This is a genomic window from Cryobacterium sp. MP_3.1, from assembly GCF_035984795.1.
GTDB lineage: Bacteria > Actinomycetota > Actinomycetes > Actinomycetales > Microbacteriaceae > Cryobacterium > Cryobacterium zongtaii.
Genome location: NZ_JAXCHV010000004.1, coordinates 114524 through 170650, shown reverse-complemented (window position 1 = coordinate 170650; position 56127 = coordinate 114524). Strand labels below are relative to the sequence as shown.

At 69.2% G+C, this 56127-nt stretch carries 55 protein-coding genes and 1 pseudogene (2 of these 56 only partly in view); 26 read left to right on the top strand and 30 right to left on the bottom strand.

The window, feature by feature from the left end; translation table 11 throughout:
- A protein-coding gene (locus tag RCH12_RS04760) for a M23 family metallopeptidase (protein WP_327016194.1) crosses the window boundary here: on the top strand, window positions 1-636 show its 3' portion. Its footprint begins 414 nt before the window's first position; the window shows 636 of its 1050 coding nt (coding positions 415-1050); its start codon lies beyond the left edge, outside the window; it ends in the stop codon at window positions 634-636.
- 1 nt (window position 637) lies between these two features.
- Here the strand turns inward: RCH12_RS04760 and RCH12_RS04755 are convergent, their stop codons facing one another.
- Window positions 638-3916 carry an efflux RND transporter permease subunit gene (locus RCH12_RS04755; protein WP_327016193.1) on the bottom strand — a complete coding sequence of 1093 codons (3279 nt, stop codon included), beginning with the start codon at window positions 3914-3916 and terminating at the stop codon, window positions 638-640.
- A gap of 72 nt (window positions 3917-3988) precedes the next feature.
- Entirely contained in the window at window positions 3989-5440 is a 1452-nt protein-coding gene (gene yczR, locus RCH12_RS04750) for a MocR-like transcription factor YczR (RefSeq protein WP_327016192.1), read from the bottom strand.
- A gap of 63 nt (window positions 5441-5503) precedes the next feature.
- On the opposite strand from yczR, the gene yczE reads away from it, so the two are divergent.
- Window positions 5504-6118 (top strand): membrane protein YczE, encoded by a 615-nt coding sequence (gene yczE / locus RCH12_RS04745; RefSeq protein ID WP_327016191.1) that lies wholly within the window; start codon window positions 5504-5506, stop codon window positions 6116-6118.
- A 78-nt stretch (window positions 6119-6196) separates the two neighbouring features.
- Here the strand turns inward: yczE and RCH12_RS04740 are convergent, their stop codons facing one another.
- Window positions 6197-6952 (bottom strand): MerR family transcriptional regulator, encoded by a 756-nt coding sequence (locus RCH12_RS04740; RefSeq protein ID WP_327016190.1) that lies wholly within the window; start codon window positions 6950-6952, stop codon window positions 6197-6199.
- Between the two features lie 80 nt (window positions 6953-7032).
- A complete protein-coding gene (locus RCH12_RS04735; RefSeq protein ID WP_327016189.1) occupies window positions 7033-8247 on the bottom strand; it encodes a M20/M25/M40 family metallo-hydrolase in 1215 nt (404 codons plus the stop codon).
- Window positions 8248-8349: 102 nt separating this feature from the next.
- Between RCH12_RS04735 and RCH12_RS04730 the strand changes: the two genes are divergently transcribed.
- The 4 genes from RCH12_RS04730 (at window position 8350) to RCH12_RS04715 (ending at window position 13123) form a co-directional block, all read left to right on the top strand.
- Window positions 8350-9192, top strand: coding sequence for a CPBP family intramembrane glutamic endopeptidase (locus RCH12_RS04730; RefSeq protein ID WP_442784556.1), 843 nt, complete (start codon window positions 8350-8352; stop codon window positions 9190-9192).
- A 108-nt stretch (window positions 9193-9300) separates the two neighbouring features.
- Entirely contained in the window at window positions 9301-10173 is an 873-nt protein-coding gene (locus RCH12_RS04725; RefSeq protein ID WP_103431074.1) for a DUF4097 family beta strand repeat-containing protein, read from the top strand.
- Window positions 10170-10775 (top strand): PadR family transcriptional regulator, encoded by a 606-nt coding sequence (locus RCH12_RS04720; protein WP_327016187.1) that lies wholly within the window; start codon window positions 10170-10172, stop codon window positions 10773-10775. Before RCH12_RS04725 ends, RCH12_RS04720 begins: the two co-directional genes overlap by 4 nt.
- A 194-nt stretch (window positions 10776-10969) precedes the next feature.
- Window positions 10970-13123 carry an APC family permease gene (locus tag RCH12_RS04715; RefSeq protein WP_207795487.1) on the top strand — a complete coding sequence of 718 codons (2154 nt, stop codon included), beginning with the start codon at window positions 10970-10972 and terminating at the stop codon, window positions 13121-13123.
- 7 nt (window positions 13124-13130) lie between these two features.
- Here RCH12_RS04715 and RCH12_RS04710 read toward each other — a convergent pair whose 3' ends face one another.
- Complete coding sequence (locus RCH12_RS04710) at window positions 13131-14216, bottom strand: NAD(P)-binding domain-containing protein (protein ID WP_327016186.1); 1086 nt, start codon at window positions 14214-14216, stop codon at window positions 13131-13133.
- 150 nt (window positions 14217-14366) lie between these two features.
- Here RCH12_RS04710 and RCH12_RS04705 point away from each other — a divergent pair, with 150 nt between their 5' ends.
- Window positions 14367-14606, top strand: a complete 240-nt coding sequence (locus tag RCH12_RS04705; RefSeq protein ID WP_088457376.1) for a DUF3073 domain-containing protein — start codon at window positions 14367-14369, stop codon at window positions 14604-14606.
- Between the two features lie 155 nt (window positions 14607-14761).
- On the opposite strand, the gene purM is transcribed toward RCH12_RS04705, so the two are convergent.
- The 3 genes from purM to RCH12_RS04690 are packed head-to-tail and all read right to left on the bottom strand — an operon-like array spanning window position 14762 to window position 17931.
- Entirely contained in the window at window positions 14762-15865 is a 1104-nt protein-coding gene (purM, locus tag RCH12_RS04700) for a phosphoribosylformylglycinamidine cyclo-ligase (protein WP_327016185.1), read from the bottom strand.
- Window positions 15862-17454: an amidophosphoribosyltransferase gene (gene purF / locus RCH12_RS04695; RefSeq protein ID WP_103431080.1), complete on the bottom strand. Its 1593-nt coding sequence runs from the start codon at window positions 17452-17454 to the stop codon at window positions 15862-15864. The genes purM and purF overlap by 4 nt, the downstream gene beginning before the upstream one ends.
- Window positions 17455-17469: 15 nt before the next feature.
- Window positions 17470-17931 (bottom strand): hypothetical protein, encoded by a 462-nt coding sequence (locus tag RCH12_RS04690; RefSeq protein WP_327016184.1) that lies wholly within the window; start codon window positions 17929-17931, stop codon window positions 17470-17472.
- 39 nt (window positions 17932-17970) lie between these two features.
- Between RCH12_RS04690 and RCH12_RS04685 the strand changes: the two genes are divergently transcribed.
- Entirely contained in the window at window positions 17971-18918 is a 948-nt protein-coding gene (locus RCH12_RS04685; RefSeq protein ID WP_327016183.1) for a ribokinase, read from the top strand.
- 96 nt (window positions 18919-19014) lie between these two features.
- On the opposite strand, the gene RCH12_RS04680 is transcribed toward RCH12_RS04685, so the two are convergent.
- Complete coding sequence (locus tag RCH12_RS04680; protein ID WP_103431092.1) at window positions 19015-19377, bottom strand: sterol carrier family protein; 363 nt, start codon at window positions 19375-19377, stop codon at window positions 19015-19017.
- A gap of 87 nt (window positions 19378-19464) precedes the next feature.
- Here RCH12_RS04680 and purD point away from each other — a divergent pair, with 87 nt between their 5' ends.
- Both purD and RCH12_RS04670 read left to right on the top strand, forming a co-directional pair.
- Window positions 19465-20733, top strand: a complete 1269-nt coding sequence (purD, locus tag RCH12_RS04675; RefSeq protein WP_103431093.1) for a phosphoribosylamine--glycine ligase — start codon at window positions 19465-19467, stop codon at window positions 20731-20733.
- On the top strand, window positions 20733-21632 hold the full coding sequence (locus RCH12_RS04670) for a phosphoribosylaminoimidazolesuccinocarboxamide synthase (RefSeq protein WP_327016182.1): 900 nt from the start codon (window positions 20733-20735) through the stop codon (window positions 21630-21632). Before purD ends, RCH12_RS04670 begins: the two co-directional genes overlap by 1 nt.
- Window positions 21633-21758: 126 nt before the next feature.
- On the opposite strand, the gene RCH12_RS04665 is transcribed toward RCH12_RS04670, so the two are convergent.
- Window positions 21759-22460 carry a TetR/AcrR family transcriptional regulator gene (locus tag RCH12_RS04665; RefSeq protein ID WP_088457383.1) on the bottom strand — a complete coding sequence of 234 codons (702 nt, stop codon included), beginning with the start codon at window positions 22458-22460 and terminating at the stop codon, window positions 21759-21761.
- Window positions 22461-22672: 212 nt separating this feature from the next.
- Here RCH12_RS04665 and RCH12_RS04660 point away from each other — a divergent pair, with 212 nt between their 5' ends.
- The 7 genes from RCH12_RS04660 to purQ all read left to right on the top strand — a co-directional run bounded on the left by RCH12_RS04660 (window position 22673) and on the right by purQ (window position 28964).
- Entirely contained in the window at window positions 22673-23602 is a 930-nt protein-coding gene (locus tag RCH12_RS04660; RefSeq protein WP_327016181.1) for an ABC transporter ATP-binding protein, read from the top strand.
- A complete protein-coding gene (locus RCH12_RS04655) occupies window positions 23599-24444 on the top strand; it encodes an ABC transporter permease (protein WP_327016180.1) in 846 nt (281 codons plus the stop codon). The genes RCH12_RS04660 and RCH12_RS04655 overlap by 4 nt, the downstream gene beginning before the upstream one ends.
- Before the next feature lie 160 nt (window positions 24445-24604).
- On the top strand, window positions 24605-25843 hold the full coding sequence (locus RCH12_RS04650) for a sensor histidine kinase (protein WP_327016179.1): 1239 nt from the start codon (window positions 24605-24607) through the stop codon (window positions 25841-25843).
- Window positions 25840-26505 (top strand): response regulator, encoded by a 666-nt coding sequence (locus RCH12_RS04645; protein WP_103430642.1) that lies wholly within the window; start codon window positions 25840-25842, stop codon window positions 26503-26505. Before RCH12_RS04650 ends, RCH12_RS04645 begins: the two co-directional genes overlap by 4 nt.
- Before the next feature lie 142 nt (window positions 26506-26647).
- Entirely contained in the window at window positions 26648-27958 is a 1311-nt protein-coding gene (locus RCH12_RS04640) for a kynureninase (protein WP_327016178.1), read from the top strand.
- A 38-nt stretch (window positions 27959-27996) separates the two neighbouring features.
- Entirely contained in the window at window positions 27997-28266 is a 270-nt protein-coding gene (gene purS, locus RCH12_RS04635) for a phosphoribosylformylglycinamidine synthase subunit PurS (RefSeq protein ID WP_327016177.1), read from the top strand.
- Window positions 28266-28964: a phosphoribosylformylglycinamidine synthase subunit PurQ gene (gene purQ, locus RCH12_RS04630; protein WP_103430645.1), complete on the top strand. Its 699-nt coding sequence runs from the start codon at window positions 28266-28268 to the stop codon at window positions 28962-28964. Before purS ends, purQ begins: the two co-directional genes overlap by 1 nt.
- 99 nt (window positions 28965-29063) lie before the next feature.
- On the opposite strand, the gene mgrA is transcribed toward purQ, so the two are convergent.
- A complete protein-coding gene (gene mgrA / locus RCH12_RS04625) occupies window positions 29064-30089 on the bottom strand; it encodes an L-glyceraldehyde 3-phosphate reductase (protein WP_327016176.1) in 1026 nt (341 codons plus the stop codon).
- Between the two features lie 118 nt (window positions 30090-30207).
- Here mgrA and RCH12_RS04620 point away from each other — a divergent pair, with 118 nt between their 5' ends.
- Window positions 30208-30678, top strand: coding sequence for a DUF3817 domain-containing protein (locus RCH12_RS04620; protein WP_327016175.1), 471 nt, complete (start codon window positions 30208-30210; stop codon window positions 30676-30678).
- A 30-nt stretch (window positions 30679-30708) separates the two neighbouring features.
- Here the strand turns inward: RCH12_RS04620 and RCH12_RS04615 are convergent, their stop codons facing one another.
- A complete protein-coding gene (locus RCH12_RS04615) occupies window positions 30709-31011 on the bottom strand; it encodes a putative quinol monooxygenase (RefSeq protein ID WP_327016174.1) in 303 nt (100 codons plus the stop codon).
- Between the two features lie 167 nt (window positions 31012-31178).
- On the opposite strand from RCH12_RS04615, the gene purL reads away from it, so the two are divergent.
- Window positions 31179-33485, top strand: a complete 2307-nt coding sequence (purL, locus tag RCH12_RS04610; RefSeq protein ID WP_327016173.1) for a phosphoribosylformylglycinamidine synthase subunit PurL — start codon at window positions 31179-31181, stop codon at window positions 33483-33485.
- A gap of 147 nt (window positions 33486-33632) precedes the next feature.
- On the opposite strand, the gene lhgO is transcribed toward purL, so the two are convergent.
- The 10 genes from lhgO to RCH12_RS04560 all read right to left on the bottom strand — a co-directional run bounded on the left by lhgO (window position 33633) and on the right by RCH12_RS04560 (window position 43579).
- Window positions 33633-34841: an L-2-hydroxyglutarate oxidase gene (gene lhgO, locus RCH12_RS04605; protein ID WP_327016172.1), complete on the bottom strand. Its 1209-nt coding sequence runs from the start codon at window positions 34839-34841 to the stop codon at window positions 33633-33635.
- Window positions 34842-34973: 132 nt separating this feature from the next.
- Window positions 34974-35915, bottom strand: a complete 942-nt coding sequence (locus RCH12_RS04600) for an SDR family NAD(P)-dependent oxidoreductase (protein ID WP_103430651.1) — start codon at window positions 35913-35915, stop codon at window positions 34974-34976.
- On the bottom strand, window positions 35912-36352 hold the full coding sequence (locus RCH12_RS04595; protein WP_103430652.1) for a chorismate mutase: 441 nt from the start codon (window positions 36350-36352) through the stop codon (window positions 35912-35914). Before RCH12_RS04595 ends, RCH12_RS04600 begins: the two co-directional genes overlap by 4 nt.
- Window positions 36353-36460: 108 nt before the next feature.
- Complete coding sequence (locus RCH12_RS04590) at window positions 36461-37402, bottom strand: DMT family transporter (RefSeq protein WP_327016171.1); 942 nt, start codon at window positions 37400-37402, stop codon at window positions 36461-36463.
- A gap of 92 nt (window positions 37403-37494) precedes the next feature.
- On the bottom strand, window positions 37495-38160 hold the full coding sequence (locus tag RCH12_RS04585) for a GNAT family N-acetyltransferase (protein ID WP_103430653.1): 666 nt from the start codon (window positions 38158-38160) through the stop codon (window positions 37495-37497).
- Window positions 38161-38247: 87 nt separating this feature from the next.
- Window positions 38248-39534 carry an adenylosuccinate synthase gene (locus RCH12_RS04580; RefSeq protein ID WP_103430654.1) on the bottom strand — a complete coding sequence of 429 codons (1287 nt, stop codon included), beginning with the start codon at window positions 39532-39534 and terminating at the stop codon, window positions 38248-38250.
- 3 nt (window positions 39535-39537) lie between these two features.
- Window positions 39538-40056 (bottom strand): DUF3151 domain-containing protein, encoded by a 519-nt coding sequence (locus RCH12_RS04575; protein ID WP_327016170.1) that lies wholly within the window; start codon window positions 40054-40056, stop codon window positions 39538-39540.
- A 101-nt stretch (window positions 40057-40157) separates the two neighbouring features.
- Window positions 40158-40730, bottom strand: a complete 573-nt coding sequence (locus tag RCH12_RS04570; protein ID WP_088457405.1) for a TetR/AcrR family transcriptional regulator — start codon at window positions 40728-40730, stop codon at window positions 40158-40160.
- Window positions 40731-40768: 38 nt separating this feature from the next.
- Window positions 40769-42901: a YhgE/Pip domain-containing protein gene (locus RCH12_RS04565; RefSeq protein WP_327016169.1), complete on the bottom strand. Its 2133-nt coding sequence runs from the start codon at window positions 42899-42901 to the stop codon at window positions 40769-40771.
- Complete coding sequence (locus tag RCH12_RS04560; protein ID WP_103430657.1) at window positions 42902-43579, bottom strand: ATP-binding cassette domain-containing protein; 678 nt, start codon at window positions 43577-43579, stop codon at window positions 42902-42904.
- 241 nt (window positions 43580-43820) lie between these two features.
- Between RCH12_RS04560 and RCH12_RS04555 the strand changes: the two genes are divergently transcribed.
- The 5 genes and pseudogenes from RCH12_RS04555 to RCH12_RS04535 all read left to right on the top strand — a co-directional run bounded on the left by RCH12_RS04555 (window position 43821) and on the right by RCH12_RS04535 (window position 48768).
- Window positions 43821-44495, top strand: coding sequence for a hypothetical protein (locus RCH12_RS04555; protein WP_327016168.1), 675 nt, complete (start codon window positions 43821-43823; stop codon window positions 44493-44495).
- 11 nt (window positions 44496-44506) lie between these two features.
- Window positions 44507-44818, top strand: a pseudogene (locus RCH12_RS04550) (YhgE/Pip family protein); the annotation flags it as partial.
- Window positions 44787-46850 carry a YhgE/Pip domain-containing protein gene (locus tag RCH12_RS04545; protein ID WP_327016167.1) on the top strand — a complete coding sequence of 688 codons (2064 nt, stop codon included), beginning with the start codon at window positions 44787-44789 and terminating at the stop codon, window positions 46848-46850. The pseudogene RCH12_RS04550 and the gene RCH12_RS04545, both read left to right, overlap by 32 nt.
- Window positions 46851-46946: 96 nt before the next feature.
- Entirely contained in the window at window positions 46947-47654 is a 708-nt protein-coding gene (locus tag RCH12_RS04540) for a class I SAM-dependent methyltransferase (RefSeq protein ID WP_327016166.1), read from the top strand.
- Window positions 47655-47724: 70 nt separating this feature from the next.
- The gene (locus RCH12_RS04535; RefSeq protein ID WP_327016165.1) at window positions 47725-48768 is read left to right on the top strand and encodes a Y-family DNA polymerase; all 1044 of its coding nucleotides are present in this window, start codon (window positions 47725-47727) and stop codon (window positions 48766-48768) included.
- A gap of 69 nt (window positions 48769-48837) precedes the next feature.
- Here RCH12_RS04535 and RCH12_RS04530 read toward each other — a convergent pair whose 3' ends face one another.
- The 3 genes from RCH12_RS04530 to RCH12_RS04520 form a co-directional block, all read right to left on the bottom strand.
- Window positions 48838-50001, bottom strand: coding sequence for an NAD(P)-dependent malic enzyme (locus RCH12_RS04530; RefSeq protein WP_103430671.1), 1164 nt, complete (start codon window positions 49999-50001; stop codon window positions 48838-48840).
- A 282-nt stretch (window positions 50002-50283) separates the two neighbouring features.
- Window positions 50284-51972 (bottom strand): MDR family MFS transporter, encoded by a 1689-nt coding sequence (locus tag RCH12_RS04525; RefSeq protein ID WP_327016164.1) that lies wholly within the window; start codon window positions 51970-51972, stop codon window positions 50284-50286.
- A 14-nt stretch (window positions 51973-51986) separates the two neighbouring features.
- Window positions 51987-52565, bottom strand: a complete 579-nt coding sequence (locus tag RCH12_RS04520) for a TetR/AcrR family transcriptional regulator (RefSeq protein WP_165789024.1) — start codon at window positions 52563-52565, stop codon at window positions 51987-51989.
- A 138-nt stretch (window positions 52566-52703) separates the two neighbouring features.
- On the opposite strand from RCH12_RS04520, the gene cmtR reads away from it, so the two are divergent.
- A complete protein-coding gene (gene cmtR / locus RCH12_RS04515; RefSeq protein WP_088457414.1) occupies window positions 52704-53057 on the top strand; it encodes a Cd(II)/Pb(II)-sensing metalloregulatory transcriptional regulator CmtR in 354 nt (117 codons plus the stop codon).
- Complete coding sequence (locus RCH12_RS04510) at window positions 53054-53728, top strand: cation transporter (RefSeq protein ID WP_327016163.1); 675 nt, start codon at window positions 53054-53056, stop codon at window positions 53726-53728. The genes cmtR and RCH12_RS04510 overlap by 4 nt, the downstream gene beginning before the upstream one ends.
- A gap of 105 nt (window positions 53729-53833) precedes the next feature.
- Here RCH12_RS04510 and RCH12_RS04505 read toward each other — a convergent pair whose 3' ends face one another.
- The 5 genes from RCH12_RS04505 to RCH12_RS04485 all read right to left on the bottom strand — a co-directional run.
- Window positions 53834-54208 (bottom strand): DUF4440 domain-containing protein, encoded by a 375-nt coding sequence (locus RCH12_RS04505; protein WP_103430667.1) that lies wholly within the window; start codon window positions 54206-54208, stop codon window positions 53834-53836.
- Between the two features lie 133 nt (window positions 54209-54341).
- Entirely contained in the window at window positions 54342-55016 is a 675-nt protein-coding gene (locus RCH12_RS04500; RefSeq protein WP_327016162.1) for a M23 family metallopeptidase, read from the bottom strand.
- Between the two features lie 37 nt (window positions 55017-55053).
- A complete protein-coding gene (locus RCH12_RS04495) occupies window positions 55054-55218 on the bottom strand; it encodes a hypothetical protein (protein ID WP_165789023.1) in 165 nt (54 codons plus the stop codon).
- 72 nt (window positions 55219-55290) lie between these two features.
- Window positions 55291-55839: a hypothetical protein gene (locus RCH12_RS04490; protein ID WP_133163764.1), complete on the bottom strand. Its 549-nt coding sequence runs from the start codon at window positions 55837-55839 to the stop codon at window positions 55291-55293.
- A 277-nt stretch (window positions 55840-56116) separates the two neighbouring features.
- Window positions 56117-56127, bottom strand: the final stretch of a protein-coding gene (locus RCH12_RS04485) for a TrmH family RNA methyltransferase (protein WP_103430664.1). The gene runs 619 nt beyond the window's last position; the window shows 11 of its 630 coding nt (coding positions 620-630); its start codon lies beyond the right edge, outside the window; its stop codon occupies window positions 56117-56119.

The following is a 56127-nucleotide window of genomic DNA, read 5'->3' as shown; positions in this document are numbered from 1 at the left end:
GCCACCGCGCAGACGGCGGCGCAGGCCTTCACCGTCACCGAGCAGCAGGACGCCCTCGCGACCGCGGAGGTGTCGCTGAGTCAGGCCACCGCGGCCTTCGCCACCGCCAGCACGAACGCCGAGGCAGCGCTGGCCGATTCCGTCCAGGCCTCCGCGGACCGCGCTACCCAGGCGGCCAGCCAACTGGCCGGCACCCTCGGTGCCCGGCTGAGCGACCAGGGCTGGGCCACTCCCGCTGTGGGAAGCCTCACCGACGGGTTCGGCCCCCGCCCTGAGCTGCCGTTGCCCGGCGTTCTGCCGTTCCACTCGGGGGCCGACCTCGCCGCCGCGTGCGGCTCCCCCGTTTACGCCGCCAGCGCCGGTGTCGTCGCCCAGACCGGCCGGTTCGGGACCTACGGCAACTGGGTGCTGATCGACCACGGCGACGGGGTGACCACCGGTTATGCCCACATCGCAGACGACGCCACCCTCGTGACTGCCGGCCAGAGCGTCATGGCCGGTCAGGTGATCGCCGGAGTGGGCAGCACCGGCTCCTCCACCGGCTGCCACCTGCACCTCGAGGTACGAGTCGACGGCATAGCTCTCGACCCGCTCCCCTTCTTCACCGACCGCGGGATCGGACTCGGGACCGGCTAGATCAGCGCAGTGAACGCCGCATCCGACGGTTCTCCCGGCCGCCCTCAACCACCAGGTACAACACCGGCAGCACCACCAGAGTCAGCACCGTCGATGACACCAGGCCGCCGATGACGACGAGCGCCAGCGGCTGCGAGATGAAGCCGCCGTGTCCGGTGAGCCCGACGGCCATGGGCAGCAGGGCGAAAATCGTCGCGAGCGCCGTCATCAGAATCGGCCGCAACCGGCGAGACGCGCCGTGCACCAGGGCGTCGTAGACGCTCTGCCCCCGGCGCCGGTACTGGTTGACCAGGTCGACGAGCACGATGGCGTTGGTCACGACGATGCCGATGAGCATCAGCACGCCGATCAACGAGGCGACGCCGAGCGGGATGCCCGTGACCACCTGCAACGCGATCGCCCCTGTCGCCGCGAACGGCACCGACACCAGCAAGAGCAGCGGCTGCAACAGCGACCGGAAGGTGGCGACCATGACGATGTAGACGATCAGGATGGCGACGAGCATCGCGATGCCCAGCTGCTGGAACGCGTCGGTCTGGTCGGCGGAGACGCCGCCGAGACTCGCCGTGGCGCCGGTGGGCAGCTCGGTATCGGCCAGGGCTGTCGTGACCTGGGCGGTGGCGGTACCGAGGTCGTCGCTGTTGGGCGTGGCCGAGATCGTCGCGGTGCGCAGCCCCTTGGTGGTGGTGAGGGTGGACGGTCCGTCGACCTGCTGCACGGCGGCCAGGCTGTCGAGCGGGACCAGCCCCGCGGGCGTGGGGATCTGCAGGGCGGCGAGCTCCGCCGTGGTGGTCGGGGATGAGCCCGACTGCAGGTAGACCGACAGGGTGGCCTCGTCGATCACGATCGAGCCGATCGTGCTGGGCTGCATCGCCTGTGACACCAGCGTGCCGAGGGCCAGTTCGCTGAGCCCGGCGGCGGCCGCCGCGCTGCGGTCGATGGTCACGGCCACGTACGGGCGGGAGGCGGCGAGGTTGCTGCTGGCCTGGGTGAGGGAGTCGAGCTCGCCGACGACCGCGAGAATGTCGTCGGATGCGGTCTGCAGGTCGGCACCGGACGCCGCCGTGATGTCGATTTCGATGTCTGACGAGCCGCCGAAGCCGCCCCCGGACGAGACCGTGATCTCGCCGGCGTCGTCGAGGGTGTCGAGCTGCTCGCGCACGTCGACCTGCACCGCGTCGGCATCCGCGGAATCGTCGGTGGTCACCGAGTAGGTGACGGTGCTGGAGGACGACCCTCCCCCGGCGAAGGCCGCGAACGCACTGCCGCCACCGATGGAGACCTGCACGATGCTCACCCCGTCGACGGCGCGGACGGCGTCTTCGACCGCGGTGGAGGCGGCATCCTGGGCGGCGAGACTGGTGCCCACCGGAAGCTCCTGGCTAACCTGGAAGGTGGACTGGCCGGTCGAGCCGAGGAAGTTGACCTTCATGAAGGGCAGCATGGCGACGGTGCCGACCAGGACCAGGGCTGCGAGCAAGAGAGTGGCCACGTAGTGGCGGAGGGTCCAGTTGATGACCGGCAGGTAGCCCTGTTGCAGACGACTGGGCTGTTCGCGGGCATCGCGTTCGTCGAAGCCGTCGGCGTCTGGCGCGGCGTGCCGGTTGCGGGTGGTCGGCGTGGATGAGGTGGTCGACGCGACGGCGGCCGGTGCGGTCCCGGCGCTGACCGGCACGGCTGTGGCTGGCACGGCTGTGGCTGGCACGGCGCTGACCGGCGGGGCCGTGATGGCGGCGGACGCGGCGATCGCCTGACCGTCCGGGGACGGCTCGGCCGTGGCGGCGGGCTTCGGCGCGCGCAGGAACCAGTAGGCCAGCACCGGAACGATCGTGAGTGAGACCAAAAGCGAGGCGAGCAGGGCGATGGTGACAGTGAGCGCGAACGGTCGGAAGAGCTCGCCCGTGGAGCCGCCGACGAAGGAGATCGGCAGGAACACCGTGACGGTGGTGATGGTGGAGGCGGTGATGGCGCCGGCCACCTCTCGGACCGCTCGCACGATGGTCTCGGCGCGGTCGGCGCCCCAGACCAGGTGCCGTTTGATGTTCTCGATGACGACGATGGAGTCGTCGACGACTCGGCCGATCGCGATGGTGAGCGCACCGAGCGTGAGGATGTTGAGCGAGTAGCCCACCGACTGCAGGCCGATGAACGTGATGAGCACCGAGGTGGGGATGGAGATCGCGGTGACCAGGGTGGCGCGCACCGACAGCAGGAAGACCAGGATCACCAGGACCGCGAAGACCAGGCCGAGGATGCCCTCCTGGGTGAGCGCGTCGATGGACTCCTGGATGAACGGGGCCTGGTCGAAGACCACGGTGATGGTGGTGCCGGGCACGGCGTCCTCGAGCTGCGGCAGGATGGCGCGTACGGCGGTCGAGACGTCGACGGTGTTCGCGGCCGGCACCTTGGTCACCGAGATGGTGAGGGCTGGTTCGCCGTCGACCCTGGAGATGCTGGTGACGGGGTTGTCGACCACCGCGACGGCGGCAACGTCGCCGATCGAGACCGGGCCGGCCGCCGCGGGCGACAGGCCGGCCGCGGCGCTGCCGATCAGGGGCAACGCGGCGATGTCCTCGGCGGAGCCGAGCTTGGTGCCGGCCTGCACCGACAGGGTGGTGTCGTTCTCGGTGAGGGAACCGGCCGGGATGAGCGACCCGTTCTGCTGCAGAGCGTCCCGGATGGCGCTCGCGCTGAGGCCGCGCGCGGCCAGGGCCGCGGCATCCGGCGTGATGGTGACGCGCCGGCCGATGTCGCCGACGAGGGCGGCATCGCGCACCCCGTCGATGTCGCGGATGTCGCCGAGGACGCTGCGAGTGAGCTGGTCGGCGATGGTGTCGGCGTCGCCGCCGGACACGGCGAGCGACAGCACCGGGAAGTCGTCGATGCTGCCGCTGATCACCTGGGGGTCGAGGTCGGCGGGCAGGGTGGTCTTGATGCGGTTGACGGCCTGGCTGATCTTGGATTCGGCCTTGACCAGGTCGGTGCCGTAGGTGAACGTCGCGTTGACCAACGACGAGTTGGTGCTGCTGGTGGTGGAGGTGGATTCCAGGCCCTCGATGCCCTGGATGGCGGTCTCGATCGGCGTGGACACGTCATCGTTGACCACCTCGGGCGAGGCACCCGGGTAGCTCGTCGAGATCAGCAACGTCGGCAGCTGCAGGGAGGGGATCAGCTCCTGCTTGAGGCTGGTCAGCGCGAGGGAGCCGAAAACGGCCGCGACGATGGTGATGAGCGCGATGAGCGCCCGGTTCTTCATGCTCAAGACCGAGAGAAAATACACCCGATCAGTATCCCATTGCACAGCAGCCACCAGCGGGGCCGGCGGCCGTGAGATGTGACGGTCTGGTTACGGTCACACCACGTCGGCGAGGTAGCCGGTGTCGGGCAGCGGATGCCGCAGCAACGACTCCCAGGCCAGCGCGAGGGCGTCGAGCGCGCGCGGCAGCTCGTCGGGACCGGAGCAGAACGGGATGCGCAGGAACCTTTCGAACGCCCCGTCGATGCCGAAGCGCGGACCGGCCGGCAGCAGCAGCCCCTGGGCGCGGGCAGCGAGGGCCAGCTGGGAGCTGACCGGTCGGCCGAGGTTGACCCAGAGGGTGATGCCGCCGTCCACCTGGGGCACCTGCCAGTCGGGGAACCGTTCTGCCAGACCGGATACCAGCCGGTCCCGGCCCGCCCGCAGCAGCACCCGGCGGGACTCGAGGATCTCGGGCAACTCCCGCAGCAACCGGGTGACGATGAGCTGTTCGAGCACCGGGGTGCCGAGGTCGTTGGCCAGGCGGGCCGCGGCCAGCTTGCGGATCAGGCCGGGGTCGGCCCGGATCCAGCCGACCCGCAGACCACCCCAGACCGTTTTGCCGACCGACCCGACGGTGACGGCGAGGTCGGGCCGGTTGGGGTCGGCCGAGGCGGCGAACGGGCCGAACTCCCCCGGCCGGTCGATGTCGAGTTCGCCGATGGTCTCGTCGCTGATCAGCACGGTGCCCTGCCGGGCAGCCGCGGCCAACACCCGTTCGCGTTGGGCAACGGGCATGGTCTGCCCGGTGGGATTCTGGAAGTCGGGCATCAGGTAGCCGAGCACCGGATTGCTGCGTTGGATCGTCTGCAGCAACGCCGACTCGTCCCAGCCGGCATCCGCGCCGGGCAGCGCGGCGGTGACCGACACCGGCATCAGGCGACCGCCGGCTGCCCGCAGCGCCTCGTAGGCGTGCGGGTAGGTCGGCGTCTCGACGAGGACCCTGTCGCCCCGGTTGATCAGCACCCGCGCGAGCAGGGCGATGGCGTGCTGGGCGCCGACGGTGACCATGATCTGCTCGGGCTCGGTGGGCAGCCCCCTGGCCCGGTAGCGGTCGGCGATGGCCCGGCGCAGTTCGGGCAGGCCGACGGGGTCGAAGCCAGAGCCGACCAGGTGCGCCGGCAGGTCCGCCGCGGCGAGCGCGGCCACCTCGGCGAGGCCAGGCCAGGCGGGCAGCACCGCCTGGCCGAGATCGAGCACGCCGGCCGGCACCGCGGCATCCGCCACGACGGACACCCCGGGCAGGCGGGCGACACTGCCGGAGCCCTGCACGCTGTGCAGGTAACCGGCCTCGCGCAGCTGCCGGTACGCGGCCGTGACCGTGGTGCGGCTGAGCCCCAGCCTGGTGCCGAGGTCGCGTTCGGCGGGCAGCCGACTATCGGTGGGGATGCGACCGTCGAGGGTGAGCAGGCGGATGCGGTCCGCCAACGCCCGGTAGGCGCTGCCCGCCGTGCGCCAGTCGCCCAGCAATGACTCGAGGGCGCGGGCGGTGAGCTGGTTCGACGACATGAAGCCACTCTAGGCAAATTGGCTACTTGAGGACAGGGTGCTGATGCAATTGGATTGACTCTTATGACCCGTCGTGTGATTCAACTCATCATTGGCCTCTTCCTATATGGAATCGGTATCGCGTTGATCGTGCGCGGCGCGATCGGGGTGGCCCCGTGGGACGTGCTGACCCAGGGCATCGACGGGCAGCTGCACCTCGGCTTCGGAGTGATCACGACGATCATCAGCGGCATCGTGTTGCTGCTGTGGATCCCGCTCAAGCAGCGGTTGGGCATCGGCACCGTCCTGAACGCTGTGCTGGTGGGCCCGGCCGCGGATGTCGGCCTGTGGCTGGTGCCGGCAGACCTCGCCCTGTGGCTGCGAGTGTTGCTGTTCGCCGCCGGGTTGCTGCTGCTGGCCATCGCCTCGGGTATCTACATCGGTGCGGGACTCGGCCCCGGTCCGCGCGACGGCCTGATGACCGGGCTGCACGCCCGCACCGGCTGGCCGATCTGGACGGTGCGCACCGGCATCGAGGGCCTGGTGCTCGCGACCGGCTGGGTGCTCGGCGGCAACGTCGGGGTGGGCACCGTGCTGTTCGCCCTCCTGGTGGGTCCGCTCTGTCAGTGGACGCTGCCGCTGTTCGCCAGGGACCGCAGCCGTCGTGAGGCGACGACCCCCGCGTTCGATCCCGCTTAGCTCGCAAGAGCGGCCCGGTGGCGACCTCGGCCGGCGGAGGCGACCACGTCCCCGCACTCGCGGGATGGACGCTCCTTGTTAGAGGGTGCGGTCCAGGTAGGCCGCCAGGGTGTCACGCACGAAGCCGGCCCCGGCCTGGCCGCCGTAGTGGGCCGCGAATCTGTCGTCGGCGACGTACATCTCGCCGAGCCCGCGCACGTAGGCGGCGGCCGGGTGGCCGTTCTCTCGCGGGATGCCGGGCACGCCGTCGAGCCACTCCACGTGCCGCCGGGCCAATTCCTGCGCCTCGGCACCGGCGGGAGCGATCTGTCGTGCGGCGGCATCCTTCCAGTCGGCCTGGAGCGCGGCGGTCGTGGCCTGCCACTGGGCACGTTGCGCGGGGCTCATGCCCCGCCACCACCTGTCGCCGCCGGCGTAGGCGTCGGCTCCCCAGCGCTGTTCGACCTCCTCTCTATGCGTGGTGTGGTCGAAGCCGTCGAACATCGCCTCTGCCATGAGCTGGTCCTTTCTCTCCAAAGCTGTGATGGTGGTCCGCACCGACCGGATCTGACGCTGCAACCTGTGTTGCTCCTGCTCGAGCCAGCCGAGGTGCGATCGCAGGGCCGCCGCTTCGTCGGTCTCGCGGTCGAGCACCTCACGAATCGCCGGCAGCCCGAGGCCCAGCGCGCGTAGCAACAGGATGCGTTGCAGCCGCACGAGCGCCCGGTCGTCGTAGTAGCGGTAGCCGTTGGCTGCGATCCGGCTCGGTGGGAGCAGCCCCTCGGCGCCGTAGTGGCGCAGGGTGCGACTCGTGGTTCCGGCCAGCCGGGCGACGTCCTGGATCGAGTGGTCCATCGGTGTCGCGGTCCCTTCGATAGCGGCGTCGGGCGGGCCGCCCGACGACGTCCAGGATATTTCTTGACGTTACGTCAATGTCAACCGCAGAATGCGACGATGGTGTCTTCGAGGATCTCGGCGACCTGATGGATCGACGACTCCGTGGCCCACTCGACAGGGGCGTGCGCTCCGGCGCCGTCGACCCCGAACAGCAGGCACTGGATGCCGGCCTCCCGGACCAGGCCGGCGTCGGTCCAGAACGGCTCGCCCCTCTGCAGGACAGCGTGGCCGAGCACCCGTTCGGCCTGCTCGTCGAGCAGGCGCACGATGGGCCAGTTCGGATCGGCCTCGAATGCGCCGCGGGCGACGAGCCGGGTGAGGTCGTAGCGGAAGTCGGCGGTGTGACGGGCCAGGCGGTCGAGGAGGCGCCGCAGCTCGGCCTCGACCAGCTCCGGGGTCTCGCCGGGCAGCGTGCGCCGCTCGATGGTGAGGGTGGCACTCGCGGCGACGGTCGCGGCATCCGTACCGCCGGTGATCGTGGCGACCCGGACGCTGCCGTGGCCGAGCAGCGGGTGCGCGGGTTTCTGCTCCATACCGGCCCGGAGCTCATCGAGGCACTGCAGCACCAGGCCGGCATGCCGGATGGCGTCGACGCCCTGGCCGGGCATCGACCCGTGGGCCGCCCGCCCGTGCAGGGTGAGCTCGAACCAGGCGAAACCGCGGTGGCAGACGGTGAGGCTGAGCTCGCTCGGCTCCACGACGATGGCCGCGTCGGCGGTGAACCGCCGCAGCACCTCCTCGGTGCCCAGGCTGCCGAATTCTTCGTCGGCCACCAGCGTCACCAGCAGATCGCCGGCCAGCGGTGTGAGGGTGGCCCGGTGCGCGGCGACCAGGACGGCGGCCAGTCCTCCCTTGGTATCGAAGGCACCGCGACCGCGCACCCGGCCGGAGTGCCGGGCGCCGGAGAACGGGTCGTCCTCGTAGCCGTCGACCCCGACGGTGTCGAGGTGGGCGTTGAGCATCAGGGAGGCACCATCGCCGGTGCCGCGCTTGATGCCGACGATGGACGGCCGGCCGGTGCGTTCCTCCAGCCGGTGCACCTCGAAACCTCGCGCGGCCAGCCACTGGGCGCACCAATCGGCGATCTCGGCCTCGCCGGCGCCGTCCGGGCAGAGGTCGGGGTTGGTGGAATCGATTGCGATGAGGCGGGCGGCCAGCAGGACCGGATCCAAGTGACCGTTGTCACCCGGCCCGAGTGAGCCGGGTTCGAGGGCACCGGTCGGGCCCGGCTCGTGAGAAGGGTTCGTCGCCATCCACCGAACCTAGTGCCCGATGACCCGGTCCGGCAGGGGGGGGCTCCCTCGGCGGCCGGGCGGAGCACTGTTTACCCCGGCGGTGGTTTCGGCCAGAATTGCATGATGGGAGACGAAGCCGCCGTGGATGCCCCGGCGACGCCGGGGCGGACATCCGCGACCGCGCCGCTTCGCCTGCTGGCGGCGGCCCTGATCTCGACCTCGGCGGTGCTGTTGTTCGCACTGCGGATGCCGCTGCCCGGTTACGCCACGCTCGCGGCGGCCCTGCTCGTGGCCGTGCTGGTGGACCGGGCGCTGTTCCGCGACCTGCTCCTCATCGCGGTCGGGCTCCTGATCATCAGCACCATCTCGGTCGAGGCCGACATCAGTTATCCCAACATGGCGCTGATGGGGGTGGTGCTCTCGGCCGCGGTGGCCGTGCCGTACCTCATCTCACGGCGCGCTTTCGGGGACCGCGAGGTGTGGTTCCCGATCAAGACCGGGCAGCGCTGGACCGCCCTGGAACGCTGGTATCTGGTGGGGGTGCTGCTGCTGGGGTACCTCATACTGCCGAGCTATTTCATCCGCTCCGGCGCCTACCTGAACTGGCCGAGCATCAGCGCGCCCGACGAGCTCGGCCGGCTGTTCGTCGGCGTGGGGTTCGTGGGCATCTGGGACGAGCTGTTCTTCATCTGCACGGTGTTCGCCCTGTTCAGACGGCACTTCTCCTTCTGGACGGCGAACCTCCTGCAGATGGTGATCTTCGTCTCGTTCCTGTGGGAACTCGGCTACCGCAGCTGGGGGCCGCTGCTGACGATTCCCTTCGCCCTGCTGCAGGGCTACACCTTCTCGATCACGAAGTCGCTGACCTACGTGGTCTGCGTGCACCTGCTCTTCGACCTCGCGGTGTTCCTCGTGCTGGTGCACGCCCACAACCGCGACTGGCTGACGATCTTCCCCTACTGACCGGACCGGCCGGACTACCTTCGGGTTTGCCGTGAGGGCCTTGCCCGGAGCCAAGACGCGATATATCTTGAGATGCATTGAACGCGATATATCGCGAAGGAGAAGACTATGACGCAGGAAAAATGGCTCGTCGCCCCCGGGCAGACGAAGGTCATCGATGTTGAGCTGGTTCGCTCGCTCAAAGTGGGCCTGATCGGCGGAAAAGTCGATGTGATCGGCAGCGACGAACCGGGCGCGCGCATCGAGGTGCACAGCGTCTCGGGCAAGGACCTCAAGATCTCGGTGGTCGATGACACCCTCGAGATCGATCACCCCCAGCTGCGCTGGGACAACTTCATCGACGTGTTCGCCTCCTTCCGCGGCAGCGCCAAGGCCGAGGTGAGCATCACCGTCCCCCGCGATGTCGCCATGAAATTCGGCGTCGTCACCGCCGACGCCCTCGTCACGGGGCTGCGCAATGACGCCAAGCTCAGCACGGTCTCCGGCGACCTCGTGGTCGACGACATCATCGGCGACCTCGAGCTCAACGGCGTGAACGGGGAGATGTCGGTACGCAATCACACCGGCAACATCGTGGCGCACACTGTATCCGGCGACGTCACCGCGAGCGGCGACATCGGCCGGTTCACCGTCGACGGCGTCACGAGCGCTGTCTTCCTCGATATCGACGGCGTGCCAGACCAGGTCTCCACCAACCTGGTCAGCGGCAGCCTGACCGTGCGCATCGGCGCCGACGTGCCGACCCGCTACAAGATCAACACCGTCTCCGGCACCCTGCAGCTGGACAACCAGACCATCCGCGGCACCCTCGGCAAGGGGTACGACGGCAGCACCGGCAACCTCGACGGTGCCTGGCTCGACCTGCGCGCGAATTCGGTATCCGGAAACATCTCGGTCATCCGCCGCCACGGCGCCGGCGTCAACGACGCGGGCAGCACGGCCGGCAGCACCGACACCGCGGCTGACGGAGCGTCATCATGACCCCGATCTTCGCCCACGGCAGCCTGCGCCTCTACCTGCTGAGCCTGCTCGCCGAGCGTCCTCGGCACGGCTACGAGCTCATCCAGGCACTGAGCGACCGCTTCGGCGGCACCTACAGCCCGAGCGCCGGGACCATCTACCCGCGCCTGGCGAAGCTCGAGGAGGAGGGACTGGTCACCAAGACGGCGGGCGACCGCAAGACCGTGTACGAGATCACCGACGCCGGCCGCGCCGAGCTCGCCGCCCGCGCGGACGACCTGGCCAATATCGAGAGCGAGGTCACCGACTCGGTGCGTCGCCTCGCCGACGAGGTCCGTACGGGGGTCACCGAGGCCATGAAGAGCCTGCGCGCCGACCTGGCCTCGGCCGCCCGCCAGAAGCCGCCAGAGCCGACGAAGTCCACGGCGGACGCCCGCCCCACCGGCGACGCGAACCTGGCGCTGAGGGAGGCCGACATGGTGCTCAACGAGTTCAGGCAGCAGCTGCGCGCCGACCTGCGCCGCCAGGCCTACCGTTCGACGATGCCCGTCGACACCGTGCCGGAACTGCGGCGCCAGCTCGACGCCGTGCGCGTCAGCATCCGCGACTCGCTCACGCGGTAACCTGCGCGGCAGCTGGGAGAGTCCGGACGCACGGTGGAGGTCCGGACTCCCCAGTCACAGCGTGCGGAACTGCACGCCCATCAGCCGGAACGATGCGAACGATCGACCGGACTGCAGCTGCGAAAACGCCCGGCTGATCCTGTCAATGTGCCGACAACTTGACAGCGAGGTGCATCGGAGTAGTGTCGTCCCTCGTGACACCAGAGGGGAACCCCCCAGCACCTGAAGCCCGATCACCGAAACGGTGGATAATCGGCGAACCGCTCGCCAGCGAACACCTGGACGGGCAGCTGCTTCCGAAGCACCTGGCGCTGCCGATTTTCGCCAGTGACCCGCTGTCCAGCGTCGCGTACGCTCCGCAGGAACTTCTGATGATCCTGACCCTCGGCGGGCTCGCCTTCCTGAGCTTCGCACCCTGGGTCGCGGCCGTGGTCGTGCTGCTCCTGGTGGTGGTGGTGGCCTCGTACCGCCAGCTCATCAAGGCCTACCCCAACGGTGGCGGCGATTACGAAGTCGCCTCCAAGAACCTCGGCGAGAAGGCCGGCCTCGTCGTCGCATCCGCCCTGCTCGTGGACTACGTGATGACCGTCGTGGTCTCGGTGTCCAGCGGCGTGGACAACATCATCTCGGCGCTGCCCGGCCTGGCACCACTGCGGGTGGAACTGGCCGTGCTTTTTGTCATCGTGCTCGCCGCCGTCAACCTGCGGGGAGTAGCCGAGTCGAGCAAGGCATTCGCCCTGCCCACTTACCTGTTCATCGGCAGTGTGCTGTTGATGATCGTCGTCGGTCTGGGCCGGGTGGCCCTGGGCGACGCGCCGATCGCGGAGTCGGCGGGATTCGAGGTGGAGGCCCACAACCTCGCCCAGACGGCGTTCATCCTGCTACTGCTGCGCTCCTTCGCCAGCGGATGTAGCGCCCTGACCGGCGTGGAAGCCATCGCCAACGGCGTGCCGGCCTTCAAACGCCCCAAGATCAAAAACGCCCAGATCACCCTGACCCTGATGGGCGGCATCGCCATTGTGCTGTTCGTGGGGCTCACCGCGCTGGCGCTGTTCTCCAAGGTGCACTACGCGGAGAACCCCTGCGACCTGATCGGCTGGGCGGAGTGCGAGACCCAGCCGCAGCGCAGCCTGATCGCCCAGATCGCTGCGGCCACCTTCGGCAACAACTCGCTGATGTTCTTCATCCTGCAGGGCGCAACGGCCCTGATCCTGCTGCTGGCCGCGAACACGGCCTTCAACGGGTTCCCGCTGCTCGGCAGCGTGCTGGCCCGCGACTCCTACGCGCCCAAGTCGCTGAGCACCCGCGGCGACCGGCTGATCTACTCGAACGGCGTTGTGCTGCTCGCGCTGGCCGCCATCGTGATCATCGTGATCTACCAGGCCAACCTCACGGTGCTGATCCAGCTCTACATCATCGGCGTTTTCGTGTCGTTCACCATCGGCCAGACCGGCATGGTGAAGCACTGGCTGACCCTGTTGAAGACGGATCCGCCCAACCGGGGTTCGATCATCCGGAGCCTCTCGATCAACGGTTTCGGGGCCGCGCTCACCGGCGTGGTGCTGATCGTCGTCACGATCACCAAGTTCACCCATGGCGCCTGGCTGGTGTTCCTGATGATGCCGATCCTGTTCGTGCTGATGATCGGCGTGAACCGGTACTACCGCGACGTGGCCAAGGAGATCGAGGTCGACCCGATCACGACGTTCGGCTCGCAGGGCGACCACGCCATTGTGCTCGTGGGCAAGATGCAGAAGCCCGTGCTCAAGGCCCTCGACTACGCCATCGCGGCCCGGCACGTGAGCTTGGAGGCCGTGCACGTGTCGATCGACGAGGAGGAGACCGAGAACCTCATCATCGACTGGGCCAAGCAGAACATCCAGGTGCCGTTGAACATCGTGGCATCGCCGTACCGCGACATCAGCTGGCCGTTGATCTGTTACATCAAGGACCGCCGCGAGGAATACGGGTCCGAGGTTGTCACCGTGTACACGCCGATCTACATCGTCGGGCACTGGTGGGAGTCGCTGCTGCACAACCACAAGGCCCGCCGACTGCGCCAGAAGCTGATGCTCGTGCACGGTGTGACCATCGCGCTGGTGCCGTGGCTGCTGGACTCCTCCGAGCTCATCTACGGGCGCAGGTCCCGGCCGATCCCCGGCCAGGAGCGTCGCGGTGAGCCCGTGCGCTCGCACCCGATCCCGCGCAAGCCCCTCGCTCCGGTGGGCGTGGACACGACGAGCGTGGCAGTGCAGACAGAGGATGTCGGCCCCAAGTCGAGCCCGGCCAGCCCGCCGATGAAGCCGCGGCCCCGGCCGGTCAACCCGAACCGGCGCAAGCGCAAGTAGGCACGCGTCAGAACAGGGCGAAGACCTGCCGCGCAATGGTCCGGCCGGCCCGTCGGGCGCCGATGGTGCTGGCCTGTGGCCCGTAGCCGGCCAGGAAGATCCGCGGGTCCGTCCAGGAGGAGCCGGCGCCGACCACGAGCCCGCCCGCCTGGTCGCGCAGCTTCAGCGGTGCCAGGTGGCGCAGCTCCGGCCGGAACCCGGTGGCCCAGATGATCGCGTCGGCTTCGGTGACGGAGCCGTCGGCCCACCGCACCCCGGTCGGCTCGAGGCCGACGAACATCGGCCGTGCCACCAGGAGGCCCCTGTCGATACCGCCCTGGATGCGTCGGCTGACCGGCACGCCGGTGCCGCTGACGATGCTCGGCAGCGCGCGGCCGTTGCGGGCGGCGTCATCCTGCACGGCCACCGCTGCCGACGCCCCCTCCAGGTCAAGATGCTCGGTGTGCACCCAATCGATCGGGCGACGCGAGGCCCAGGTCAGACTCGCCGCGACACCCTCCAACTCGAGCATGAAGCCGATCGCGGAAGTGCCCCCGCCGACCACAACGACCCGCTGACCGGCGAATTCGGCGGCATCCCTGAAGCCAGCGGTGTGCAGCTGGCGGCCGGCGAACAGCCCGGCGCCCGGGTAGTGCGGTACAAACGGCGCGCCCCAGGTGCCGGTGGCATTGACGAGCAACCCGGCGAGGGTCTCCCGCTCGCCGTAGACCGGGGACGTTGTGCGTACGACGAGGTCGGCTCGTCGGTTGAACACCGACTGAACCGAGACCGGGCGCACGACGTTGAGTTCAAAATGCTCCTCGAAACGCCGGTAGTACTCGCTCACCACGTCCCGCGCGGGCCGGGAACGGTCGGCGGTCTCGAAGCTCAGGCCGAGCTCGTTCAGGCCGGGGAGGTCGTTGACCCTGTGAGCAGCGCCGAGGCGCAGGGACTCCCAGCGGTATTGCCAGGCGCCACCGGCATCAGCACCGCGATCGAAGATCACGAAATCACGCCCCGCCGTGAGCCCGAACCGCTTGAGGTGGTACGCCACGGAGAGACCGGCCTGGCCGGAACCGATGATCACCACCGGCACAGCCGTGGCGTTCACCATGCGTCCTACTCCCTGGGTTCTGGCCGCAGAGCCGCGGCATCGGGGCGAGAGGCCCACCATGCTAAACTAGCGGCTAGATTTCACTATTCCGTTCGGCAACTCCCGGGTGACTCATCACTCACCCGGCCTGGCATCGTTAGGGGGTCACGCATGGGGCGCGGCCGTCAAAAAGCAAAGCACACCAAGGTTGCCCGCGAGCTGAAGTACTTCAGCCCGGACACCAACTACAACGCGCTCGAACGCGAGCTCACCGGGCATCCGGTGACCGACCCGCGGCTCGACGAGGACCTGGCCAAGTGGCCGGAGTACGAAGCGAACAAGACGACGTCGGACGAGTCGGACGACTATGTCGACCACTACGACACCGAAGACGAGAAGAAGCGCGCCTAGCCCGTTTCTCGATCAGCCGCGCACGTTCTCGTGCGCGGCTGTCGTTTTGGCGCGCCCGTCGACCGCTTCCCTGGCAACTCTCAGCGTCGGTTCCGCCCCCAGGCAGTTGCCTCGGGGCGGTCCGTTGTCGCGCCCGATGGCCGGGTGAGACGGGGTCAGGCGGCGTAGCCGCCGACCAGGCGAACGGCCCCGCCGTTGACGCCCTTGGCTCCCTGCTCGAAGCCGGTGAGGTCGTGCGGAGCCATCGAGACTCGGCCGGCGACCCAGGATGGAATGCCTTCGTTTTGCAGGCGGGCGATCACGGATGAGGCGGCGTGTGCCGCGACGACGGCGAACATGCCCACGCCGAGGTTCCAGGTGCCTTCTGCGCTCTCCAGTGTGGAGCCGGCCATGTCGCCGAGCACCCTGAAGACCGCAGGAGGTGACCAGGTGGACCTGTCGACCTCGACCCAACTGCCCACGGGCAGCACGCGGGCCAGGTTGGCGGCGATGCCGCCACCGGTGACGTGGCTGAGCGAGTGCACAACGCCGGCCAGTTCGGGGTCGGAGAGCACGCTGAGCAGCGGGCCGGTGTAGAGCCGTGTGGGTTCGAGCAGCGCCTCACCGACGACCCCGCCGAGCTCGGCGGAGGTGTCGGTGTAGCCGATGCCGCGCTGGGCGAGGATGTGCCGCACCAGGGAGAACCCGTTGGAGTGCAGACCGGAGGAGGCCATCGCGATGACGACGTCGCCCGACTGCACGCGCTCTGCGCCGAGAACCTGGTCGGCCTCGACGACACCCGTCGCGGCTCCGGCCACGTCGTAGTCGTCGGGTCCGAGCAGGCCGGGGTGTTCGGCGGTCTCGCCGCCGACGAGGGCGGTGCCGGTGGCGGCGCAGGCCTTGGCGATGCCCTCCACGATGGACGCGATGCGCTCGGGGACGACCTTGCCGCAGGCGATGTAGTCGGTCATGAACAGGGGGCGCGCGCCGACGACGATGATGTCGTCGACGACCATGCCCACCAGGTCCTGGCCGATGGTGTCGTGCTTGTCCAGGGCCTGGGCGATGGCGACCTTGGTGCCGACGCCATCCGTCGATGTGGCCAGCAGCGGGCGCGTGAAGCCGGTGAGGAACGACACGTCGTAGAGACCGGCGAAACCGCCGAAGCCGCCGAGCACCTCTGGACCGTGGGTGGCCGAGACGGCGGTTTTCATCAGGGACACCGCGAGGTCACCCGCGTGGGTGTCGACTCCGGCGGCGGCGTAGCTTGCGTTGCTCATTCTGGTCTTCCGGGATCGCCGAACGGGACCTGACCGTGTTCGATGAGCACGGTGGCTCGCTCCGGGTCAGGGGTGAGCACGCTCTCGAACTCCGCGTCGGGACCTGGATCGCATCCGTCGGAGGTGGAGAAGTCGCGCTCGAGGAGGTTCTTGCCCAGGTGCTGGGTCTCGGGCAGCTTGATCGGGTACACGCCGGTGAAGCAGGCGGTGCACAGGCTCTCTCGCGGCTGCTCGGTGGCGGCGATCATGCCGTCCTCCGAGAGGTAGCCGAGTGAGTCGGCGCCGATGGCCTGCCGCACCTCATCGACACCGAGGCCGGTGGCGATGAGTTCAGCACGGGAGGCGAAGTCGATGCCGTAGAAGCACGGCCAGGTGATCGGCGGGCTGGAGATGCGCACGTGCACCTCGGCGGCGCCGGCCTCGCGGAGCATGCTGACCAGGGCGCGCTGGGTGTTGCCGCGCACGATGGAGTCGTCGACGACGATCAACCGCTTGCCCTTGATCACGGCCTTGAGCGGGTTGAGCTTGAGCTTGATGCCGCGCTGCCGGATGGTTTCCGACGGCTGGATGAAGGTGCGCCCCACGTACGTGTTCTTGACCAGGCCCTGGCCGAACGGGATGCCGGATGCCTGGGCGTAGCCGATTGCCGCGGGGGTGCCGGACTCGGGGGTGGGGATGACGAGGTCGGCCTCGACGGGATACTCGGCGGCAAGCTGGCGGCCCATCTCGACGCGGGCTTCGTGCACGCCGCGGCCGGCGATGGTGGTGTCGGGCCGGGCGAGGTAGACGTACTCGAACACGCATCCGGCGCGCTTGACCTCGGCGAATCGCTGGCTGCGCAGGCCGTCCTCGTCGATGGTGATCAGCTCACCGGGTTCGACCTCCCGCACGAAGCTGGCGCCGACGATGTCGAGGGCGGCGGTTTCGGAGGCGACGACCCAGCCGCGCTCGAGCCGGCCGAGCACCAGCGGGCGCACGCCCTGCGGGTCCCGGGCGGCGTAGAGGGTGGTTTCGTCCATGAAGACCAGGCAGAAGGCGCCGCGCAGGCGCGGGAGCACCTCCATGGCGGTGGTTTCGAGGCTGTGGTCGAGGTCGCCGGTGAGCAGGGCGGTGATCACCGCGGTGTCGGTGGTGTTGCCACGGGCCAGTTCGCCGTCGACCTTGGGATAGCGCTCGCGCACCAGCTCGAGCAGCTCGGCGGTGTTGGTGAGGTTGCCGTTGTGGCCGAGCGCGACGGTGCCCGCTGCGGTGCTGCCGAGGGTGGGCTGGGCGTTCTGCCAGCTCGACGACCCGGTCGTGGAGTAGCGGGTGTGCCCCACCGCGAGGTGGCCGAGCAGGGTGCTCAGCGAGGCCTCGTTGAAAACCTGGGAGACCAGGCCCATGTCCTTGTAGATGAGGATCTTCGAGCCGTCGCTGGTCGCGATGCCCGCCGATTCCTGGCCGCGGTGCTGCAGGGCGTACAGGCCGAAGTAGCTGAGCTTGGCTACCTCTTCGCCCGGAGCCCAGACACCGAAGACTCCGCAGGCATCCTGCGGACCCTTCTCGCCAGGAAGAAGATCATGATTCAGTCGTCCGTCGCCACCGGGCAAGCCGCAGCCCCTTTACTAGGAATTCTCGTTGGAAGGTTGGGGGTCGGATCCAGGATCCGCATTCTCGAAGGCGCGTGTTGAGTTCGCGTCAAGTCTATCGACGACGACCGTGGTCGAGGAGCGACCGACGATTCGATCGAGCACCATCGCGACGAGGCAACTGACCGCGACACCGATCGCGACGCCGCCCAGCAGCAGGAATCCGAAGACCTGGGCCGGATCGAATTCGGCGTTCCGCGGATAGATCACGGTGAGCAGCAGGGCCAGGAGGGCGCCGACGACGGCGCCGACGATCATGAAGCTGGTGTACCTGGGCGACCGACGCACAACGAGAGTGTCTTCCGATACGACGGTCTCGGTGGGTTCGACGGGTACCGGGGTTCCGGCGAAGACGGCCGGGCCGGGCCGGATCACGGCTGGCGGAACGCTGCCGGACTGTCGCGTCTCGGCGTCGTCGTGCTGATCTGCGGAGCTCACGCCTCTATTGTCGCACGCGGCATCCGTCAGACTGGGCCGGTGAACGATTTCAGCAGGACCAACCGGATCGCCGTGCTCGGCAGCGCCAACATGGACCTCGTGGTGCGCCAGCCCCGCCTACCGAAGCCCGGCGAGACGATGTTCGGCACCGGCTTCAGCACCGTGCCGGGCGGCAAGGGCCTGAACCAGGCCGTGGCCGCGGCCCGGCAGGGCGGCGACATCGATTTCATCGGCGCCGTCGGCGCAGACGGCTACGGCCGCGAGCTGCGGGACCTCGTGGCCGGCGAGGGCATCGGTGCGGTCGGCCTGGCCGAGGTGACGGCGCCGACGGGCACCGCGCACATCTCCGTCGTGGACTCCGGCGAGAACTCGATCGTCGTGGTGTCCGGCGCCAACGCCACGGTGACCGCACTCACCGCGGAGCAGGAATCGACGATTCAGCGGGCCTCGTTCCTGGTGATGCAGTGCGAACTTCCGGTGGCGGCGCTGGCGGCGGCCATCACGATCGCCCGGGCGAACGGCGTCTTCACGGTGCTCACCCCCGCGCCCGTCGTTGAGTTGCCCGCGGGTTTCCTGGCGTCGGTGGACCTGGTCGTGCCCAACCAGATCGAGGCCGCCGAACTCACCGGTGAGAGCGATCCGGCCCGCGCCGCCGAGGTGCTCAGTGCCGCCCGCACCTGGGCGATCGTGACGCTCGGCGCCGAGGGATGCATCGTCGCCTACGACGGCACGGTGTTGGGGCTGGCACCGGCCCGACCGGTCGCGGCCGTGGACACGACCGCCGCGGGCGACACCTTCGTGGGCGCGCTGGTGGCGCGACTGGCTGCGGTACGGTCGACCGGCGCCGTGTCCGCCGCCGGCATCACCGAGGAGCGGATGATCGACGCCGTGCGCTGGGCCACCGTGGCGTCGTCGATCTCGGTGACCAGGCACGGCGCCACCAGCTCGATGCCGTCGCGGGCCGAGGTCAGCGCCATCCTGGCCTGAGCCGGGCACCGCAACTGTTGCCGATCCGGACTTCTGCGCCCGGTGCACCGGACGCAGAAGTCCGCACGGGGAACAGAAGCAGCGCATCGCGCGTGGCTAGCGGAACAGCGGAAGTTCCGCGCTGAGGTCGGCGCGCTGCCCGGAGGCGTGGATGCGGCCGGAGGCGAGACCGTCGCTCCAGGCCAGGGTGCCGGTGGCCAGGCCGAGCCAGGTGGCGACATCCGTTTCGACCACGTTGGGCGGGGTGCCGCGGGTGTGCCGGGGGCCGGCGATGCACTGGGTGGCGCCGAACGGGGGAACCCGCACCTCGACGGTGTTGCCCTCGGCCTGCTCGGCGAGGAGTTGCAGGGTGTACCGCACGGCGAGCGCCCGGGTGTCGCGGGTCGCGCCCGCTTCGTCGGCCAGGTACGCCTTCACGGCGGTTCTGCCCAACCCGTCATCGATCCTCGCGCGTGCCATGCTCCCAGTCTGCCGCCTCCTGATGGTCTGTGACGCCCCGCAGACGCTCGGGTGCGCACGACCGCGTTCGCCGGGTAGCCTGATCCGGTGAGAATATTGGTCCTCGGTTCCGGTGCCCGCGAGCACGCCATCGTCACTGCCCTCCTGCGTGAGGAGCCGCGACCCCACGTGATCGCCGCCCCCGGCAACGCCGGCATCGCCGCCGACGTGCCCGTGGTCGATCTTGACCCCACCGACTCCGACGTGGTGACGAACTTCGCCCAGGAACACAACATCGACCTCGTCGTGGTGGGGCCCGAGGCGCCGCTGGTGGCCGGCGTCGCCGACGCCCTGCGCACCCGTGGCATCCCCGTGTTCGGGCCGGGCCAGGCCGCCGCCGCCCTCGAGGGCAGCAAAACCTTCGCCAAGCGCATCATGGACGAGGCCGGCGTGCCCACCGGCCGCGCCGTGCGCGCAGGCAACCTCGCCGAGGCGCAGGGCGCCCTCGACGAATACGGTGCTCCCTACGTGGTGAAGGCCGACGGACTGGCCGCCGGCAAGGGTGTGCTCGTCACCACCGACCGTGATGACGCCCTCGCCCACGCGGTGCGTTGGTTGCAGCACGGCGCCGTGCTCGTCGAAGAGTTCCTCTCCGGCCAGGAGGTGTCCCTCTTCTTCCTCAGCGACGGCCACACCGTGCTGCCGCTCTCCCCCGCCCAGGACTACAAGCGTCTCGCGGACAATGACGAGGGCCCCAACACCGGCGGCATGGGCGCCTACTCACCGCTGCCCTGGCTGGATGCCGGATTCGGCAGCGAGACCGCGTTTGTCGACGAGGTCATCGAGACGATCGCGCTGCCCACCGTGCGCCGGCTCGCCGCCGAGGACACCCCGTTCATCGGGCTGCTCTACTGCGGGCTGATTCTCACGGATGCCGGCATCCGGGTGATCGAATTCAACGCACGCTTCGGCGACCCGGAGACCCAGGTGGTGCTGCCGCGCCTGGTGACGCCGCTGTCCGGCCTGCTGCTGGCCGCGTCGACCGGGGAACTGGCCGGGCTGCCCCGCCCGGAGTTCTCCACCGACGCCGCCGTGACCGTGGTGATCGCCAGCGAGAACTACCCGGAGACCCCCGTGACCGGACGCGTGATCACCGGGCTGGCCGAGGCCGCGACCGTGACCGGTGTGACCATCGCGCACGCCGCGACCGCCCTGGACGGTTCGGCGCTGGTCGCCACCGGCGGCCGGGTGCTCAGCGTCGTGGCCGTTGGCGCCGACTTCACCGAGGCCCGAGCGCGTGCCTACGAAGCCGTCGGGTTGATCGGGCTCGAGGGTTCTCAGCACCGCGGAGACATCGCCGCCAAGGTCGCGAACTGATGGCCGCTCTGGCCCTGGCGGGCTGGCAGCACGTGTACTCGGGCAAGGTGCGCGACCTGTATGTGCCGGACGGCGCGACCGGCCTGGCCGACGCCGACCGGGTCCTCGTCGTGGCCAGCGACCGGGTAAGCGCATTCGACCACGTCCTCGAACCGGGCATCCCCGGCAAGGGCGAACTGCTCACCACCCTGAGCCTGTGGTGGTTCGGCCAGCTCGACGGTGTGCCCAACCACCTCGTACCCGACCACCGGGTTGACGCGTCGAGCCTGATCCCCGCCGCCGTCGCCGGCCGGGCGATGCTCTGCAAGACCCTGGACATGTACCCGATCGAGTGCGTCGTGCGCGGCTACCTCACCGGCTCCGGCTGGCTCGAGTACGTCGCCAGCCAGACTGTCTGCGGCATCCCGCTGCCCGAGGGGCTGCAGAACGGCGACAGGCTGCCCGAACCGATCTACACGCCGGCGTGGAAGGCCCCGATGGGCGAGCACGACGAGAACATCTCGTTCGAGCGCACCGTGGAGCTCGTGGGCGCCGACGTGGCGGCGGCGCTGCGGGACGCATCACTGGAGGTCTTCAACCGGGCCTCCGTGATCGCGGAAACCGCCGGAGTGATCCTGGCCGACACCAAGTTCGAGTTCGGCGCCGACCGTTCCACCGGTCTGCTCACCCTCGGCGACGAGGTGCTCACCAGCGACTCCAGCCGGTACTGGGATGCGGCGCGATGGCTGGACGGCGCCACCCCCAGTGAGCGCATGGCCAGCTTCGACAAGCAGATCGTGCGCGACTGGTTGGCCGCGAACTGGGACCAGACCGGCACCCCGCCGGAGCTGCCCGCCGAGATCGTGGCGCAGACCGCGGCCCGGTACCGAGAGCTGCTCGGGCTGCTGACCGCCGCGTAGCGCGGACCTCGCGGCACTCCTTCGATCCGGCGGCACGGGTTGAGACACGGGCCGCGGGGCACGACACCTGCCGCCAGGTAGAACACGTGCCGCGAGTGGGCCTGCGCCCGACCGGGTGGTGGTGGATCAGGTGGCGGAGCGGGAGCCGCGGGCGGCGCGCTTGGCGCGGCGGGTGAGGCCGTGCACCGTGGCCTGGAACTCCTTGACGCTCAGCGGACGCCCGGGCAGCTTGGGGCGGGGCTTCTCCGGCATCCGCAGCCCGTCGAGAACGAGGGAGAGCTGCCGGCGCCACTGGCCGGTGTAACCGCCGCCGAGGGTGCCCAGCGACCCGATCATGGTGACGAGCACGGCCAGGTCCATCGAGTCGACATCCGGGCGCAACTCGCCGTCTTTCTTGGCCTGCAGCACGAGGGCGGCGATGAAGCTCTCGAGTTCAACAGACGGCCGCGCCGTGGGATCGATGGTCGCCATCCGCTTGAGGATCGGCGGCAGCGACGGGTCGGCCACCAGCCACTCGGCGAGGCGCTCGGTGTAGAGCACTACACCGGCCCAGGCCGACGGTGCCGCCTCGATCTCGCCGCGCACGGCGAACAGTTCGGCGAGGGCGATATCGTACAGGGCCCTGACCAGGTCGTCGCGGGTGGGAAAGTTGCGGTACAGGGTGGCAACGCCCACATCGGCGCGGCGGGCGATCTCTTCGAGCGAGGCGTCGACGCCGTGCTCGGCGATCATGCTGCGGGCTTCGTCGATGAGGCGTTCCCGGTTCTGCCGGGCGTCGCGGCGCCGCGGTTGGGACGCGTCCTGCGGGGGCCGGGCAGAGGTAGTCATGGGGTCGATTCTAGATCCCCTTCCTGCGAGGTCGCGGAGGGAAGCCTCCCCGCAACCCGGGCCGGTGGGGCGGCGCCCAGCGGCCTGGCGGGTCCGCCCGCCCGGCTGCACCCAGTACTGGGGTACCGGGCGCCGGCCACGAACTGTGCACCGTGGGCCGATGTGGTGCGCGCTCCGGGCTCCTAGCGTGATTGGTATGCGAAAGAACACACATGATTGAGGCACGCACGCTCACGAAACGCTATGGCCAACGAACCGCCGTCGATGGGATCGACTTCCAGGTGCTGCCCGGCAGAGTGACCGGGTTCCTCGGCCCGAACGGGGCGGGGAAGTCCACGACGATGCGGATGATCGTCGGTCTCGACCGGCCGACCGCCGGCAGCGTCGAAGTGAACGGACGCCCGTACCATGAGCACCGCGCACCGCTCCGGGAGGTCGGCGTCTTGCTCGACGCGAAGGCCGCTCACAGCGGCCGCTCGGCCTACAAGCACCTGCTCGCCATTGCGGCGACGCACGGCATCGGCGCGGCCCGGGTGCGCGAGGTCATCGGCCTGGCCGGACTGGACTCCGTCGCCGGTAGACGCGTCGGCGGGTTCTCACTCGGGATGGGCCAACGGCTGGGAATCGCCACCGCCCTGCTGGGCGACCCAGCGACGATCATTCTCGACGAACCGGTGAACGGTCTGGACCCCGAGGGCGTCCGCTGGGTGCGGACGCTCATGCGAAGCCTGGCGGCGGAGGGGCGCACCGTGCTCCTCTCCTCGCACCTGATGAGCGAGATGGCGCAGACCGCCGACCGGCTCATCGTGATCGGACGCGGCAGGATCCTGGCGGAGGGCGCTATCGGGGACATCATCGCGGGAGCCACCCGTTCGGTGACCCGCGTGCGCACGCATGACGCAGAACGCCTGGTGAAAACCATCGCCGGCCCTGGCATCGTCGTCTCGATGCTGACGGATGGCGCGATCGAGATCTCGGGGCTGACCGCCGAAGAGGTCGCCGTCGCGGCGTCCACGGCCGGCGTCGTGCTGCACGAGGTCGCATCGGTGTCGGGTTCGCTCGAAGAGGCGTACATCGCCCTCACCGCCGGAGAAGTTGAATACCGCTCGTCGAATCCAGCAGCAACAGGAGCCCACCAATGACCACCATCGACAAACAGCGTGTGACCTTCATCCCCGGTCAGGAAAGTCTGAGTTTCGCCGGCGTGCTGCGTTCGGAGTTCATCAAACTCACCAGTCTTCGCTCGACCGTTGGACTCGTGCTCGCGATCATCGTGTTCGGGCTCGGTGTGAGTGTCCTCTTGGCCATGACCATGGCAGACGCCGGCTTGCCGTCAGGGCCCTCGGTGGGGTTCACGCTCGATCAGATCACGATCGGCACTGTCTTGTTCGGGCAGCTCATTGCCGGGATTCTCGGGGTGCTCGTGATCAGCGGGGAGTACTCCAGCGGAACCATTCACTCGACGCTGATCGCCGTTCCCTCCCGGGTGACCGTGCTCGCCGCGAAGACCATCGCGCTGTTTTGCACCGCGACGTCCGCGGCGCTCGTCGCCCTGTTCGGTTCGTGGGCCGTGACGTACCCGATGTTCGCCGCCCTCGAGATCGAGATCGGGTTGACCGCCCCCGGGGTGTTCTTCGCCCTCATCGGTGGATCCGTGTATGTCGGCCTCTCGGCTGTCCTCGGCTTGGGCATCGGGACGTTGCTGCGCTCTGTCGCCGCCAGCGTCGCGACAGTTCTCTCGGTGATCCTCCTGCTGCCGGTGGTGCTGTCCGTCCTCCCCGCGTCAACACTGGTGCGGAACCTTCACCTCCTCTCGATGTCGAAGGCGGGCGACGCCATGAGCAACGCCCGTGATGCCGATGGAGTGTTCCTGGATCTCGTCGACGGGTATATCAGCCCGGCTGCCGGCATGACGGTCGCCGTTGTCTGGGCCGGTGTCTTCATCGTGCTGGGCGCCATCCGGCTACGTCGCCGGGATGCCTGATCGGCGCCCGAAGACTCAGCCCGGTCTCGAGCGGATCGGTGGTGTTAGCGTGGACTGCCGTTTCGCTGCAGACCGGCGCGATGCTGCCTCGCGAGGAGGAACCCTGACACCTGCACGGAGAGGACCGTTCGGCGAAGCAACCTCATCGCCGGACGGCCTCGTGCTGCCGTCGCCGCCCGGCGCCCTGCGCCGGGCTCTGCTGCGCTTCCCGTGGCTGTCGGATGCCATCACCGCCGGTCTCTACGGCCTCTTCGCCGCCGGGCTGGCCCTCATCTCCGCGAACCCGCCGCTGCGCACCCCGGCGTGGTTCACGGTGATGCTACTCCTCGCGGGCGTCGCCACGGTCTTGCTCCGCCGGCGCCGGCCGGTCCTGATGCTCGTGGCCGCCACCGTGCTCTGCGTGCTGTCGTTGGCGGGAGGCACTGGTGCGGAAACAGTGCTCCCGCTCATCACCCTGTTCGCTGTCGGCACCTACCGCTCCGCCCTGACGGCGTGGGCCTGCTACCTGGCGGCATCGGCGGTCGCCAGCGGTGCCGCGTGGATCCTGATCGAGCGCACCAGGGACGGCCTGCCACTCTGGGAACCCACGGCACCACCCGTTTCAGCGGACCCGCTCAACGACTGGCTGAACGCCGCGATCGTGATGCTGGTTCCGCTCCTGGTCGCGCAGTTGTTCGGGGTCAACGCCGGACAGCGACGCCGGTACGTCGCGGCGCTGGTCGACCGGGCCGTTCAGCTCGAGCGGGAACGGGACCAACAGGCCGAGATCGCGCGCGCCAGGGAGCGTGAACGCATTGCCAGAGAGATGCACGATGTCATGGCGCACAGCGTCTCGGTGATGGTCGCTCTCTCGGAAGGGGCGCGGGCATCCGCCGCCGAGCGTCCGACGGAATCCATGGCGGCCATGGCGCAGGTGGCCGAGACCGGCCGGCACACCCTGGGCGAGCTCCGCAGGCTGCTCGGGGCCGTACGCACCGACGGGGAGACGCCCACGCTGGAGCACGCTCCCCAACCCGGGGCCCTCCAGCTGACCGACCTGGCCGCACAGTTCAGGCGAGCCGGGCTGCCGGTGCGGCTGGACCTGGCCGGCTCGGCATCCGCAGACCCGGCCGTGGGGCTGACCGTGTACCGGATCGTGCAGGAGTCGCTGACGAACGCACTGCGGCACGCGCGCGGCGTGACGCAGGTGACGGTGGGCGTGACGTGGTCGGCCGAGTCGGTCACGATCATGGTGCAGGATGACGCCCCGGCCGCGCCCGGCGCACGGCCGCCTGGTCGTGGGATTCTCGGCATCCGTGAACGAGCCGCGCTCTATGCCGGCTCGGTGGAGGCCGGTCCGGCCGCCGGCGGCGGCTGGCGCGTTCTCGTGCGACTGTTCTGGACGAAGGAGAGAGCATGACCGACGCCATCCGAGTGCTCCTGGTGGACGACCAGCAGCTCGTCAGGTACGGGTTCTCTCTGGTGCTGGAGGCAGAGCCCACCCTGATCGTCGTGGGTGAGGCCGGCGACGGCGAGGCCGCCGTGGACGCGGCCGTACGACTGCGCCCCGACGTTGTGCTGATGGACGTGCGGATGCCCGGCATCGGCGGGATCGAAGCCACCCGGCGGATCACGTCTCTGGTGCCCGACACCCGGGTACTGGTGCTGACGACCTTCGACCTCGACGAGTACGCCTTCGGCGGCCTCCAGGCCGGAGCGTCCGGGTTCCTGTTGAAGGACACCCGTCCGGCCGACCTGGTCGCCGCGATCACCGCCGTGCACCACGGCGACGCCGTCGTGTCGCCGCGGATCACCGCGAAGCTGATCGAGGTCGCCGCACCGCACCTGGCCGCGGTCGTCGCCCCCGAACCGGCAACACTTCTCAGCACGCTCACGGCGCGCGAGAGCGAGGTCTTCCGTCTCATCGGCCTGGGGGCGACCAATGGCGAGATCGCCGAGGAGCTTCACCTCAGCGAATCGACGGTCAAGGCGCACGTGGGGCGGGTGTTGTTCAAGCAGGGCCTCCGCGACCGGGTCGAGGCCGTGATCCTCGCCTACAGACTCGGAATCGTGGGCCGCTGAACGCCCCGGTCGGCATGACACCGCCGGTCGCCCCCACGATGCCGACCTCGCGGGTTACCGTTAGTCGCGGGATCCGGCCGACGTCACCCCGCCGCTTCGCCGCCCGCGCTCTCCCCCGGCCCGACCTCGAGGACCTCAGAACATGACCCAGCACGACAGCACCGTCGCCGAGGGGCTCGACGCCCACCTCGCGTTCGCCCGGCGGATGGACCGCATCGACGGTCTCGGCCACTACCGCCGCCGGTTCGTGGGCCTGGACGACACCGCCACCCCCGACGCCCCGTCGATCGTCTACCTCGACGGCAACTCCCTGGGCCGCCCCACCATCGCCAGCGTGGCGCGCATCACCGAGTTCCTCGGCACCGCCTGGGGTACCCGGCTGATCCGCGGCTGGGACGACGAGTGGATGGCACTGCCGCTGACCATCGGGGACGCGCTGGGACAGGCCGCCCTGGGCGCCGGCCCCGGGCAGGTGTTCATCGGCGACTCCACCACCGTGACCCTCTACAAGCTCGCCCGGGCCGCCGTCGACTCGCTGCCGCAGCGCAGCGAGATCGTGCTCGACACCGACAACTTCCCCACCGACCGGTACGTGCTCGCCGGCATCGCCGCCGAACGCGGCCTCACCCTACGCTGGATCGAGTCGAGTAGCACCGGCGGCGTCACCGTGGACCAGGTGCGCGCCGTGGTGGGCCCGCAGACCGCGCTCGTGGTGCTCAGCCACGTGGCCTACCGTTCCGGCTACCTCGCCGACGTGCCCGCGATCACCGCCGCCGTGCACGAGGCCGGCGCCCTGGTGCTCTGGGACCTCTGTCACTCGGCCGGCTCCGTGCCGGTGAACCTCGACCTCGACGGCGTCGACCTGGCCGTGGGCTGCAGCTACAAGTACCTCAACGGCGGACCCGGCGCCCCCGCGTTCGGCTATGTGCGTGCCGAGCTGCAACCGGACCTGACCCAGCCGATCCAGGGCTGGATGGGCGCCGCCGACGTGTTCGCGATGGGCCCGGAGTACGTGCCGGCCGCGGGCATCCGCCGCTTCATGAGCGGCACGCCCGCGATCGTGGGCATGCTCGCCATGCAGGACACCATCGCGATGATCGACGAGGTGGGCATCGACCAGGTGCGCGCCAAGTCGGTCGCGCTGACCGAGTTCGCGCTGGACCTGGTGGATGCCTGGCTGGTGCCGATGGGCGTCACCGTGGCGTCCCCGCGCGAGCACACCCACCGCGGCGGCCATCTCACCGTGAACCATCCCGCCATGCGCCAGGTCACCCGCATCCTCTGGGAGCACGACGTGATCCCCGACTTCCGGGCGCCGGAGGGCCTGCGGATCGGGCTGTCGCCGCTGAGCACCAGCTTCGTGGAGACCTACGACGGCGTCGCGGCCGTGCGTGACGTGCTGCGCGGTATCCTGCTCGGCCAGGCCGGACTCGGCTCCCCTGCGGGCCTGTAGAATCGACGCATCCGCCCCCGACGTCTTACGGAAGTGACATGACAACCATCGTCGTAGAAGTTATGCCCAAGGCAGAACTGCTCGATCCCCAGGGCAAGGCCGTCGCCGGCGCCCTCCGCCGCCTCGGCAAGACCGAGTTCACCGGCGTGCGCGTCGGCAAGCGGTTCGAACTCACCGTGGAGGGCCCCGCGGACGCCGCGCTGCTCGCCGAGGTGCAGGAACTCGCCGACACCGTGCTGTCCAACTCCGTGATCGAGGACGTCACCAGCATCTTCGTGCTCGAGGCCACGAGCGAGGAAACGCACTGATGCGCATCGGCGTCGTCACCTTCCCGGGCTCGCTCGACGACCGCGACGCCCAGCGCGCCATCCGCCTGGCCGGCGCACAGCCCGTGGCCCTGTGGCACGGCGAGCACGACCTGCACGGTGTGGACGCCCTCGTGCTGCCCGGTGGGTTCAGCTATGGCGACTACCTGCGCTGCGGCGCGATCGCCAGCCTGTCGCCGATCATGGCCGAGGTCATCGACGCCGCGAACAAGGGGATGCCCGTGCTCGGCATCTGCAACGGCTTCCAGATGCTCACCGAGGCGCACCTGCTTCCGGGCGGGCTGATCCGCAACGAGGCCGGCGCGTTCATCTGCCGCGACCAACGCCTGCGCATCGAGAACACCGACACCGCCTGGACCAACGGCTTCACTGCTGACCAGGAGATCACCATCCCGCTGAAGAACGGCGAGGGCGGCTTCATCGCCTCCGCCGACACCCTGGCCCGCCTCGAGGGCGAGGGCCGCGTCATCGCCCGCTACCTCGACGTGAACCCGAACGGCTCGCTCAACGAGATCGCCGGCATCAGCAACGCCCGCGGTAACGTCGTGGGCCTGATGCCGCACCCCGAGCACGCCGTGGAGCCCGGCTTCGGCCCCGACACTGCTTTGGCCATGCGGAGCGGCGTGGACGGGCTGGCGTTCTTCACCTCGGTGATCGAGCGTTCGCTGGTCAACGCGTAGTTTTCTCGGGGCCGAGTTGCCCTGTTTCGGACGAGTTGCCCCGGTGCGCCGGGGCAATTCGTCCGTTAAGGGGCAACTCGGTGGAGTAGACGGCGCTGACTAGACGGCGCTGGACGGCTCCCAGAGGTTGATGCCCAGGTCGACGGCGTGCTCGTCGATCGCGGAGACCTCCTCGTCGGTGAAGACGAGGTTGTCGATCGCGGCGACGTTGGTCTCGAGCTGCGTGACCGAGGAGGCCCCCACGAGGGCCGAGGTGACGGTCTGGCGCCTGAGTACCCACGACAGCGCGAGCTGCGCGAGCGACTGGCCACGCGCATCCGCGATCTCGGTCAGGGCCCGAATGCGCCCCACCGTGGCGTCGTTGACCATGTCGCGGCTCATCGAACCGGCCTGCGACGCGCGGGAGCCCTCCGGCACCCCGTTCAGGTACCGGTCGGTGAGCAGCCCCTGGGCCAGCGGGGAGAAGGCGATGCAGCCGACGCCGAGGTCGTCGAGGGTGTCGAGCAGGCCGTCTTCGACCCAGCGGTTGAACATCGAGTAGGACGGCTGGTGGATCAGCAGCGGCGTGCCGAGGTCGGCGAGGATCTCGGCGGCCTGCCGGGTGCGCTCGGGTGAGTACGAGGAGATGCCGGCGTACAGCGCCCGGCCGCTCGTCACGGCGGTGTGCAGCGCGCCCATGGTCTCCTCGAGGGGGGTCTCCGGGTCGGCGCGGTGGGAGTAGAAGATGTCGACGTAGTCCAGGCCCATCCGGTTCAACGACGCATCGAGGCTGGACAGCAGGTACTTGCGCGAGCCGAAGTCACCGTACGGTCCGGGCCACATGTCGTAGCCGGCCTTGGTGGAGATGACGGTCTCGTCGCGGTGGGCGGAGAAGTCCTCGGCGAAGATGCGACCGAAGTTCGTCTCGGCGCTGCCGTAGGGCGGGCCGTAGTTGTTGGCCAGGTCGAAATGGGTGATGCCGAGGTCGAAGGCGCGGCGCAGGATGGCGCGTTGCGTCTCAACGGGGGCGCCATCGCCGAAGTTCTGCCACAGGCCCAGCGAGATCGCGGGCAGCTTGAGGCCGCTCTGCCCGGTGCGGCGGTAGGGCATGGAGTCGTAACGGGTGTCTGCGGGAAGGTACGTCATCTCCTCATGCTGGCACAGTGGTCTGACTAAGGGTCAAACCTTCGACGGATGCTCCGCTCAGACGAAGATGACAGGCTGGGACCCTACCCGTCCACCTCTGTCTTACGGAGTACTCCCCGTGTCACCCCGCCTGCTCTACCGCATCCTGTCCATCGCCGAGGCGATCACCTGGACCATCCTGATCACCGCGATGCTGCTCAAGTACGTGTTCACCCCCGGCGACTTCGGTGACGGCGCCGTGCGGGTGGGCGGGTTTGTGCACGGGCTGATTTTCCTGGCCTACGGGATCACCGCCGTGCTCGTGGGCGTGAACCAGCGCTGGCGGCCCCGGCTGATGTTGCTCGCCGTGGCCACCGCCGTGGTGCCGTATGCGACGATCCCGTTCGACCGCTGGCTCGAGCGCCGCGACCTGCTCGACGGCACCTGGCGCCGGGAGGCCACGGACGACCCCCGCGACCACACCCTGGTGAGCCGGCTGCTCCGCGTCGGGCTGGCGCGACCGGTGCTGCTCGCATCCGTGCTCGTGGTGGGCCTGGTCGCCGTGTTCACGACCCTGCTCGTGATGGGCCCGCCCGGCGGCGGCGCCTAACCGCGCTCCCCGCGCCGGCCGGCGCCGACGTCAGTCGCGCAGCGGCGACCCGACGACGTCGAAGCGGAAACCGCCGAACGTGCCTGTGAGCAGCGGGCGGGCCGCGCCGATCGAGGCTTGCACCTCGGGCAGAGCCAGTGACGCCCGGTGCGCTGCCGCGTTCTCCCAGAGCTCCACGACGAACACTGTGTTCGGTTCGTCGTCGTTTACGCCGACCTCGTAGGAGAGGCACCCGGCCACAGCCAGGCTGTCGTTTCGGCGCACGAGATGCGCGACGAGCTCGTCGCGCTTGCCGGGAACTGTCTCAAGCGTGCCCACATTCGCGAATGTCATGGCTCGAGGGTAGCGCGCGTTGTCCGCAGCCGCGGGCGCGGGCTGCCGGGCCCGGCTCAAGCGGGGCCGGCAGCCAGGCTCGAGCGGGCTCGGAGCCGGATCGAAGCACACCCCGCCCGGTAGACTAAGCAGGTCAAGCATCCGCTATCTCTGGGAGAACGCCACTCGTGACCGCTGTTTCCAACACATCCTCCCGCGGCGTCGCTGACACCGTGACCAATGCGATCGCCACTCCCGAGAAGGAGCAGCCATACGCTGCCCTCGGGTTGACGCCCGGCGAATACGCCGAGATCCGCACCATCCTGGGCCGGCGCCCCACGAGCGGTGAGCTCGCCATGTACTCGGTGATGTGGAGCGAGCACTGCTCGTACAAGAGCTCGAAGAAGTACCTGCGCCAGTTCGGCGACAAGGTCTCCCCCGCCATGAAGAAGAACCTGATGGTGGGCATGGGCGAGAACGCCGGCGTGCTCGACGTGGGCGAGGGCTGGGCCGTCACCTTCAAGATCGAGTCACACAACCACCCGTCCTACATCGAGCCGTTCCAGGGCGCCGCAACCGGCGTGGGCGGCATCGTGCGCGACATCATCTCGATGGGCGCCCGCCCGGTCGCCGTGATGGATGCGCTCCGCTTCGGCGACATCAACGACCCCGACACCGCGCGCGTCGTGCACGGCGTGGTCTCGGGCATCTCGTTCTACGGCAACTGCCTGGGCCTGCCCAACATCGGCGGCGAGACCTGGTTCGACAAGGTCTACCAGGGCAACCCGCTGGTCAACGCGTTGTCCGTGGGCGTGCTGCGCCACGAGGACCTGCACCTGGCCAATGCCTCCGGCGCCGGCAACAAGGTGGTGCTCTTCGGAGCTCGCACCGGCGGCGACGGCATCGGCGGCGCATCCATTCTGGCCTCGGACACCTTCAGCGAGGGCGGCCCGACCAAGCGGCCCGCCGTGCAGGTGGGCGACCCGTTCGCCGAGAAGGTGCTCATCGAGTGCTGCCTCGAGCTGTACCGCGAGAAGCTCGTCGAGGGCATCCAGGACCTGGGCGCCGCGGGTATCTCCTGCGCCACCAGCGAGCTCGCCTCCAACGGTGACGGCGGCATGTACATCCAGCTGGAGAAGGTGCTGCTGCGCGACCCTTCGCTCACCGCCGAAGAGATCCTGATGAGCGAGAGCCAGGAACGCATGATGGCCGTCGTCACGCCGGAGAAGCTCGCCGGCTTCCTCGCCGTGGTTCAGAAGTGGGACGTCGAGACCAGCGTGCTCGGCGAGGTCACCGATTCCGGCCGCCTGATCATCGACTTCCACGGTGAAGAGATCGTCAACGTCGACCCGCGCACCGTCGCCGTCGACGGCCCGGTCTACGACCGCCCGGTGGCCTACCCCACCTGGATCGACGCGCTGCAGGCCGACACCGCCTCCGCCCTGCCCCGGGCGACGGATGCTGCCACGCTGCAGGAGCAGTTCCTCGCGCTGCTCGGCTCGCCCAACCTGGCCGACCCGAGCTGGATCACCGACCAGTACGACCGCTACGTGATGGGCAACACCGCCCTGTCCTTCCCCGACGACGCCGGCATGATCCGCATCGACGAGGAGTCCGGCCTCGGCTTCGTCATCTCCACCGACGCGAACGGCCGCTACTGCCAGCTCGACCCGTACCGCGGCGCGCAGCTGGCCCTGGCCGAGGCGTACCGCAACGTGGCCGTCACCGGCGCAGTGCCGGTGGGCATCAGCGACTGCCTCAACTTCGGCTCGCCGGAGAACCCCGAGGTCATGTGGCAGTTCTCCCAGGCCGTTGAGGGCCTCGCGGATGGCTGCCTCGAGCTGGAGATCCCGGTCACCGGCGGCAACGTCTCGTTCTACAACCAGACCGGCGACCAGCCGATCCACCCGACCCCGGTCGTGGCCGTGCTCGGCGTGATCGACGACGTGGCCCGCCGGGTGCCCAGCGGCTGGCAGGACGACGGACACAACATCTACCTGCTCGGCATCACCCGCGAGGAGCTCGACGGCTCCGCGTGGAGCGCTGTGGTGCACGACCACCTCGGTGGCATGCCGCCGGTGGTGGACCTCGGCCGTGAAGCCGACCTCGCCGGCCTGCTGCACGCCGCGTCGATCGAGGCTTTGGTGGATAGCGCCCATGACCTCTCCACGGGTGGCCTCGCGCAGGCCCTCGCCGAGGCCGTGCTCCGGTTCGGTGTCGGCGCGCGGGTCTGGCTCGGCGACATCCTCGAGCGCGACGGGATCGACGCATCCGTGGCCCTGTTCTCGGAGTCGACCGGCCGCGTGCTGGTCTCGGTGCCGCGTGAGGACGACGTGAAGTTCCTCGGTCTCTGCGAGGGCCGCGACTACCCGGTGCTGCGCATCGGTGTGACGGATGCGACCGCTCCGGTCCTGGAGATCCAGGACTACTTCACGGTGCCGCTGACCGAACTGCAGTCGCGCCACCGCAGCACGCTGCCGAACGCGTTCGCGTAGCCGTAGCCGCTGCCGCTGCCGCTTCGAGCTGAGTTGCGCGGTTCGCGCGCCGCTTCACCGCACCTCGTACCGCTCGACGCGCAGGCTATAGCGGGCGCGGTGGACCACCAGAGGTGCGGCGAGCCGGCACGGTGCCCATCCGCTGCCTTATTCGGGGGTGCGGGCGAGGATGTAGTGCTCGATCACGTGCTCGGCGATGGCCATCGAGGAGGTCGCGGCCGGGGACGGGGCGTTGCGCACAAGCGTGACCGGGCCCACCTGGTCGACCACGAAGTCGTCGAGCAACGTTCCGTCGCGGCCCCACGCCTGGGCGCGCACACCGGCGGCGGTCTTGTGGGTGAGGTCGCTCATCCGCAGTTCGGGGATGAACCGTCGGGCCTTGCGGAAGTACAGGGGTTTCACCAGTGAGCCGCTGATCTCGTCGATGCCCATCCGCCAGTGCTGCTGCGCGAGCGTGGCCGCGCCCGGCCAGCGCAGCGAGTCCCAGGTGTCTTTCGGGGAGACGGCGAGCCAGCTGTAGCCCTCGCGGGCGAGCGCCGGCACCGCGTTGGGCCCCACGTGCACGTCGTCGTAGACGCCGCGGGTGAAGTGCACGCCGAGGAACGGGAACCGCGGGTCGGGGACCGGGTAGATCATGCCGCGCACCAGATCGGTGCGGGCGGTATCCAGCGCCCAGTACTCACCGCGGAACGGCAGGATCTTCGGCGACGGGTCCGCGCCGACCCGGCGCGCCACCACGTCGGACTGCAACCCTGCGCAGGCGATGACACGGTCCACGAGATGCTCGGAGTCCCGCGTGCGCACCCGCACAGTGTGACCTTCGATGTGCATCGCCACCACCTCGTGGCCCGTCAGGATGGTGCCGCCGTTGTCGCGGACATCCTGCGCCATCGCCTCGGTGATCGCGCCGTAGTCCACCGCCGCGGTGTGCGGCGAGTGCACCGCCGCGATGCCGGCGACGGATGGTTCGATCTCACGGAGGCGGTCCAGACCGTCGAGGCGGGCCAGGTCGGGCACCCCGTTTGCGAGCGAGCGCCGTTCGATGTCGGCCAGGGCGGCCAGCTCGGACTCGTCGACCGCGACGACGAGCTTGCCCACTTCCCGGTAGGGCAGGTTCTTCTCGGCACAGTAGTCGCGGATGCTGAGGCGGCCAGCGGCGCACAACCGCGCCTTGAGCGTTCCCGGCTGATAGTAGAGACCGGCGTGCACGACCCCGGAGTTGCGCCCGGTCTGATGGGCGGCAAGCCGGTCTTCCTTCTCGAACACGGTGACCTCGCCGAGGTTGCGTAGCGCCAGAGCGCGCGCAACGGCCACCCCCACGATCCCGCCGCCGATGATCGCAATCCGCTCGCCCATGCCCGTCCGTCCCGTTGCACCGCCCGTGGCGGACCATCGGTTCGACGAACCCCCGCACGGTGGCATCCTGCCCCCGGAATGCCGGGTGGGCAATGCCGGGGCCGAAGGCCGAGCGGCTGCGGGCGGGGGGCCCTAGGCGGGGAGGACGAACGGCTCGTCGACGAGGGCCTCGGTGCGGGTGAACAGGCGCTCCGCGATGCCACGGTCGAGTGAGGTGCGGGTGGGGTGCTGCAGGGCCGGCGCACCCCGGGTGAGGAACCGCGGGCCGTAGTACTGGCCGCCGCGTGCGGAGGGGTCGATCGCCGCGCGCACCGTGGGCCAGGCTCCGGCATCCTTGCCCTGGGCGCCGATGAAGCCCTGCAGGGTGTCGGCAAAGCGCTTGGCCCGGCTGACCTCGTTGACCCCGCGGATGCCCGGGGTGAGTCCCGAGATCGAGTAGCCGGGGTGCGACACCAGGCTCTGCACACCGTCGGGGCCGCCCCGGCCCGCGGCGCGCAGCCGCCGGTCGAGCTCGAAGCCGAACACCTGCATGGCGATCTTGGACTGCGCGTAGGCCTTCCAGTTGTTGTAGGTGACCTCCAGCTGCAGATCGTCCAGCGACGAGTCCATCAGCCTGGAGATCATCGAGCCGAGCGACACCACCCGGCTGCCGGGGGTGCGCTGCAGGGCAGGCAGCACGAGGCTGGTGAGCAGGAAATGCCCGGTGTAATTCGTGGCGAGCACTAGCTCGGCACCGTCCAGGCTCACGGAACGATCCTGCGGGGGGTGCACGATGCCGGCGTTGAGGATGAGGCCGTCCAGCCGCGGGATTTCGAGCATCCGGTCGGCGGCGCCGCGCACCGAGCCGAGGTCGGCCACGTCGAGGGCGAGAGCGGAGACGGAGGCTCCCGGCACCCGTCCGCGGATCGCGGCGATGGCTGCGGTGGCCTTGGCCGGGTTGCGGCAGGCGAGCACCACGTGGGCGCCGGCACCGGCCAGCTGCTCGCTCGTGAAGTAGCCCAGGCCCGCGTTCGCGCCCGTCACCACGAAGGTGCGCCCGGACTGGTCGGGCAGCGCCCGCGGGTTCCAGCTCACGCTGAGGTGGCGGGGTGGGCCGGGTCGGCAGAACCGACCGAAGCGTCGGACGCGCCGGGAGTGGATGCTGCGGCGGGACGCGACGCGGCGGCGCCCGCGGCCCTGGCGCCGCCGGACGAGTCGCCGGCGATCTTCTCGTGGTGGTGGATGACCTCGGCGATGATGAAGTTGAGGAACTTCTCGGCGAACGCCGGGTCGAGTCTGGCGTCCTCGGCCAAGCCGCGCAGGCGCTGGATCTGCAGGAACTCCCGGGCCGGGTCGGCCGGCGGCAGGCCGTGTTCGGCCTTCAGCCTTCCCACGCTCTGGGTGAACTTGAACCGCTCGGCGAGCAGGTGAATGAGCGCGGCGTCGATGTTGTCGATGCTCTGGCGGATGCCCTGCAACTCGTTGATCGCGTCCTGCCCCGCGTCAGCGGGCAATTCCTCGTTTACAGCCATGCCCTTACGATATTGCACCGGCCCGGATGCCCGCGCCGAGTTGCCCCGTTCCGGACGAACTGCCCCGGTGCAGCGGGGCACCTCGTCCGCAGGTGGGCAACTCGCGGGTCAGGCGGTGCGCGGCAGCCCGACCGGCAGCCGCAGCCGTTTCTGGGTCAGCAGGATGCCGAGCAGCACAAGAACGGCCCCGGCCGGTTCGTGCCAGGAGAACGTTTCGGCCAACACCAGCACCCCGAGCAGCACACCGACCACCGGGGTCACGTAGGTCACCGTGGAGGTGGTCGTCGGCCCCCAGGCCCGCAGCACGTTGATGTGCCAGATGTAGGCGAATCCGGTGCCGAGCACCCCGAGGGTGAGCAGGCTGAGCACGATCGGCATGGTCAGGGTCACCGGCTGCCAGGCGAGCACGGGCGTGAGCACGAGCATCACGACGCCGGCCAGGCCGATGTTGAGGAAGGCGAAGGTGGTGCCCGCGATGGGCCGGCCGCTGAGGTGCTTGCGGGTGTACCCGAAGGTGAAGCCGTAGCAGAGCGCCGCGCCCAGGCAGGCGAGTTGGCCCCACAGGTCACCGGTCAGCTCCGAATACTGCCAGGGCGCGATGATCACGACCACACCCATGATGCCGATCAGCACGCCGATCACCTGGTCGCGGGCGAGTTTCTCCACTCTGAACACGGCCGTGACCATCACCGCGGTCATGATGGGCGTGACGGCGTTGTAGATGCTGGCCAGGCTCGACGACACGTACTGCTCGGCCCAGGCGAACAGCAGGTGCGGCACGACGCATCCGGTGAGCGCGATCACCAGGAAATGCAGCCAGACGACGCCCTCCCGGGGCAGCACCGGACCGTTGTTCAGACGCGGCCGGGTGGCCAGCACGATGAGACCCAGCGTGAGTCCACCGAAGACCAGGCGTGACCAGGCCACCTGGCCGAAGCTCACGCCGTCGAGGGCCACCTTCATGAACAGGAAGCTGGCGCCCCAGACCACCCCCATCCCGAGGAATTGCAGGGCCACCCTGGGGTTGTTGGGGCTGGAAATATCAGTCACCCGCTGACCCTAGCCCACGGGCGCGGTGCCCCGCGGGCGCCGTGGCCTGCGCCGACGGTGATGTCCGAAAATCGCGGGCGGATGACCGTAAATCAGCTGGGTGTGACCCGACGGCGGGGTGCCCGCGGGTCACGGTACTCCACGGCTTTGCCGCCGAAAACGTCGAGTCGTTTGTGCAGCCCGGCCTGCACGACAGGCCACTCGTCGGCGAGGACCGAGTACACGGCGGTATCCCGCCAGGACCCGTCGGCCCGGCGCTGCACCCGCCGGTTGATGCCCTCGAACTGGGCGCCGATGCCCAGGATCGCGGCCCGGGAGCGCGAGTTGAGCACGTCGGCCTGGATCTTGACCCGGCCGAAGCCGCTGTCGAAGGCGGCACCGAGCATCAGCAGCTTGGTCTCCGGGTTCACCGCGGTGCCCCAGACCTGCGGGGCGTATGCGGTCCAGCCCAGGTGCAGTGCCTCGTTGGGCAGGTCGATGTCGCCCAGCGTCGAGGTGCCCACCAGGTTGCCGGCGTGTGGGCCGGAGACGACGCGAACGGCGTAGGGGTGGGCATCCCACTGGTAGTAATTGAGGGCGAAGGCCACGAAATCATCGAGGTCGGCGGGTAGGCCGTGCGGACCGCCGCCGTACCCACCGGCGAAGACGGCCGGATGCGCGATGGCGCGATGCAGCTCGGGCAGGTGTGCCCGGCTGAGGGGTTCCAGGCACACGAAGCGCCCCGTCAGCAGCCTCGCCTGGGGTGGAAACGCGGTCACGTGGGTTCTCCCTTCGCCGAACCGTGAGCCGAGCCCCAAAAACTCGGGGTTTTCGGGGCCGTGCTCACGGTTCGCGTGCGGTGCGGGTTAGTCGATGAGGTCGTGACGGGTGAGGATGGCCTCGCGGTCGGGGCCCACACCGATCGCGGAGATGCGGGCGCCGCTCATTGCTTCGAGGGCGAGCACGTAGTCCTGGGCGTTCTTGGGCAGGTCCTCGAAGTGACGCACCATGGTGATGTCCTCGGTCCAACCGGGGTACTCCTCGTAGACCGGCTTCGCGTGGTGGAAGTCGGACTGCGACACGGGCACCTCGTCGAAGCGCACCCCGTCGACCTCGTAGGCGACGCAGACCGGGATGGTCGCAAGGCCGGTGAGCACGTCGAGCTTGGTGAGAACGAAGTCGGTGACACCGTTGATGCGGGCCGTGTAGCGGGCGATCGGGGCGTCGTACCAGCCGCACCGGCGCGGGCGGCCGGTGGTGGTGCCGAACTCGAAGCCCTTGGCGCGCAGGAACTCGCCGGACTCGTCGAACAGCTCGGTGGGGAACGGGCCGGCGCCGACCCGGGTCGTGTACGCCTTGACGACCGCGATGATGCGGTCGATGCGGTTCGGGCCGATGCCGGAACCGGTCACCGCGCCGCCGGACGTGGCGTTCGACGAGGTGACGAACGGGTAGGTGCCGTGGTCGACATCCAGCATCGTGGCCTGACCGCCCTCGAACAGAACGGTCTTGCCCTCGGTGAGCGCCTGGTGCAGCAGCAGCGCGGTGTCGGCGACCATGGGGCGCAGGCGTTCGGCGTAGCTGAGCAGGTCGTCGACGATCTCGTCGACCGTGATGGCGCGGCGGTTGTAGACCTTGACCAGCATGTGGTTCTTCTGGCCGAGGGCGCCCTCGACCTTTTGGCGCAGGATGTTCTCGTCGAACAGGTCCTGGATGCGGATGCCGACCCGGTTGATCTTGTCGGCGTAGGTCGGGCCGATGCCGCGGCCGGTGGTGCCGATCTGGCGCTTGCCCAGGAACCGCTCGGTGACCTTGTCCATGGTGCGGTGGTACTGCGTGATGACGTGCGCGTTGGCGCTCACGCGCAGCTTCGACACGTCCACGCCGCGGGAGCTGAGCGCGTCGAGTTCCTCGAAGAGAACCTCGATGTCGACGACGACGCCATTGGCGATCACCGGGGTCACGCCGGGGGTGAGGATGCCCGAGGGCAGCAGGTGCAGCGCATACTTCTCGTTGCCCACGACCACGGTGTGGCCGGCGTTGTTGCCGCCGTTGAACTTGACGACGTAGTCGACCCGGCTGCCGAGGAGGTCGGTGGCCTTACCCTTACCTTCGTCGCCCCACTGGGCGCCGATCAGAACAATTGCTGGCATGGGTTAGTTGTCTCCTCGAATAACAAAGGCGGCGGTCGGCGGGGCCGGGTCGTCGCCGGGCGAAACGGCGGGCTGAATCGCCGGGAACATCTGGGTCTCGGTGTGCTGCGAGCGCAACCGGGTGATGACGGTGGGGTCCGCACCCGTAAGGAACGCGGTGAGACGCTCGAACTCGTCGGTCTCACCGATCTCGGCCGCGGCACGGCGGAGGGCGAACAGCGCGCGGAGCACGCCCCGGTTGGGTTCGTGCGCCCACGGGATCGGGCCCTGGCCACGCCAGCCGGCCTTGCGGAGGGCGTCGAGGCCCCGGTGGTAGCCCACCCGGGCATAGGCGTAGGCCTCGAGCAGGCGACCCTGGCTGTGCGTGTAGTCGGCAAGCGCCGACCAGGCCAGCGATGACTTCGGATGCGCCGCCACCACGGTCGCAATTTCCTGCGTTGCGGTTCGGCTGAGCGCTTCGGTCACCTCCGGTTCCGCGGGTAGGAGGGTCTCGGGCTGGTCGATCAGATTTGCGCCGGTCACACTCGATACTACCGCGACCCGCGATTCAGCCCCGCGAGCTGTGACTTAAGCACCACAATTCGCCCGATTCTGGGGCTTGGGTCACGGTTCGCGACGGGGGCTCAGGCGAGCAGGCCGCCGGAGAGGGACTCGAGGATGGCCGCGGAGACCTCGTCGCGGTGCCGGTCGGGCTCGAAGACCAGCCATTCCAGGCCGGCCATGAGCACGGCACCGAACACGCTGGACGCCATCAGCCCACTGGTGCCGGCCGCCGCGGTGGCCGGCTTGGTCTCGGCGATCGCCTCGGCGAAGACCGCGAGGGCGTCGTGCCGCAGGGCGAACAGGGTCTTCTGCCAGGCCCGGTCGGTGCGGAAGATCTCGGCCGCCATCAGCTTGGCCAGGCCCGCGTTGGCCTCGATCCGGTCGAGCAGCACCGTGATCAACGCCTCCAGCGCGGCCCGGCCGTGCAGGCCGGTGCGCGCCTCGCGGAGGGAATCGGCGAGCGCGCCGACCCCCTCCTGCAACAGCGCCTCGAAGAGGTTGTCCTTCGAGCTGAAGTTGTAATACAGGCTGCCCTTGGCCACCCCGGCGCGCTCCGCGACGTCATCCATCGTGGTGCCGGTGATCCCGCGGGTGGCGGCCAGCTCCAGGGCGGCATCCAGGATCGCTCGTTTGGTTCCGATCGCGCGGGGCATGGGCCGGTCCTCTCAGTGCACTCGGTGCGGGCTCAGGGCTAGATGGTCATCTCGGGGTGCAGCCGGGTGATCGTCCACATCCGCTGCCGGGACGCGCTCCAGGCGCTGACGGCGATCGAGCCGACCAGGATGCCCACGAGCACAAGCACGGAGAGCCACAGTCTAGAGTCGACTCCTCCGGTGATGAGCTGCCGGAGCCCGGTGACCACGTACGAGGCGGGCATCCACGGGTGCAGGATCTGGAAGAACTCCGGCGTGGTCTCCACCGGGTAGGTTCCGCCCGACGAGCTCAGTTGCAGCATGAGCAGCACCAGGCTGACCACGCGGCCGGCTGCGGTGCCCAACAGGATGATGAACATCTGTTGCAGCGCCAGGAACGCCAGCGTGGTGAGGTAGATGAAGACCGACATGCCCAGCCAGTGCGCCGGGGTGAGCCCGATGCCGTAGACCAGTACCAGGACCATGATCACGACCTGGCTCAGGCCGATCGCCATGGCCGGCAGGAACCCGGTCATCGTGGCGCGGAGCCCCGAGGCGGCGCTGGCCAGCGCCCGGGTGGGCAGCGCCCGCAGGATCAGCCAGGTGATCAGCGCACCGACGAAGGTGGCCAGGGCGAGGAAGAAGGGCGCGAACCCCTCTCCGAAGCTGTCGGAGGCGTTCTCCCAGGTCTGCTTGAGGTCGACCGGGTTCGCGATCACCGAGGCCTTCGTGGCGATCTGCGCGTCACTGTCGTCCGGGGCGGCTGCCGCGCCGGTCGCGAGGGCATCGGCGAGGGTGTGGCCGCCATCGGCGAGTTGCACGGTGCCGGACTGCAATTCGGTCCCGCCGTCGACCAGCTTGGTGCTGCCGTCGACGAGGGTGCCGGTTCCGGCGGCCAGGCTGTCAGCGCCGTCGGCGAGGGTCGCCGATCCGGTGGCCGCGGTCGCCGCGCCGGTGGCGAGCTTGCCGGCCCCGGCAGAAAGGGCGCCGGCGCCGGCGGCGACGTCCGAGGCTCCGGATGCGACCTGGGCGGCGCCGGGGGCACCACCGGTGAGGGCGTCGGAGAGCTGGCCCAGACCGGCGGCGAACTGCCCGCTGGAGGTCGCGTAGGCCGAGATCTGGGTCGCGGCACCCTGCGTCTGGGTGTTGAGGGTGTCGGCGCCGCCGGCGAGCTTGGTCACCGAGGGCAGGAAGGCGGAGGCCGGTGTTCCGGCCGGGGCCGCAGCGATGGCCGCCTCGAGATTCTTCAGACCATCGGAGAGAGTGGTCGTCCCGGTGGCGAGCTGCCCGGCACCGGTGGCGATGGAGGTGGCCCCGGCGGCGAGCTGGTCGGAGGAGTCGGAGAGGGTGGCTGCCCCGGTGGCGGCCTTGGCGAAGCCGTCGGACACCTTCTGGGATCCGTCGGCGACCGCGGTGGCACCATCGGCGAGTTTCACCGAGGAGTCGGACAGGGTCGCCGCTCCGGTGGACAGCGTGCCGAGCCCGGTGGCCAACGTGGAGGAGCCGTCGGCCACCTGCGCGGCGCCGTCGTCGAGCTCCACGGCGCCGGCGGAGAGGTCGCCCAACCCGTCGACGAGGGTGCCGGTGCCGGTTTCGGCCGTCGTGAGGCCGTCGGCGAGGGTGCCGGCGCCGTCTGCCGCGCTGCGGATGCCGTCGCCGGCCTCGTTCACGGCCACGAGCATCGCGCTGACGGTTTGGTCGCCGATGTTCACCGACACGGCGTCGCGCAGCTGCACCATGGCCTGCTTGCCCAGGGTGGAGGCGAGGAAGCTGTTGCTGTCGTTGTAGTCGACCTGCACCTCGGCCGCGGTGGGGGTGTCGGTGCCGGCGGAGATCGCGTCGGTGGAGAAGTCGGCGGGGATGGTGACGGAGAAGTAGTAGTCGCCGTCGATGACGCCGGTGGCGGCATCCGCGGCACTCGTTTCGACCCAGCCCAGGTCGTTGCCGTCGATGAGCTTGTCGACGAGGTCGTCGCCGGCACTGAACTCCTCACCGTCGCGGGTGGCGCCGGTGTCGGTGTTGACCAGGGCGACCGGCAGGTGGCTGAGCTCCTTGTCGGGCGCCCAGAAGGCCCACAGGTACAGGGCGCCGTAAATCAGGGGGATGAACATCAGCACGACGAGTGCGATCTTGGGCAGAGTGCCCTTGCCGAAGCGGCGCAGCTCCGTTCCCGTAGAGAGGAAGGCGAACATCTAGCGAATCTCCTGGTTCATGTACAGGACGGTCGGGTCGATGCCCAATTCCGCCCACATTTCAAAGTCCGGTGCGATCGCCGAGGCGATCACGGGGGTGCCGGCCTGCACGATCGCGCCGAGCCGGTACCAGAGCTGGCGGCGGGCCTCGGCGGAGTGCACCTGCTCGACCTGGTCGAAGAACAGCACGTCGGGCCGGCTCATCATGGCCAGCGACGCGCGCAGCAGCACCATCTCCACCTCGTCGAGGTCCCAGATCATGGTGCTGGCGGCGGGCACGGGGATGTCACCGAAGACGGGTCCGCAGACACGGGCGACCTCGGCATCGTCGACCGCGCGGATGAAGGACCACCACGGGGCGAGCCAGGCGTGGCGTTCGCGGATGGCCGCGGCCACGCTGACCGACTCCTCGAGGGTGTCGATGCCGTGGAACCCTGACACGCCCGTGCGGCGCTGGATTCGCCTGGCGTGACGGGGCAGGTCCTCCCCGAGCACGAACAGGCTGCCGGAGCTGGGCTTCATCCGCCCGGCCAGGGTGAGGAGCAGGCTCGTGCGGCCGCTGCCGGCCGGACCGCAGATCACGGTGAGGCCGTCGTCGGCGCTGAAGCTCAGCGGCCCGAAGACCACGCCCCGCTTGTGACTCACGCTCAGTTCATCCGCTATCAGTGTCGCCTGCACGTCGTTCCTCTCTCGTCGGCATCTTTGTACCGACTAGTCAGTATAGATCCGCTCTTTCAGCGGATGCAAGCGCACCCCTGGCTTGGGTGTTCTCTGAGAGCTTTCGAACTCACACTGACTAGTCAGCCCAAGTCAGGGTGGGTGAATTAGAGTGTGACCCTGTCCCAGCGCCGCGATGCCCTTTTCCCCCAGAATTCGGTCCGGCGCTGGTCGGGCCCCTCTCCCCCCTGGAGGCGCTCGCATGCGCGTTAACCTCACTGCTGTCACCAAAGGACCGAAGAACTCGGCCCTGCCGGAAACGACCCTGGAATTCGCCAGCGGCGCTGTCACGTTCGCTCGCGCCGAGACCGAACGCCGCCCCACTGTTCTGGGCCTGATCGCCTCGGGGCGGATGCGGCCGGATGCCGGAACGGTCACCCTGGACGGCCACACCGACTATGCGGGACTGCGCCGCCAGATCGCCCTCGTCGACGCCCTCGGGGTCTCGGAGCCGGCCGCGGACCTCAAGGTTGACGAGGTGGTGGCCGAAGAGCTCATGTTCGCCGGCCGCCTCGGCCGCCGCCGCACGGTCACGCGGGTGCTCACCGAGCTCGGCCTCGCCGACCAGGCACGCTCCGACATGGGCGACCTCGCGCCCGACCACCGCATCCGCCTGCTCACCGAGCTGGCTGTGCTTCGCGACGGCGTTCTGGGCCTCGTTCTCACCTCGCCCGACCGCCACGGCGGCGACCCGTTGGGCTGGTGGGACGTCGCGGGCGGCCTGGCCGCGCGGGGGTATGCGGTCCTCGTGATCGCCGGTGACGCCTCCGCGCACGCGATCGCAGACCTGGAACTGACCAACCTCGAGCCGGCCGGGGAACTGCCCGCCGGACTCGTACGCTCATCCCTCACCACCGCTGGAGCCGACGAACTGTGAAGATCTTCGCCATGATCCGTGCCGAACTGGCGCGCCTGACCGCCACGACCATGTCCCGCGTGGCACTCGTCGCGCTGATGCTGGTGCCCGTGCTCTACGGCGGCCTCTACCTCTGGGCCAACCAGGACCCGTACGCGGGCCTGGACCGGGTGCCCGTGGCCCTGGTCGTGTCCGACACCGGCTCGGAGCTGGACGGCGCCGCCACCAATTACGGCACCGACGTCGCCGAGCAGCTCATCGAGGACGGCACCTTCGACTGGCACACCGTGACCGCGGCGACCGCGAAGGCCGGTGTGGCCGACGCCACCTACGACTTCAGCGTCACGATTCCCGCCGACTTCTCCAGCTCGATCGCCTCGTCCTCATCCGATACCCCTCACCACCAACGACACCAACAGCTATCTCGCCTCCACGATCGGCAGCCAGGCCGCCCAGACCATTCGGGATGCCATCGTCGAACGGGTCAACGAGCAGGCCGCCGACACCCTGCTCATCGGCCTGTCCGACATCCGCTCGAGCCTGGTCGACGCCGCCGACGGCGCCACCCGGCTGACGGATGGCGCCTCGACCGCCGTCGACGGCGGCAGCAGCCTCGCCGACGGGGCGGGCCGGCTCGCAGACGGCACCGGCCAGCTGGCCACGGGAGCCGGCACCCTCGCCGACGGCACCGGGCAGCTCGCCGACGGTGCCGCCCAGGTCGCCGACGGCACGGGCAAGGTCGCCACCGGGTCCGACAGCCTGGCCGCCGGCGCCGCGCAGCTCAGCACGGGAGCGGGCAGCCTCGCCGCCGGCGCGGGCCAGGTCGCGACCGGAGCCGATGCCCTGGCCACCGGAACCGGGCAGGTCGCCGACGGCACCGCCGCGCTGTCGCAGGGTGCCACCACCCTTGCCGCCGGCACCGGCAAGGTCGCCACCGGCACCGGCAAGGTCGCCACCGGTGCCGCCCAGGTCGCCGCCGCGGCCCAACAGGTGGCCGACGGCACGGCGGCGCTGAACACCGCCGCCGGTGCGGCCGGCACCCAATTCGCCGGCGCGGGCGCGACCTACACCGCTGCACGCACCGCCCTGGCCGATCAGCTCACCGCCGCCGGACTCAGCCAGACCCAGGTGGACGCCGCACTGGCCACCCTCGACCCGGTCGGCCGCAGCATCACCGACAGCGGCGCCGCCCTGACCGCGGCCGGCACCGCCATCACGACCCTCAGCGCCGGCACCAGCCAGCTGGCGACCGGGGCCGCCCAGACCGCCGACGGCGCCAAGCAGAGCGCCGACGGCGCGACCAGCCTGGCCACCGGTGCCGCCACCGCCGCGGCCGGGGCGCGCACATCCGCCGACGGCGCGGCCGCCCTCGCCACCGGCGCGCACCAGAGCGCGGACGGCGCCAACGCTCTCGCCACCGGCGCCGGGCAGACCGCGGCCGGAGCCAGCAGTCTGGCCACCGGCGCCGGCCAGACCGCCGACGGCGCCACCACCCTGAGCACCGGCGCGGCCTCCGCCGCCGACGGTGCGGCGAGCCTGAGCACCGGCGCGGCCTCCGCCAGGTCCGGCGCTGAGACCCTCGCCACCGGCGCCTCGTCCCTCAGCGACGGGCTCGTCGGCCTCGAGGACGGCGCGGGCGAACTGCGCGACGGGCTCACCGACGGTGTCGGAAGCATCCCGGACACCGACGCCCAGACCCGCGACCTGCAGGGCTCGACCATCGCCGACCCGGTGAACCTGCAGAAGGCGGCGGTGACCTCCGCCGGCACCTACGGCGCCGGCCTGGCCCCGTTCTTCGCCAGCCTCGCCGGCTGGATCGGCATCTACGCCCTGTTCCTGATCGTGAAGCCGGTCTCCCGCCGCGCCATCACGGCCCTGCACTCCCCGGTGAAGATCACCCTCGCCGGCTGGCTCACCCCCGGCGTCCTGGGCCTGCTGCAGATGGCCGCCCTCTTCGGCATCCTCACCGGCGTGCTGCACTTCGAGGTGCACAACCCGGTGGGCACCTACGGCATGATGGGCCTGGCCGCACTCACCTTCGCCGCGATCATCCTGGCGCTCAACGTCTGGCTGGGCAGCGTGGGCCAGTTCGTGGGCCTGGTGCTCATGGTGCTGCAGCTGGTCACTGCCGGCGGCACCTTCCCCTGGCAGACCCTGCCGGCACCGCTGGCGTTCCTGCACCATGTGGTGCCGATGAGCTACGCCGTCGACGGCATCCGCCAGCTGATGTACGGCGGCAACCCGGCAACCGCCCTGAACGACGCCGGGGTGCTGCTGCTCTGGCTCACCGGGGCGCTCGTGATCGCCGCGATCGGTGTGGTGCGGATGACGCACTTCCGCACCCTGCGCGACCTCAAGCCCAGCCTGATCGGCTGAGCGGACTACTTGCCATTCCGGCAAGACAGGTTGCGCAGGTGCTGCCTGATTCGGCATCATCGGGACAGTTGACGACCACACCGAAGGGCCGACCCGATGACACACAGCTTTGAGAAGGACTACTGGGAACGGCACTGGGAACAGGCGCACCATCCGGAAGCCGAGGTGTCGAACGTGAGCGACCCGAACCCGCATCTCGAACGGGAGATTATCGGGCTCAGGCCCGGGACCGCCCTGGATGCGGGCTGCGGCACCGGTGCCGACGCCATCTGGCTGGCCGACCGCGGCTGGCGGGTGACCGCCGCCGACATCTCCGGCACCGCCCTCGAGGCGGCGGCGGAACGGGCTGCCGAAGCGTCGGTCGCGGCGAGGGTGACCTGGCTCGAGGCCGACCTCACCACGTGGCTGCCGACAAGCCGGTTCGACCTGGTGGCCACCAGCTATGCGCACCCGGCGATGCCGCAGCTGGCCTTCTATGAGCGCATTGCGGACTGGGTCGCTCCCGGCGGCACCCTGTTGATCGTCGGGCATCTGCACGAGCCGACCTCGGCGGGCCCCGCCGTCGGTCAGGAGCACGGTCAGGAGCACGGTCACGCGCATGGTCACGGTCACGCCGCGGGCGCGGGCGCGGGCCAGCAGCCACCCGTCGAGGCGACGGTCACCCTGGCGGACATCACCGGTCGTCTCGACCCCGCAATCTGGCGCATCGAGAGCGCCGAGGAGCGCGCCCGCACGGTCACCGGGCCGGAGGGTCGCCCCCTCGCGATGCACGACGCCATCGTGCGGGCCACTCGGCACGCCTGACCGCGGCGGCCAGATCGGCTACAATCGAACACATGTACGATGCAGACGGTGCTGATCGGGGTGGGCGCGCATGACGTCACGTCCGGTTCTGCACGCTGACGCCGACGCCTTTTTCGCCTCGGTCGCAATGCGTTCGAGACCAGAGCTCGCCGCCGTGCCGGTTGCCGTGGTCGCCCATGTCTACATAGCCAGCGCGAACTACCCGGCTCGTGCGCGCGGTGTGCGCTCCGGAACGCTCGCGCAGGACGCGCTGAGACAGTGTCCTGAGCTGATCCTGATCGACGTGCCACGCGCGGAGGTCGAGGAGGTGGGCGACGCCCTCTTCGACATCTTCCACAACAGCGCCACGGCGGTGGAACCCGGCTCGATCGAGGAGGCCTTCCTCGACGTCGGCGCGACAGACTGGGCGGGCGCCATCGACGCCGGCCACGCGTTGCGCCGGCGGGTGGCCCGCGAACTCGGCATCCCCATCAGTGTCGGGGTGGGCAGCACCAAGCTGATGGCGAAGCTCGCCTCGCGCCGGGCGAAGCCCGACGGGCTCTCGGTGATTGACGCAGGCGAGGAAGCGGGTCTGCGCACGACCCTGCCGATCACCGACGTCTGGGGAATCGGCGCCACCACACTGCAGCGGCTCCATCGCATCGGAGTGCTGAGGCTCGGCGACGTGGACGGCATCCCGCCGAATGAATTGCAGCACGTCTGCGGCACCGCGATGGCGCGGCGACTGTGGCGCATTCGGGACGGCACCGACGACGCCGTGGTGCGCCCGGTCGAACAGCGCTCGTCCCTCACGGCCGAGGGATCCACCGCCGGTTTCGCGCGACCGGACAAGACGCCGGGCGAGTTGGCCGAGGCGTGTGTCGAGCGACTCTGCAAACGCGCCGAGCGGGCGGGACTCGCGGGCACGGGGATGACTCTCACCCTGCGACCGGAGGCCGGCGGAAAGGCGGTCGTGCGGAAGCGCACGCTCGTGGCGGCGACGACCGGGCGGGCGGACTGGCTCGCCGTGGCCGAGGACCTGTTGGCCGGCGAGTCGGTGCCCCGGCTGGCCGGGTTGCGGGTCACCCTGACGGGACTGCTCCCGCTCGACCGGGTGCAGCACACCCTGTTCTGACCCGTTCGCGCGACCGCAGGCCGGGTCACCGGGTCTCGACAAGCCCGACCGACGAGACGGGTGGGACCGCTAGACGGCCGCCATCACCGCGGCGGCCACGGCGTCGGCCACGCGCTCGTCGAACGGGCTGGGCACGATGAAATCGGCGGCGAGGTCGTCGCCGACCAGGTCGGCGATGGCCATCGCGGCGGCGATCTTCATGGCGGTGGTGATGCGGCGGGCGCCGGCATCCAGGGCCCCACGGAAGATACCGGGGAAGGCGAGCACGTTGTTGATCTGGTTGGGGTAGTCGCTGCGTCCGGTGGCCACGATCCTGGCGTAACGGCCGGCCACGTCCGGGGCCACCTCGGGGTCGGGGTTGGAGAGCGCGAAGATCATGGCGTCAGCCGACATCGTGGCGAGCAGGGATTCCTCGACGGTGCTTGAGGAGACGCCGACGAAGACGTCGGCACCGGCGAGGGCCTGCGCCGGGCCGCCGTCGATCTGGCGGGGGTTCGACGTCACGGCGAACTCGGCCTTGACGCCGGTCAGGTCGATGCGGTGGCCGCTGAGGATACCCCGGGAGTCCAGGAGCACGACGTCCTGGATACCGACCTCCAGCAGAATCGCGGCGATCGCGATGCCCGCGGCGCCCGCGCCGGACACGACGACCTTGAGGCCCGCGCGATCCCGGCCGAGCACCTTGGCACCGTTGGTGATCGCGGCCAGCACCACGACGGCGGTGCCGTGCTGGTCGTCGTGCATGACGGGCATGTCGAGGGCCTCGATGAGCTTGGCCTCGAGCTCGAAACAGCGCGGCGCCGACACATCCTCGAGGTTCACGGCCCCGAAGCTGTGCTGCAGACGCACGAGGGTCTCGACGATCTCATCGACGTTGGTGGTGTCGAGCACCAGCGGGATGGAGTTCAGCCCGGCGAAGCGCTGAAAGAGGGCCGACTTGCCCTCCATCACGGGCAGGGCGGCGGCCGGGCCGATGTCGCCGAGCCCCAGCACCGCGGTGCCGTCGCTGACGACGGCCACCAGCCGGCTCGCCCAGGTGTGCGTCGCGGCGACAGCGGCATCCGTGTGGATCGCGCGGCTGACCTCGGCCACGCCAGGGGTGTAGACGACGGCCAGGTCACGCCGGGTGTCGATGGGCCGGGCGAGTTCGATTCGCAGCTTGCCGCCCTCGTGGGCAGCGAAGATCTCGTCGGTGGTGACCAGGGCGGGCTGGACGGGGATGGTGAGTGACATGGAGCGGGCCTTTGCGGTCGAGACACAGAAAAGCCGCACACTTCCTGAAGGATCCAGACCGGCCTGGGATCAGGCTACGGCCACCGCGGCTCAAACGAACGGGACCATAGGCCCAGTCACCCGTCGCAAACCGTGTCGCCGAGTTGCCGCAAAAGACCCCCTGGCGGGGATCGAAGGGCCACCTTGGCCGAAGTCGCGCAAGGGGCCCGGCGGCGACTCACGTCAAAATGCCCCTTCGGGTGCGGTGAAGGGGCATTCTGAAGCAACTCGACGATGCTGCTGCTAGCGCGGTTCGGGCGCCTTCAGCTCGGCGTCGGCGCGGTCTCCGGCGTCGGACGGCGCGGCGGGCGCGGCGTCTGCGGCGTCCGGGTGCGTCGGGTGGCCGTGCTGGGCCGCTTCGAGGGCCTCGGCCTCCGCACCGCCGACGGCCTCACCGCGGGCGACCATTCCGGCCACGTCGGAGAGCGTGATCTGCTTGAGCATCAGGGCGAGGAGGAAGGCCAGACCGATGAAAGGCAGCAGGTACCAGAACACCGGCGCCAGCGCATCCGCATAGGCCGCCACCACCCCGTCACGCACGACGTCGGGCAGGGCGTTCAGGGTCTGCGGGTCGATCGTGGACGTCGCCGCAGCGGCATCCGTGGCGTTCGCGCCGGCGTTGGTGAACACGCCGGTGAGGTTCTCGGTGAGCCGGTTGGTGAAGATCGTGCCGAACACGGCCACGCCGAGCGCGGCACCGACCTCGCGGAAGTAGTTGTTCGTGCTGGTTGCGGTGCCGACCATCGACGGGTTGACCGAGTTCTGGGCGACCAGGACGACAACCTGCATGATCAGGCCGAGGCCCGCTCCGAAAATGAACAGGAACACGCAGATCAACCAGATCGGCGTCTCGGCGGTGAGGCCGGTCATCAGCACCATCGCGAGCGCGGTGAGGATCGTGCCGATGATCGGGAACATCTTGTACCGGCCGGTCTTGGTGATGGCGATACCGGAGATGATCGACGTGCCGATCAGGCCGGCCATCATGGGCAGCATCAGCAGGCCGGATGCCGCCGCCGACGTGCCTGACGACATCTGCAGGAAGGTGGGCACGAACCCGATCGCGGAGAACATGCCGAGCCCCAGGGTGAGGCCGATCAGGGTCGCGTTGACAAACGTCGGGTTCTTGAACAGCGACAGCGGGATGATCGGGTCTTTCGCCTTCGCCTCAGTGAGGACGAACAGGATGGCCGCGAGCAGCATGCCGGCGCCGAAGAGCCAGGTCTCGATCGCTTCCCAACCGTGGTCGGCGTTGCCGCCGAAGTCGGTGAAGAAGATCAGGCAGGTCGTGAAGGCCGACAGGAAGATGACGCCGAGGATGTCGATCGGCTGGGTGGCCTTCTTGCTCGGCAGCCGCAGGGCGAACCAGGCGATCGCGAATGCCGCGATGCCGACGGGGATGTTGATGTAGAACGCCCACTGCCAGGTGAGGTGGTCCACGAAGAAACCGCCCAGGAGCGGGCCGCCGACGGCGGAGAGGCCGAAGACGGCGCCGAGCGGGCCGAGGTACTTGCCGCGCTCGGAGGCGGGCACGATGTCGGCGATGATCGCCTGGGAGAGGATCATCATTCCGCCACCACCGAGGCCCTGCACGGCACGCCAGACCACCAGCTGGGTGAAGTCGCCGGCGAAGGCACAGCCCACCGAGGCGATGGTGAACAGCGCGATCGCGATCAGGAACAGGTTGCGACGGCCGAGCACGTCACCGAACTTGCCGTAGACGGGCATCACGATGGTCGTCGCGAGCAGGTAGGCCGTGGTGAGCCAGACCTGGTGCTCCACGCCGCCGAGCTGGCCGACGATGGTGGGCATCGCGGTGGAGACGATGGTCTGGTCGAGGCTGGACAGGAGCATGCCGGCGATCAGGGCGCCGAAGATGATCCAGATTCGCCGTTTGGTGAGGAGGAGCGGCGCCTCGGAGGTGGTGGTCACGAAGATGTTGCCTTTCAGGAGGTGGGGACGGCCAGGACGAGGCGCATGGCGGCGAGCGAAGAAGAGAGGATGACGGCGAAGTCTTGGTCATTCGCCGGATCGACGAAGGTGTCGGCGGTGGATTTCATGAGCGAGCCGACGATGCTCACGATCGCCGCAGCACGCGGATCGTCGCCGTCGACGCCTTGCCTCTCGACGATGAGGCCGCGGAGCTGGCGGTCGCGGTCCCTGGACAGGCCGATGAAACGGGCCAGCAAGCGCGGCTCACGTTCCAGGGCCACCATCAGGTCGCTGTGCTCCCGGGGGTCCATCTCATCGGATTCAATGTGCTGGATGGCCAGGTCGATCAGGTCGTTGAGCACCTGCGGCCACTCGCCCGCTCCGCGGGCCAGGAACTTTTCGGCGAAGAGTCGGTACTCGTCGTCGGGATTGACCCCGATGACGGCGTCTTCTTTGCTGGCGAAGTAGTTGAAGAAGGTGCGCCGGGACACGTCGACGGCGGAGCACACCTCCTCGATCGTGAAACCGGCCAGGCCGCGCTCGGCCGTGAGCCGACGCGACACCGCCGTGAGATTGGCGGCGGTTTTACGCATCCGTCGCTCAACACGGGAAGTGGTTGCACTTTCTAACATAGAGTGCAGTTTTGCATCATCGGACACACAGTGCAAGTTAAGTCCCGACGTTCGGGGTCGGGCTTGGCGATAGGTCACCCGGCGCCGTATGGTCAGTCGATGCTGACCATTGCGAGCCACCTCGACGTCATGAATCGCCTGGGTCGTGCGATGGCCGACCCCACCCGGTCCCGCATCCTGCTGAGCCTGCTCGAGGCGCCCGGCTACCCTGCCCGGATCGCCCGGTCGCTCAACCTCACCCGGTCGAACGTCTCCAACCACCTGAGCTGCCTGCGCGGCTGCGGCATCGTGGCCGCGGTCCCAGAGGGCCGGCAAACCCGGTACGAGATCGCCGACCCGCACCTGACCCGCGCGCTCGCGGCCCTCGTCGAGGTGGTGCTCGCCGTCGACGACGGCGAGCCCTGCACCGAAACCGACTGCGACGTTCCCGGCTGCTGCGATACCCCCGCATGACCGCCGCGAACACGGCATCGTCACTCGACCCGATCCGTCGCCGCGTGCTGCAGCGCCGCATCCGACTGGTGGTGGCGATCACCATCAGCTACAACGTGATCGAGGCGGGCATCGCCCTGGCCGCCGGCACCGTCGCCTCCTCCGCCGCACTGGTCGGCTTCGGCCTCGACTCGATCGTCGAGGTGCTCTCGGCGGCGGCGATCGCCTGGCAGTTCGCCGCACCGGACCCGGAGAAGCGCGAGCGGGTGGCCCTTCGGGTGATCGCCGTCTCCTTCTTCGCGCTGGCGGCCTACGTGAGCGTGGATGCCGGCCTCTCGCTCTTCGGGGTGCGCGAGGCCGAGCACAGCCAGGTGGGGATCGCCTTGGCCGCGGTGAGCCTGGCGATCATGCCGGTCTTGAGCTGGTTCGAGCGTCGCACCGGCCGGGAACTCGGCTCGGCATCCGCCGTCGCCGACTCGAAGCAGACCCTGCTCTGCAGCTACCTCTCCGCCGCGCTGCTGGCCGGGTTGCTGCTCAACTCACTGCTCGGCTGGGCCTGGGCGGACTCGGTCGCGGCGCTGGTGATTGCCGGCTTCGCGGCGAAGGAGGGCCTCGAGGCGTGGCGCGGCGACGCCTGCCCGGTTCCGGTTTCGGCGCTCACCGGCGAGCGTGCCGCCGAGACCGGCCATTGATCGCTCCTCTCGGCGACGCCGGAGGTCGTCGCCGCACCAGTTATGGCCCATCGCGCCCGCTATAGGGGGCGCGATGGGCCATACGGGGTGCGGCGAAGGGGATGCCTAGACCGGCGACTCCTGGTGCGCCGCGATCGCCCAACCGCCGTTGTTCTCGTCGAAGAGGTACGTGGTGGACATCTGCAGCTCGGTCGCGGTGTCGCCTCGCCAGGCCGTGGACCTGTAGACCAGCACGCCCGCGTGCTCGCCCAACCGGATGACGGCCGGCTCGTGCAGTTCGTACCGGTCCAGCGGAGCGGCGGCCTTGAACGCGGCGCGCACGTCGTCGCGGCCGAGCACCTTCCCCGGCAGAATCAGCAGACCGTCCCCGGTCATGGTGCGCTGGTAGTAGTCACCGCCCTTGCCGGCGAGGATGGCGCGCCATCCCTCGTGGGCTTCGTGCAGGAGTCTGGCAGGGAGATCGTCGGTGATCGCAGTCATGACTCCACGCTAGCCCTCGGCCGGGCCGGACGGGTCAGTATTTGTTCGTGTGGCCTCGCCCCGATGGCGAAAAACGCCGCCGGTGCCGGGCTGGGTGCCCGGCGCCGACGGCGTCCGTGAATCGGATGCGTGCTCAGCCGACGATGCCGCCGTGGGCAGCGACCTGAACGGACCAGCCGTAGTCGTCAAGGCCGATGATGCTGCCAGCGGTTGCTGGTGGGGGCGTGACCTGCTTGAAGTTGGGGTTGGCCGCATTCCAGAGCCCAACAACCGTACGGTGCTTGTTGTAGGCGTCAAGGGTACCGAAGACAGTTACGCCTCCTCCAAAGCGACCGATCTGCCCGGTAGTACTCCTGAGATAGTACTGTGCCATTTTTGCATCTTCCTCTCGTGGTCGCGCCGTGGTGAAGTGGTCGTAAATGTTGACTCGTGTGCTGCCGATGTACATATGCACGTGCAGGTGCGGCGCGTAGTAATTCAAATCGCCCTGCCCGGAGGCTCCGGACACACCGATCTGAGTACCGGATGAGACCGATTGGCCGTTCGATACGGAAAAACTGGCAAGATGCATGTACTCGATGTACCTGCCGTCATCAAGCTGCAGTCGAGCTGTGTGGCCGCCACTTCCGAACCACGAGACATTGGCCACAACCCCATTTGCATTGGCCCGTACAGCAGAGCCGCTCGGGTAGGCCAGGTCTACGCCTCCGGCTGAACCGCGATCCAGGTGATGCTGCCAGGACACATAGGGGTCTCGATTGTCGTCAGAGATCACCGGGAATGCGAAGTTGTTCAAGATACTGGTCATTGGACTCGTTCACCTGCCTGGGGACCGCCGGCGTCCGTCATGCGATACATTTCGGCCTGTCCGCGAATGCAACCATTTCATCGGCCAAGGCCGGCCCACCACCGATGAGGCTGATTCCGGCACCGACTGAAACGGCAAGAGCAGTAACGAGTAATGATCTTCGACTCGGATTTTTCAATCCAAGGTCATAAGAATCCTTCATGGACTTCCCCCCTTTGACCTCATAGTGGCACACGGCCCAGTCGCCTGTCGATGAAAATTGAGGGACGGCGGCTTACTCGAAGTTCTTTTCCGGTGCATGAATCTGCCTGATCACACCATCTGCAGGGTCCGCGCTGAGACCGGTGCGGAAAGCCCGGTCGGCATCACCCGTCTCTACGGGAACAGACAGGATCTTCACGGACAACTCCTCACCGCTTTCAAGCGGGTACACGCTCGAGTCTTCCGGGTGAGCATCCGCAAGGGGCCGTAAGTCGTCCCCGACCTGGTGTTCGTCGGTTGTTTCCAGCTGGATGTCATTAATCTCGGCGACGGATACGGTCACGAAAATCTCTGGGCGCAGGGGTTCAATCGCTGGGCCATCGGAGTCCAATCGAAATCCCGGCCACTCGTAGTCAGTCGCGTCGGGCCCATCCGTCGCGTCCACCCTCGGCGGGGACCCGAAAAGTTCAGTGATCTTCTCCACCGCTGGAACCATCGGGTCGAAATAGGCAATTGTCTCGGCGACAGTCCCATCCTCCAGGACGATCTGCATGTCGGTGCTTGAGATGACCAGGCGCGATGGTTCGGAGGTGGACACCGGTTCCGGCGTGACATCATTCACGGGCGGCGGAGTCCCTTCCCCCGTCTGCGCCGATGTGGTGGCGCAGCCCGTCAGTGTCGCAACAAGTCCCAGAACCAGAGCGGCTCTCCGTGGGTAGCGCATGATTGCCCCTTTGCTCGATGTGCCTCCACACTAACGAGGCTGAAAGCACGTGCGCTCAAATACCACCAATATCCGTGCACGACCGACGCGGAGGCAAAAATCGAAGGCGCATGCGCAGGCGCCGCACGTGCCCCCTCCACATCGGCGGGACCGGAATCTCCAGGGACAAATGCACTCAGAATTTGT

Excerpts from the sequence above, each read along its gene's own strand:
- yczR (WP_327016192.1), bottom strand. The coding sequence starts at position 5,440 with ATGTCGTCGAACCAGCTCACCGCCCGCGCCCTCGAGTCATTGCTGGGC.
- yczE (WP_327016191.1), top strand. The coding sequence starts at position 5,504 with ATGACCCGTCGTGTGATTCAACTCATCATTGGCCTCTTCCTATATGGA.
- RCH12_RS04740 (WP_327016190.1), bottom strand. The coding sequence starts at position 6,952 with ATGGACCACTCGATCCAGGACGTCGCCCGGCTGGCCGGAACCACGAGT.
- RCH12_RS04735 (WP_327016189.1), bottom strand. The coding sequence starts at position 8,247 with ATGGCGACGAACCCTTCTCACGAGCCGGGCCCGACCGGTGCCCTCGAA.
- RCH12_RS04730 (WP_442784556.1), top strand. The coding sequence starts at position 8,350 with ATGATGGGAGACGAAGCCGCCGTGGATGCCCCGGCGACGCCGGGGCGG.
- RCH12_RS04725 (WP_103431074.1), top strand. The coding sequence starts at position 9,301 with ATGACGCAGGAAAAATGGCTCGTCGCCCCCGGGCAGACGAAGGTCATC.
- RCH12_RS04720 (WP_327016187.1), top strand. The coding sequence starts at position 10,170 with ATGACCCCGATCTTCGCCCACGGCAGCCTGCGCCTCTACCTGCTGAGC.
- RCH12_RS04710 (WP_327016186.1), bottom strand. The coding sequence starts at position 14,216 with ATGGTGAACGCCACGGCTGTGCCGGTGGTGATCATCGGTTCCGGCCAG.
- RCH12_RS04705 (WP_088457376.1), top strand. The coding sequence starts at position 14,367 with ATGGGGCGCGGCCGTCAAAAAGCAAAGCACACCAAGGTTGCCCGCGAG.
- purM (WP_327016185.1), bottom strand. The coding sequence starts at position 15,865 with ATGAGCAACGCAAGCTACGCCGCCGCCGGAGTCGACACCCACGCGGGT.
- RCH12_RS04680 (WP_103431092.1), bottom strand. The coding sequence starts at position 19,377 with ATGGCACGCGCGAGGATCGATGACGGGTTGGGCAGAACCGCCGTGAAG.
- RCH12_RS04670 (WP_327016182.1), top strand. The coding sequence starts at position 20,733 with ATGGCCGCTCTGGCCCTGGCGGGCTGGCAGCACGTGTACTCGGGCAAG.
- RCH12_RS04665 (WP_088457383.1), bottom strand. The coding sequence starts at position 22,460 with ATGACTACCTCTGCCCGGCCCCCGCAGGACGCGTCCCAACCGCGGCGC.
- RCH12_RS04660 (WP_327016181.1), top strand. The coding sequence starts at position 22,673 with ATGATTGAGGCACGCACGCTCACGAAACGCTATGGCCAACGAACCGCC.
- RCH12_RS04655 (WP_327016180.1), top strand. The coding sequence starts at position 23,599 with ATGACCACCATCGACAAACAGCGTGTGACCTTCATCCCCGGTCAGGAA.
- RCH12_RS04645 (WP_103430642.1), top strand. The coding sequence starts at position 25,840 with ATGACCGACGCCATCCGAGTGCTCCTGGTGGACGACCAGCAGCTCGTC.
- RCH12_RS04640 (WP_327016178.1), top strand. The coding sequence starts at position 26,648 with ATGACCCAGCACGACAGCACCGTCGCCGAGGGGCTCGACGCCCACCTC.
- purS (WP_327016177.1), top strand. The coding sequence starts at position 27,997 with ATGACAACCATCGTCGTAGAAGTTATGCCCAAGGCAGAACTGCTCGAT.
- purQ (WP_103430645.1), top strand. The coding sequence starts at position 28,266 with ATGCGCATCGGCGTCGTCACCTTCCCGGGCTCGCTCGACGACCGCGAC.
- mgrA (WP_327016176.1), bottom strand. The coding sequence starts at position 30,089 with ATGACGTACCTTCCCGCAGACACCCGTTACGACTCCATGCCCTACCGC.
- RCH12_RS04615 (WP_327016174.1), bottom strand. The coding sequence starts at position 31,011 with ATGACATTCGCGAATGTGGGCACGCTTGAGACAGTTCCCGGCAAGCGC.
- lhgO (WP_327016172.1), bottom strand. The coding sequence starts at position 34,841 with ATGGGCGAGCGGATTGCGATCATCGGCGGCGGGATCGTGGGGGTGGCC.
- RCH12_RS04595 (WP_103430652.1), bottom strand. The coding sequence starts at position 36,352 with ATGGCTGTAAACGAGGAATTGCCCGCTGACGCGGGGCAGGACGCGATC.
- RCH12_RS04580 (WP_103430654.1), bottom strand. The coding sequence starts at position 39,534 with ATGCCAGCAATTGTTCTGATCGGCGCCCAGTGGGGCGACGAAGGTAAG.
- RCH12_RS04570 (WP_088457405.1), bottom strand. The coding sequence starts at position 40,730 with ATGCCCCGCGCGATCGGAACCAAACGAGCGATCCTGGATGCCGCCCTG.
- RCH12_RS04565 (WP_327016169.1), bottom strand. The coding sequence starts at position 42,901 with ATGTTCGCCTTCCTCTCTACGGGAACGGAGCTGCGCCGCTTCGGCAAG.
- RCH12_RS04555 (WP_327016168.1), top strand. The coding sequence starts at position 43,821 with ATGCGCGTTAACCTCACTGCTGTCACCAAAGGACCGAAGAACTCGGCC.
- RCH12_RS04540 (WP_327016166.1), top strand. The coding sequence starts at position 46,947 with ATGACACACAGCTTTGAGAAGGACTACTGGGAACGGCACTGGGAACAG.
- RCH12_RS04535 (WP_327016165.1), top strand. The coding sequence starts at position 47,725 with ATGACGTCACGTCCGGTTCTGCACGCTGACGCCGACGCCTTTTTCGCC.
- RCH12_RS04530 (WP_103430671.1), bottom strand. The coding sequence starts at position 50,001 with ATGTCACTCACCATCCCCGTCCAGCCCGCCCTGGTCACCACCGACGAG.
- RCH12_RS04520 (WP_165789024.1), bottom strand. The coding sequence starts at position 52,565 with ATGCGTAAAACCGCCGCCAATCTCACGGCGGTGTCGCGTCGGCTCACG.
- cmtR (WP_088457414.1), top strand. The coding sequence starts at position 52,704 with ATGCTGACCATTGCGAGCCACCTCGACGTCATGAATCGCCTGGGTCGT.
- RCH12_RS04510 (WP_327016163.1), top strand. The coding sequence starts at position 53,054 with ATGACCGCCGCGAACACGGCATCGTCACTCGACCCGATCCGTCGCCGC.
- RCH12_RS04505 (WP_103430667.1), bottom strand. The coding sequence starts at position 54,208 with ATGACTGCGATCACCGACGATCTCCCTGCCAGACTCCTGCACGAAGCC.
- RCH12_RS04500 (WP_327016162.1), bottom strand. The coding sequence starts at position 55,016 with ATGACCAGTATCTTGAACAACTTCGCATTCCCGGTGATCTCTGACGAC.
- RCH12_RS04495 (WP_165789023.1), bottom strand. The coding sequence starts at position 55,218 with ATGAAGGATTCTTATGACCTTGGATTGAAAAATCCGAGTCGAAGATCA.